This is a genomic window from Pseudomonas sp. NFR16, from assembly GCF_900108875.1.
Taxonomy (GTDB): Bacteria; Pseudomonadota; Gammaproteobacteria; order Pseudomonadales; family Pseudomonadaceae; genus Aquipseudomonas.
In genome coordinates this window covers 168,535-226,205 of the sequence record NZ_FNYJ01000007.1, presented here as the reverse complement: position 1 = coordinate 226,205, position 57,671 = coordinate 168,535, and the positions used below count along the sequence as shown (strand labels likewise).

Sequence of the window (57,671 nt, the reverse complement as noted above, 5' to 3'; positions counted from 1 at the left end):
GAATGCAGAACGGGGGCTTAGCGAACGACGCCCTCCTCCACCAACAGCTTCAATATCGCCGCCGCACCTTCCTGCGCGCTGACACCTTTGAGCACTTGACCACCGCCACCGCTCGCCTTTGCTGTCGCCGCCTTCATGCGATCGGCACCGCTTTTGGCCTTGATGACTTTCAGGCGTTTAGGGCGAGGTTTCGCCGGGCTCAATTCGGCACCTGTGAATAACTCGTCGATGACCACATCGATCTGCTCGACATCCAGCACGCCACGCTGCGCCGGACCATATGCGCTTTGGCGTGGCTTGGGCGCTGCGTTGTCGACAGTGGCGAGGAACGGCAAGCGGACCTTGAGACGGCGACGCTGCCCGCGCGGCAACGCCTGGAGGACCTGAGCAGTGCCGTTGTTCATGGATTCGACTTCGGCCATGCCTACCACCAGCGGCCAGCCCAGCTTTTCCGCCAGCAGGTAGGGCAACATGCCTGAGCCTTCGCCTGTCTCTGCCTGGCTGCCCGCCAGCACCATCTGAACGCCGGATTCGCGGATGTAATCGGTGAGCCCGGGCAGCGCGTCGGCACCCTCGGGCTGCTCGAGAACATGAAGTTCGTTCAAACCCATGCCCAGATAGGCCCGTAGTGCTGGTTCCTCCGCATTCCCCGCATGCAGGACGTGCAAGTTATCCCCAGCCAGCTGCAGACCCAGCTCAACTGCGCGCGCGTCTTGCTCGGCGCGGCGTGGACGCCCGGAAGTCGGGTGCGCACCCACGGATACGAGGCTGATGACGTGCAACGCGCCTTTATCCACAGGCAGTTTTTTGTCAGGCTGCATCACGTTTTGCCTCATTTCGGTACGCCTCTACGGCCTCGATGAGCGCCTGGAGGATCGCGGCACTTTCGCCAATGACTGACAAATCAGCGCGTTTGATCATGTCGCAGGTGGGATCGAGATTAATCGCCACTACTTTGTCGCAGGCGCCGATGCCTTGTAAGTGCTGAATCGCGCCGGAAATACCCACGGCCACGTAAACCCGCGCCGTCACCCACGTCCCCGACGCGCCCACCTGACGATCGCGGGTCATGAAGCCATCGTCCACCGCGACGCGAGAGGCGCCTTCGGTAGCGCCCAGCGCCACGGCGGTGCGGTGGAACAGATCCCAATCCTTGACCCCGTTGCCGCCCGAGAAGATAAACTCCGCCTCGGCCATGGGGATAAGTGCGGGATCCACTGCAACGGCACCGAGGTCCTCGATGCGGGGCAGGCTGCGCGCAATGTTTGTGGATAACTCGACCGGCAGCGCCTCATGGCGCGTTTCGCTGACCGGCTCAGCACACTCGGCAGCTGCGAGAATGAGGCGCGAAACAGGCCGGGCGATGTCTTCACGCCCGGCGCCCGCACGGCCCGTGGCTTGCGCATCCTTCACTTGCCAGACACGCGTGGCAGGACGCTCACCCATGCTTGCAGCGAAACGACGGCCCAGTTCACCCCCGCCGCTACGACTGTCAGGCAGCAGCCAGTGGCGCGGATCGAACTGGTTATCCACCGCGCGCAAACCCTGAACACGCTGCTCGGGCGAGTAACCTGCGAACTCTGCACCTTCCAGCAGCAGCAGACGATCAACGCCCGCCGTGTCGAACGCGCTTTCCTTGTGCTCGCCAAAGACAACAGCCAGAACCGCACCTTCCGTGCCTGCAAGACTGTGGGCCAAGCCAAGCAGATCACGGTCGTGACTGCTCAGGCGACCACCAACCATGTCCGGGACCACGGCGATGTAGAACGCCGGATCGATGACCTGATGCAGCGGCAACAGCACGTCAGCAGTCGTTGTGCGCTTGACGGTGCCGCCCTGTTGGGCGCCGCTGCGGTCGATGCGTTTGATGCCATTAGGTCCGATGAAACCGATGCCGTGCACATTCTTGCGAATGATGCCGTTGGGCCCCACCCAGCTTGCCTGCGCCGGTTGCATGGCCGCATGCAGCGGGTGCAAACGGTTACGGGCGATCCATTCAGCGCGTGGATCGCGGCGAATAATATCGCTCATCAGTGCACCTCCGCAGGTTCACGTTTAGCCGGCGCCGGTTTGGCGGGGGCCACTTCTTCGAGCAAGGCATCAGCCACCAGCTCGGCGATGTCCTTGATCATCGGCCGCGGCTCGACCACCCCTTCAAGCATCGCCGTGCATTGCGGACACCCTACAGCCACCAGCTCAGCCCCTGTTTCGCGGATGTCTTCCATGCGCATGTCCGGAATACGTTGCTTGCCCGGGATGTCAGTGATCGGCGCACCGCCGCCGCCACCGCAGCAGCGGGAACGGAAACCGGAGCGCTGCATCTCCTTCACCTCGATACCCAGCGCTCTGAGCACTTGGCGCGGGGCTTCGTACTCGCCGTTGTAACGGCCGAGGTAGCAAGGGTCGTGATAAGTCACGCCCGATCCTTTGTGCTGACCGAGATTCAGCGCGCCATCGCCGATCAGTTCTGACATATAGGTGCTGTGGTGTTGCACGAGGTAATTGCCGTCGAAGGCGCCGTACTCGTTTTTCAGCACATGGAAGCTGTGTGGGTCGCAGGTGACGATGCGTTTGAAGCTGTATTTGCTCAAGGTCTGGATGTTGCGTCTGGCGAGCATCTGAAAAGTGGCTTCATCACCCAGACGGCGCGCTACGTCACCACTGTCACGCTCTTCGAGACCGAGCACCGCGAAGTCGACCTTCGCCGCTTTCAGCACTTTGACGAACGCGCGCAGGGTGCGCTGATTGCGCATGTCGAAGGCGCCGTCGCCTACCCAGAACAGCACGTCGGCGGTCTTCTTGTCGCTCATGACATTGAGGTTGAGGTCCGCCGCCCAGTTCATCCGACCGCCCGGAGCGAAACCGCCAGGGTTATCAGTGGCGATGAGGTTTTCCAGGACTTCGGCGCCTTTGTTCGGAGTCGCGCCTTTTTCCAGGGTGAGGTGGCGACGCATGTCGACGATGGCGTCCACGTGCTCGATCATCATCGGGCACTCTTCCACGCAGGCGCGGCAGGTGGTGCACGACCACAGGGTTTCGGCGTCGACCAGACCGTTGACGATCGGCTGATGCGGATTGCCGCCGTGCTCACCAATGGCTTTGCCGGGGTAAGGGCTGCCAGCGAAGGAGGCATCGGTGCCGCCGGCCAGACCGACAACCATGTCCTGAATCAGTTTTTTCGGGTTCAGCGGCTGGCCTGCTGCAAACGCAGGACAGGCAGCTTCGCACTTGCCGCACTGCACGCAGGCGTCGAAACCCAACAATTGGTTCCAGGTGAAGTCCTTGGGCTTTTCAACGCCCAGCGGCGCGGTCGGATCAGCAAGGTCCAGCGGCTTGAGACCGGTCGAACGACCGCCGCCGAAACGCTCGGCGCGACGGTGCCAGGCCAGGTGCAGCGCACCGGCGAAGGCGTGCTTCATCGGGCCGCCCCACGTCATGCCGAGGAACAGTTCCGACACGCCCCATAACACGCCGATCCCGAGAATAATCGCCAGCAACCAGCCGCCGAAGTTCTCCGGAAGAATGCCGGCGACCGGTAATGTCACCAGAAAGAAAGAAGCCGAGAACGCCAGCAGGCTTTTCGGCAAACGCATCCACGGGCCTTTGGACAGGCGGGATGGAGGGTTGCGACGACGCAGGTAAACGAAGATCGCGCCGACGAACATCACTGCCGACATCAACAGCAGCGCATACCCAAGAATGCGGTTATGCAGACCGAAACCATGAACCAGAATCGCCAGCAAGATGGACGCCACCGCCCCGCCTGCAGTCGCGACGTGGGTGTTGGCAATGTATTTATCCCGCGCGACCACATGGTGCAGATCGACCATGTACCGTTTGGGCATCGCCAGCAGGCCACCAAGCAGGTCGACCTTGGACGCACGACCATTGCGCCACATGGCCACCCGCCGCAAGGCACCAAGGACGCCGAGGGCCAGGGCTGCGAACAGCAGGATTGGAAGAAGGGTGTTCAACATGTGGAGCTCCCAAAGACCGAGGGTCTCGCCAGGGGCTGATCGTTCCCGCGCTCAGCGTGGGGACGTATGCCGTGACGCTCCGCGTCACCAAAACGGACGCGGAGCGTCCATTGCGGCAGTCCCACGCGGAGCGTGGGAACGATCATGTGTAATTAAAAATCTTTGCAGAGTCGCAACGCATCGTAGATGGCGGCGTGCGTATTACGCTGCGCCACGCAGTCACCGATGCGGAACAACAGATAGCCATCACCCTGCTGGCTCAGCGACGGCTGGGGCTGGATCGCGAACAGGGCGTCGATGTCGATCTGACCCTTGTTGCGCGAGCCTTCCTTGAGGCCGTAATACAGCGCTTCGTCAGGACGCACGCCGTTCTCGACCACCACCTGATCGACGACGCGCTCCTCTTTGGCGCCGGTGTATTCGTTCTCCAGCACCGCGACGAGCTTGTCGCCTTCGCGATAGACCTTCTCCAGCATCATGTCGCCGGTCATGATCACTTCTTTGGGGTACATGCTGCGGTAGTACGTGGGGAAAGACGTACCGCCGATGGCCACACCCGGCTTGATGTCGTCGGTGACGATCTCGACCTGGCTGCCCTTGTCCGCCATGAAGTCGGCGACCGACATCCCGGTGAACTCGCAGATGGTGTCGTAGACCAGCACGTTTTTGCCTGGCGCAACCTTGCCGTCGAGCACGTCCCAGCTGCTGACCACCAGCCCTTCGGCGGCGCCCCAGTGTTCGTTCTGCTCAAGGAATGGATGACCGCCTACAGCCAGCACCACCACATCAGGACGCAGGTCCATGATGGTCGGAATATCAGCCGCAGTGCCCAGGCGCAGATCGACTTTCAGGCGCGCCAGCTCAAGCTGATACCAGCGCGTGATGCCGGCGATCTGGTCGCGCTGCGGCGCTTTCGATGCCGTCACGATCTGCCCGCCGATGAATTCTTTCTTTTCGAACAGCGTCACGTCGTGACCGCGCTCGGCAGACACCCGCGCCGCCTCCATACCGGCAGGCCCTGCACCGACAATGACCACTTTGCGTTTCACGCCTGTGGTTTTCTCGATGATGTGCGGCAGGCCCATGTATTCGCGAGACGTCGCGGCGTTCTGAATGCACAGAACGTCCAGCCCCTGATACTGACGATCGATGCAGTAGTTGGCGCCGACGCACTGACGAATCTGGTCGACCTGCCCCATTTTGATCTTGGTGATCAGGTGCGGATCGGCGATGTGCGCGCGGGTCATGCCGACCATGTCGACGTAGCCGCCTTCCAGAATGCGCGTGGCCTGGTTCGGGTCTTTGATGTTCTGCGCGTGCAGGACCGGCGCCTTGACCACTTCCTTGATACCGGCGGCCAGGTGCAAGAATGGCTCCGGTGGATAACTCATGTTGGGGATCACGTTGGCCAGAGTGTTGTGCGTGTCGCACCCTGAGCCCACCACACCGATGAAGTCGATCATGCCGGTCTGGTCGTAGTACTTGGCGATCTCTTTCATGTCTTCATGGCTGAGACCGTCAGGGTGAAATTCGTCACCGCAGATACGCAGGCCCACGCAGAAATCAGGACCCACTTCCTTGCGCACAGCCTTGATCACTTCCAGACCGAAACGCATGCGGTTTTCGAAACTGCCGCCCCATTCGTCCGTACGTTTGTTGACGCGCGGGCTCCAGAACTGGTCGATCATGTGCTGGTGCACCGCCGACAGCTCGACGCCGTCCAGGCCACCGGCCTTGGCACGTGCCGCGGCGCTGGCGTAGTTGCCGATCACGCGCCAGATCTCTTCCGGCTCGATGGTCTTGCAGGTCGCACGGTGCACGGGCTCACGAATGCCCGATGGCGACATCAGCGTCGGCCAGTGGTCACCGTCCCAACGGGAGCGACGGCCCATGTGGGTGATCTGAATCATGATCTTGGCGCCATGCTTGTGCATGGCATCAGCGAGATTCTGGAAGTGCGGGATGATCTTGTCGGTCGCCAGGTTGACCGACTTCCACCAGCCTTGCGGGCTGTCGATAGCAACACTGGAGGAGCCGCCGCAAATGGCCAGGCCGATGCCGCCCTTGGCTTTCTCCTCGTAGTACTTCACGTAGCGGTCGGTAGTCATGCCGCCATCAGTGGCGTAGACCTCGGCGTGCGCGGTACTGAGGACGCGGTTGCGGATGGTGAGTTTGCCGATCTGGATCGGCTGAAACATTGCTTCGAAAGCCATGACGCGGTCCTCGGCTTACAACGGTTTTACGACGAACAGGCCATCTTCGTGGCCTTCTTCCGAACCGCCGTAAACCTGCTCGGCCACGGTGCGAACGGAGCTGCCTTTGGCAGCGAGAATCTGGTCCATGGCGCCGGCGAACCAGCCCGTGAACATGTAATCGACCTTGCGACCGACTTTGCCGTAGACGTAAACGAAGGCTGAGTGCTCGAGCTTGACGCTGGCGGTGCCTTTATCCAGATCGATCTCCTGGATCTTGAACAGGCCCCAGCCGCGCTGCGACAAACGATTCATGTAGTGCTCGAACACCGCGACGCCCTCGATGCCGTGGCATTCGGCTTCTTTCTCGCACCAGTGCCAGGCCGATTTGTAGCCCGCCTTGTAGAGAATCTCGGCGTAGGCTTCGGCACCCAGTACTTCCTCGATGCCCATGTGGTTGTTGACGAAGAAGTGACGCGGTACGTACAGCATTGGCAGAGCGTCGGAGGTCCAGACACCGGTCTCGCTGTCGACTTCAATTGGCAATTGCGGGGCGATCTTGGCCATGGAAACTTAACTCCAGAAAATTCGTGTAATTGAAAACAAAGCCCTTGGCTTCGCTTTTTGAAGATGTTCGCGGTGGTTTCAGCCGTGGCGAGCAACGCCAAGAGCTGATGCAGCTATTGGTCTGCGCAGCAGGCTCTGGAGCGTCCCACGCTATTCGCCCCAGACGTCGCCCAGGATGCGCACCCAGTTCTCGCCCATGATCTTGCGCACAACGCGCTCCGAGTGGCCGCGTTTGAGCAGGGTTTCGGTCAGGTTCGGGAACTCGCCGACGGTGCGGATGCCCAGCGGGTTGATGATCTTGCCGAAGTTGGTCAGACGGCGGGCATAGCCCTTGTCGTGAGTCAGGTACTCGAAGAACTCCTGACCGTGGCCTTGGGTGAAGTCAGTGCCAATGCCGATGGCGTCTTCGCCGACGATGTTCATCACGTATTCGATGGCTTCGGCGTAATCGTCGATCGTCGAATCAATGCCCTTGGCCAGGAACGGCGCGAACATGGTCACACCGACAAATCCGCCATGGTCGGCAATGAATTTCAGCTCGGCGTCGGATTTGTTGCGTGGGTGCTCTTTGAGGCCCGAAGGCAGGCAGTGGGAGTAGGTCACTGGCTTCTTCGATTCGAGAATCACTTCCTCAGAGGTTTTGGAACCTACGTGGGACAGGTCGCACATGACGCCGACGCGGTTCATTTCCGCGACGATTTCGCGGCCAAAGCCCGACAGGCCGCCGTCGCGCTCATAGCAACCGGTGCCGACAAGGTTCTGGGTGTTGTAGCACATCTGCACGATGCCCACGCCCAACTGCTTGAAGATCTCGACATAACCGATCTGGTCTTCGAAAGCGTGTGCGTTCTGGAAGCCGAACAGGATGCCGGTCTTGCCCAGCTCCTTGGCCTTGCGGATGTCGGCGGTATTGCGCACCTGGATCACCAGATCGCTGTTCTCACGGATCAACTTCTGGCTGGAAGCGATGCTGTTGACGGTCTGCTGAAAACCCTCCCACACCGAAACAGTGCAGTTGGCCATGGTCAGGCCACCCTTACGCATGTCCTCGAACAGCTCACGGTTCCATTTGGCGATGATCAGCCCGTCAATAACGATGCTGTCGGCGTGTAATTCGGCTGGGCTCATCAGGCTGTCCCCTTTAGGTTAATCACGCGCCGGAACGTCTGCCAGCGCTTTGGGGCCAGCATATGCCTGCAGGTCGGAGGAGCCGGGTGCAAAAACGACAGGGGAATTGCCGAAAGCGTCAAGAAACGACAAAGGGCGAAAGCACGACGGCGCAGCAGGTCCTCGCGATGATGCAGGGGTCGCACAAGAGGGGCGGATTTCGCTCTGGGGTGGACTTCAGAAGTCGGGAAGATGCACCCAAATCAAAAAAACGAGGCTGATAAACGTCGTCAATGTAGCCAGCGCTACCTGAGCCAACATCATGTATTTGAATTTTTTCGGGAATGCATCGACTTGTTCCACATCCATAGCACCCAGTTTCAGGAACATTTTGGGTCGAAGGAACATTGCGCTGACGATGGCTAACTTTCTGATATCTCCCGAAAACCCGGTCCCGATCTGAAACAAAGAAGTGTCCGTGACCGCTAAACAGTTATCGAGTGATTTGTCGATCTTGTGGCGCAGATACAACGTTATCAACGCGGTATACACCAGAGTGGCTCCAAAAAGGATGCTGATCGTCAAAATCATAACGTCATAATCCGCAAAATTAATCGCGCCACTATGACGATAGCGGCCGCTTCTGATTGTCATCATGGCCTCCAGCCGATCGTAAGAAAACAACAAAGGAGATGGGATTGAGAAACGCAAGTTCCATGACGACAGCTGCAATCAGGCCCGAATCAATTGCATTCATCGTCCCAGCCTGTAACGCTTCGCACCCAAAAACTCACCGCCACTGCTGCCCCTCGCATAGCATGGCGCCATTCAACTAAAAAATCTCATCCAAATACTCAAACCAAGCAGCGCAGACATAATTACCGCCAATGCCAGCCATTGCGTAACAATCATCATCTTAATTTCGCTGGAAAGGCGTTGACTTGCTCTTCATCCACAATGGTTTTATTTGCATATGTCTTTGGAAAACCAAAAGACTCCCCACAACCCCGATCCTGACAATGTCCCCCATCAATCCCAACCCGCTCAACGTCGCTTTATTATCCGCCACTACAGAACAGTTACAGAGCAATCTATCAACCTTCTCGCGAGCGTAAACGGTCACTCCCGCAAGACCAATCAGGTTGAAGAACAGAAGCGTTAATACGATAAGCCCGCATGGTCCAGGATCGAGACCGTTCATTTAGGGATGACCCATTACGTGCATATCCACTCCTGTGACCACGATAAGAATGCGGGGCGCTGGCAAAATAAACTCGCAAGAGATGGAAAGGATTCCTGTCTCTATTTACTTGCTAACTGGAGGAATATCAGCAATATAGATCCAGATACGAAAACCCACCAATGCAGACAGCACAATGACAGATACCATCCAAGGGAGCATAATTAGTATCTTATACTTCCTGGGAAAAATTCTAATTTGCGCCTCATCGATGACACCTCGTTTCAAGTAGACTTTGGGAGCAAGAAAGATTGTACTCACCACCCCTATCCTGACAACGTCTCCTATGAAACCCAATCCACTGAAAGTAGCTTTATGGTCTGCGACTACTGAACAATTACTCAGCAGCCTATCCACTCTGTTTCTGATGCAGCAGGTCATGGCCACTATCGCGAGTAAATCAATAAGCATCGGAATCATTATTCCAGCGGCGACGAGTCCTGGATCAACACTCATGGTTCAACCACTCTGTATAGGAAATCCCCGAAATATTCACCACCCAAACCTCCTAATTTTCCGCCGCCCCATCCCAAGTTTTCCCGCACTCGCTGCTATCCCGATGCCGATAGAGGTGTTACCAATTATCCGTGTACGTTGAGGAAATAGTCTACAAAATATATGAAGTCATTGAAAATCATAAAAATATAGCCAAGCACGAAACACGAGCATGGCCGTAAAAAAAATTATATTTAGCAAAAACGGCACCACGATCAAGCGTTTCAATTTATTTGGAAAGCCTGCCACTTGCCGAATATCGATGACTCGTCGTTTAAGAAACAGCTTAGGAAACATTAAGACACATGCCACGGTGCCGACCCTATAGAGATCTCCGATGAATCCCAGACCACCAAAAGTGGTCTTAATATCTACAACAACGGAACACCGAGAAAGGCGGCTGTCTACCTCGCCTCTTACCCACCAAGTGATGAATAGCAACACAAATACGTTCAGGACTCCGGGGATCATTATCGAAGCTGCAACTAGGGCAGGTACGATATCTTTCATTGCGAGACCTCATAAAGTAATTCGCCCGTCATCTCACCTCCCTTACCTCCTATCTCGCCTCCTCGCCAACCCAATATCCCGCCAATGACCACACCGCAGGCGAGTGCACCCGGACCAGTTGTAAGCCCCAGCGCGGTAACGCAAATCATAGTAGCCACTCCCGCCCCGGCGGCAGCGCCCCCAAGACTACCCGCAAGCTTACTCCCCTCAACATACTTCGCCTTCGTACACTCCTCCTCCCGCCCCGTTGAACAGGCCGTTCTGATATCAACCGCCGTTGAAGCCGTGTCCAACACAATCCCCACATAAGCTCCCCGTTTTATCAGCTTCGCCGCTCTGGCGACGCCGCTCGATTTTTCGGCGTAATGTCTGATCTCACCCGTATGCAGGTAGCTTTTAGTCGAAATCCCCAGCATGCGCCGAATTGAGCCCGAGTTGCGCATTCCGGCTCCCAGGCTGAGGAAGCTTTTCAGCAACTTTTCTAACTGGTCGAAAAGCTGGCGGCGTTTGGTGTAGAACAGATTTCGCTCGACCATCGTTCCCGAGGCCATGTGTTGTTTATGCAGGGCATCGATGCTGTCGAGCGTGGTCTTGATCTGCTCCAGGTGTTTTTCCCAAGCGTTGGCTGCTATCCCGATCCCGATGGAGGTGTTACCAAGCAGCTGCGTGAGAAGTTCGTGGTTGGCCACGATGAAGTCGTCGCCTCCTGCGTCGTTATCGATGAGCCCTTGGTGGGTCATCGTAGCGAGTCTCATGAGTTCGGCCTCTTCAGCCGTGCACGCGGCGGTTGAGTCATCGGGGACGAGTACGATTTCCCCTGCCGCGACAGTGGAGTTGCGGATGTGAGCGTTGAGCACATCGAACTTCTGCGCCGCGCGTCGTCCCAAGGGCAGTTTTCCCTTGATGGAAAAATAGGTCTGCATCTGCTCATTGATGAAGTTGTAAGGCCGCGACATAAACGGCCCTCACGCGTAAATCGCGTTTTTGATGCGATCCCAGCCACCCGCGACAGTACCGCTACCCGTCCCGTCGCTGCGACTCTGTCGGGTGTACCTGGTTTTGATCCTGCCGTAATCGAGCTGCACGACTTCACGCGGCATCGTTCGCGCTTTGCGAGTAATCAGAGATGATCACTTCCTCAAGGACAATTTCGTAGTATTTGAGTTTGTCGCCGCCGGCGCGGTGCAGCGCGATCGTCACTTTTGGAAAGTGTTGCCCAGAACAACTCGCTTGCATGAGCTTGCAGCTGGCCGAGTCGAGAAACTTGGTGAAGTTGAACGTCGTGACCGAGGTCCGGCCCGACGGTGCGCCGCCTGCCGAACTTGCAGTGGCCGAGGCGCTCTGATGAGTGCCGAAGTTATAGCCGAGGATTTCGATCCAGTTCTTGTGCTTGTCGTCGAGGCTTTCGCCTGAAATGCCTTCGAATTCGATAAATGCGTCGAGCGCCATGGGTTCTCTCCCTGAGTGATTTGATTGCATCGCCTTCCTTGGCGGAATTGGATCCTACCTGAGCAAGCCGGCGATGCAACCCCTTGAGTAGAACTTCCGACTTTTCTGAGAAATGGTTGGATAAATAAACAACTGATCGCTGCCGCCACCGGTTTTGACGGTTAACGGGTCCGGCGGCACAAGCGAAAACGACAGGGAAATTGCCGAAAGCGTCAAGAAACGACAAAGGCTGACGGCCAGCTCCCGCGGGCTGCGTTTGATAACTGTTCTTTGCCTCGCGCTTGGGCGAGAATTCGATGCATCACTGAATCGGGAAGCTCCAATGAAGACGATTTTTCTGGCTTTGGCTCTATTCGCGACAGGCGCACAGGCGGCGGCCAATCCTGATGCGACTCCTTGCGACGGCGTGGATGAAGACAAGCAGACGCTGGAATGCTCGGTGTACAGCCGCGACACGGCGGTGAAGTTGCTGGATGAGAACTTCCAGAATCTGCTGGAACGCGTGAACACGCAGTACGGCGCAAACAAAGCCGAGGCCAATGACTTCATCACCAAGCTGAAAACGGCTCAGGACGCCTGGAAGAAGCTCCGGGACGCCGACTGCGCCGTAGAAGTGTTCCCGGCCAAACCGGGCAGCAAGGAATTCAACATTGGTGAGAACGACTGCCTGGCGCGCACCAGCGATGAGCGCTCGGAGTACGTTGAAAGCCTCCTGCAGCCTGAATGACCGTTTAATGCGCTACCCTGACGCCCTTCACCAGCTCAAGGTAAGCACATGAATATCTGCGGCGTAGAAATCAAAGGCAGCGAAGCCATCTTCGCTGTCGCCACTCGCGCGTCTGGCGCCCTCGAACATCTGCCACTGGCGACTAAAAAGATCGCGCTGGAAGACGACGACGAAGCTGGCAACGTCAAAGCCTTCGCGCGTCAGATCGAGACATTCGTGCGGGACAATGGCATCGCTCACATCGCGATCAAGAAGCGCAGCAAGAAAGGCGAATTCGCCGGCGGCCCGACCACGTTCAAGATCGAGACCGTTTTCCAGTTGCTGGAAGACTGCGAGGTCACGCTGCTGTCGCCACAGACGATCAACGCCCAGATGAAGAAGCACAACTTTGAACTGCCATCGGCGCTGAACAAGTATCAGCATGAGGCGTACAAGGCCGCATGTTCAGCGCTGATGAAAGGCGCTAAATAACCGTCGTTCTTGATGGTCCCCACGCTTCGCGAGGAAATGCCGTCCTGGAGGCTCCGCGTCCGCTGTCAAGGGACGCATAGCGTCCACAAAGGCGTCACCAGGCGGAGCGTGTGAACGATCAGGTCATTTAGCGTCCGCTGAAACCAGCTTTGGCTCGCGTGCCACCCGCCCGCGATCCTCTCTCGGGCACATCACAAATCGCGCCTTATAGCTCCGGGTGAAATAGGAAGGCGACTCGAACCCGCAGGCGATGCTCACCTCCAGCACGCTCATGTCACTCTGGCGCAGCAATTGCCGCGCTTTCTCCAGGCGCAGGCCCAGGTAGAAGTTGCTCGGCGTGTCGTTCAGATGCAGGCGGAACAACCGCTCCAGTTGTCGGCGCGTTACCTGAATCCCATCGGCAAGCTCCAGTGTGCTGAGCGGCGGCTCGGTGTTCTGCTCCATGACCCCGATCACCTGCACCAGTTTCTTGTTATTGATGCCATATCGCGTGGCGATCTGCATGCGCTGGTGGTCCTTGCGCTGCCGAATACGACCCAGGACAAACTGTTCTGACACCTTGATTGCCAGGTCCGGGCCGTGGGCCTGGGCGATCAGGTCGAGCATCAGGTCGATCGACGCGGTGCCACCCGCCGAACTGATGCGGCGCCGGTCGATTTCGAACAATTCCTGAGTCGCTTGCAAATGCGGGTAGGTTTCCTTGAAGGCGTCGAGCGCTTCCCAGTGCAGCGTGAGCCGATAGCCTTCCAGCAAACCGGCTTCGGCGAGTACGAAACTGCCCGTATCAATGGCGCCGAGCTTCACGCCTTCCAGGTCGAGGCGACGCAGCCAGTGCTCGAGTGTGGAGGTGTAAAACTTCAGGGGATCGACGCTGCCCATGACGCACAGCGTTGCGCCCTTCTTGAGCGGCTCCAGCGCGGCATCGGCGTTAACCGACATGCCGTTGCTGGCGATCACCGGCCCGCCGTCGATGCTCAGGATGTGCCAGCGATACAGCTCGCCACCGAAGCGATTGGCAACCCGCAATGGCTCCAGCGCCGAAACGAACCCCATCATGGAGAAGCCGGGCATGAGCAAAAAGTAGAAATCCTGGGACATCGTTAGCGCGTTCCTTGGGGATTTTTGGCGAGCAAAACCACTGCAGAGGCGCGCTTGCCCGCGATTGCGGTGTGTCAGTCATTGAACCGCTACAGGCACACCGCAATCGCGGGCAAGCACGCTCCTACCGTTCTGATCCCGTATGAGATACGCCTGTTCAGAGAACGAGGCAACAGCACAGGTCGCTGCTGTGCAAGAGCTTGTCGCCGCTGTGCGTTTGGAGGCGCCTTGGCGTGCGTAGCTTTGCACCTCAAAAGCGGGTGGCAAAAGCCCGCATCAAACGCCCTGGCCTGTAAGGAACCCCACACATGAATCACGACGTCATCATCACCTGCGCACTCACCGGTGCCGGCGACACGACCGGGAAGAGCCATCTGGTCCCGATCACGCCGAAACAGATCGCTGCCGCTGCGGTTGAAGCCGCCAAGGCTGGCGCGACCGTTGTGCATTGCCACGTGCGGGATCCGCAGACCGGCAAGTTCAGCCGCGACGTCGAGCTGTATCGCGAGACCATGGACCGCATCCGCGAGGCCGACATCGACATCATCGTCAACCTCACGGCAGGTATGGGCGGTGACCTCGAAATCGGGCCGGGCGAGCGGCCTACCGACTTTGGCCCTAACACCGATCTGGTCGGCCCGCTGACCCGCCTGGCGCACGTTGAGGCGCTGCTGCCGGAAATCTGCACGCTGGATTGCGGCACGCTCAACTTCGGCGACGGCGACACGATTTACGTCTCGACGCCTGCGCAACTGCGCGCGGGCGCCAAGCGCATTCAAGAGCTGGGCGTGAAGACCGAACTGGAAATCTTCGACACCGGCCATCTGTGGTTCGCCAAGCAGATGATGAAGGAAGGCCTGCTCGACAACCCGTTGTTCCAGCTGTGCCTGGGCATTCCGTGGGGTGCACCGGCTGACACCACGACCATGAAAGCGATGGTCGATAACCTGCCGGCCGATGTGGTCTGGGCCGGATTCGGTATTGGCCGCATGCAGATGCCGATGGCGGCGCAAGCGGTGCTGCTGGGTGGCAACGTACGTGTCGGTCTGGAAGACAACATCTGGCTGGACAAAGGCGTGCTCGCCAGCAACGGAGCACTGGTCGAACGGGCCAGCGAAATCCTCAGCCGCATGGGTGCGCGGGTCATGACCCCGGCAGAAGGTCGCGTGAAGATGGGCCTGAAAAAGCGCTTCTGATCTGACAGCTGTTTCCCTGTGTAGGCGCATGGTGTGTCCCGCGATCGGCCGGGTATCGGTCGTAAAACCGACAAACCCTGTGCATCAGACAGATCGTGTTCGCCGGATTGCTGCCTCTTCGCGGCAGATCGCGGGACACGCCACGCTCCTACAGTGTTCTGCGAACTTCCTTTGAGTAAATGACATGACCTTCATCACCGAAATCAAAACCTTCGCCGCGCTGGGTAGCGGCGTCATCGGCAGCGGCTGGGTTGCGCGCGCATTGGCACACGGCCTGGACGTCGTGGCCTGGGACCCGGCGCCGGGCGCGGAAGCGGCGCTGCGTAAACGCGTCGCCAATGCCTGGCCTGCGCTGGAACAGAAGGGCTTGGCCGCCGGTGCCTCGCAGGATCGCCTGCGTTTCGTGCCAACGATTGAAGAGTGCGTACGCGACGCAGACTTCATTCAGGAAAGCGCCCCCGAGCGTCTGGACCTCAAGCTTGACCTGCACAGCAAGATCAGCGCCGCCGCCAAGCCCAACGCCATCATCGGCTCCAGCACGTCCGGCCTGTTGCCATCGGAATTCTACGAAAGCGCTGCTCACCCGGAACGCTGCGTCGTCGGCCACCCGTTCAATCCGGTGTATCTGCTGCCACTGGTTGAAGTGGTGGGCGGCAAGAACACGGCCCCTGAAGCGATCCAGGCGGCCATCAACGTCTATGAGTCGCTGGGCATGCGACCGCTTCACGTGCGCAAGGAAGTCCCGGGGTTCATTGCCGACCGACTGCTCGAGGCGCTTTGGCGCGAAGCACTGCATCTGGTCAACGACGGCGTGGCAACGACGGGCGAGATCGACGATGCGATACGCTTCGGCGCAGGGTTGCGGTGGTCCTTCATGGGCACGTTCCTCACCTACACCCTGGCGGGCGGCGATGCCGGCATGCGTCACTTCATGGCGCAGTTCGGCCCGGCGCTGCAATTACCGTGGACCTACCTGCCGGCGCCGGAGCTGACCGACAAGCTGATCGACGATGTCGTGGACGGTACCCGCGATCAGCTCGGCAGCCACAGCATCTCGGCACTGGAGCGTTATCGCGACGATTGCCTGCTGGCGGTGCTGGAGGCGGTGAAGAAAACCAAGGAAAAACACGGTATGGCGTTCGAGGACTGAACATCCAGCATCTCTGCGTCTGAACTGACGCCTTCGTAAGCAAGCTCATTCCCACAGAGCTATAGGCTGTCGGGCCTTTATGGCCCTGAAAAAACTCTGTGAGAGTGAGCTGGATTACCGATATGCCGGTTCATCTAACCAAGACTTCAGGCCCAGGAAACTCTATGCCCGCCTTGATCACCTACAAGACCCCGATCCTCCAAGATTGGGTCGACTACAACGGCCATCTTCGCGATGCGTTCTATCTGCTGATCTTCAGCTTCGCCACAGACGCGTTCATGGATCGCATCGGCCTTGCCAGTGACGATCGGGATGCGAGCGGTCACTCATTGTTCACCCTGGAAGCCCACCTCAATTATCTGCACGAGGTGAAGCTGGGCGAACCGGTGGAAGTGCGTACGCAGATCATCGGGCACGATCGCAAGCGAGTGCAGCTTTACCACGGACTGTACAAAGCCGACGGGGATGTCGAGTTGGCAGCAAGCGAGCAGATGCTGCTGCATGTGGATCTGGCCGCCGGGCCGAAGTCGGCGCCGTTCAGCGAACAGTCGCTGGAAGCCTTGCGCCAGCTCAGCGAAGCGCAACACGATCAACCGGCTCCCGCCTACGTAGGTCGCACCATCGCTCTGCCGAGCAAAACCTGACCTGCCAGCGGATGCCAAACGCTGCAGGAGTGAGGCAACTGTCTTTGCCGCCTTTTGATCAACGGCGTAATACGCGACGCCTTCCCGGCTAAAGCCGGTCCTACGAAAAGCTTGCAGCGTCTGTAGGACCGGCTTCAGCCGGGAAGAGGCCGGTGCATGGTGTGAAGGTGGTTGGAATCAGTCTTCTTCCGATGGCGGCTCCGAGCAAGCGCGCTCTTACAGTCTGATATCACTCCGGACTAGAAAAGCCACCTACAAAAAAGCCCGCATCGCTGCGGGCTTTACTTGCCGATGAACCGATCAAATAATGATCAGTTGACCTTGGCGTTCAACTCGCCCTTAGCATAACGCTCGAACATTTTCTCCAGAGAGATCGGCTTGATCTTCGAGGCATTGCCAGCGGTGCCGAACGCTTCATAACGCGCGATACACACGTCACGCATGGCCGATACGGTTTTGGCCAGGTACTTGCGCGGGTCGAATTCGCTCGGGTTTTTCGCCATGAATTCGCGAATGGCACCAGTCGATGCCAGACGCAGGTCGGTGTCGATGTTGACCTTGCGAACGCCGTGCTTGATGCCTTCAACGATTTCTTCGACCGGCACACCGTAGGTTTCTTTGATGTCGCCGCCGAACTCGTTGATGATTTTCAGCCATTCCTGAGGAACGGAAGAAGAACCGTGCATCACCAGGTGGGTGTTGGGGATGCGTTTGTGGATCTCTTTGATGCGCTCGATCGCCAGGATGTCGCCGGTAGGCGGCTTGGTGAACTTGTAAGCGCCGTGGCTGGTGCCGATGGCAATGGCCAGCGCGTCGACCTGAGTCTTCTTGACGAAGTCGGCTGCTTCTTCCGGATCGGTCAGCATCTGGCTGTGATCGAGCTGACCTTCGGCACCGACACCGTCTTCTTCACCGGCCATGCCGGTTTCCAGCGAGCCCAGAACACCCAGCTCACCTTCTACCGAAACACCGCAGGCGTGAGCCATGGCGACAGTTTCCTGGGTGACGCGCACGTTGTACTCGTAGTCGGCCGGGCTCTTGCCGTCTTCGCGCAGGGAACCGTCCATCATGACCGAGCTGAAACCCAGCTGGATGGAACGCTGGCAGATAGCAGGGCTGGTGCCGTGGTCCTGGTGCATGACCACCGGGATGTGCGGGAATTCTTCGATTGCCGCCAAAATCAGGTGACGCAGAAACGGGGCGCCTGCGTATTTGCGCGCACCGGCGGAGGCCTGAACGATCACCGGAGAATCGGTCTTGTCGGCCGCTTCCATAATGGCGCGCATTTGTTCCAGGTTATTCACGTTGAATGCAGGGACGCCGTAACCGAATTCGGCTGCGTGGTCCAACATCTGGCGCATGCTGATAAGTGCCATTGTCTGTCTCTCTCCCGGTAGGGTCGTTAATCGTGCGTGCCAGCCGTATCGGCGGCTATTCAAATTATAGGGGCGTATCGCTCAGTCACCGCCCGGTGTTGCATCGCTGGAAACCACTCAGCCCCTCAAGGCGCCTTGCAGCCTCGACCGATCAAATCGTTGGTAGCGTCCCAGTAGACCAGGCCTTCGCTACCTTTGTTGTCAAACGCCAGTACGCCGTTGCTGTAGAGCGCGCCCGACGCACCGGGCGCCGCTTGCAGACGGAATACCTGCTCGCTCTGATTGAGTCGGACATCGACCTCTTTCTTCGCGGCATCGGCGTAACGCCAGTAAATCTCGGCCTTGCTGTCACAGACCCAGTGGGTCCAGGGAGCCGCCGGTTCTGACGCTTTCATGCTGGCACAACCGCCCAGCAGCATCAGTGTCGCAAGGGCAATCAAGCCTTTCATTACCACTCCTGGATCCCCTGCAAAGCGAGGCATGTGCCGGTCGCTTCGATGCCAGGGGCAGTTCTGTTCAGATGTTCCCGCACACGGTCAGTTCACGTTCAGCGGCAGGCCACAGGCCCGACCGCTGGCATGAACTCGTATTTTTCCCAGACTTCCGGTCCGCCGCGCTTGTAGACGATCGGTACGGTTTCAGCCTGCCAGCCCGCTTGATAGCAGCTGACCTGAAGCAGCTCTGGCGCGCCGGGTGGCGCGGCCTGGGCGTCAGGCTTGCTTGCGCAGCCGACCAGCAAACCCGCCATGATCAACAGCGGTAATGGCTTGACCATTTCTCTCCCCTTCACTCACCCAAGCCGAAAAATCAGGCCTTGGCGCGTTGTTCCAGAACTTCCACGGCAGGCAAAACCTTGCCCTCGACGAACTCGAGGAACGCACCACCGCCTGTGGAAATGTAGGAGATTTTCTCGCCCACACCGTATTTGTCGACTGCAGCCAGGGTGTCGCCACCACCGGCAATGGAAAATGCCGGGCTTTCCGCGATGGCCTCGGCCAGCACCTTCGTGCCATTGCCGAACTGGTCGAACTCGAACACGCCGACAGGACCGTTCCACAGGATAGTCTTGGAAGATTTCAACAATTCGGCGAAATGGGCCGCAGTTTTCGGGCCAATGTCGAGAATCATGTCGTCGTCGGCCACGTCTGCGATCAGCTTGACAGTAGCCTCTGCATCTTGAGCGAAGGCCTTGGCAACCACGACGTCGACCGGCAATGGCACGCTGACCTTGGCAGCGATGGCTTTGGCAGTGTCCAGCAGATCAGGCTCATAGAGCGACTTGCCGACTTTGTGACCCGCCGCCGCCAGGAATGTGTTGGCAATGCCGCCGCCAACGATCAGTTGATCGCACTTGGTGCTGAGGCTGTTGAGCACATCGAGTTTGGTGGAGACTTTAGAGCCTGCGACGATCGCGGCCATGGGTTTGGCCGGGTTGCCCAGCGCCTTGCCCAGCGCGTCGAGCTCGGCAGCCAGCAAGGGACCGGCAGCGGCGACCTTGGCGAATTTCGCGACGCCGTGGGTCGATCCCTCGGCGCGGTGAGCCGTCCCGAAGGCGTCCATCACGAAGACGTCGCACAGCGCGGCGTATTTCTGCGCCAGCTCGTCGGCGTTCTTTTTCTCACCCTTGTTGAAGCGCACGTTCTCGAACAGGACGATGTCGCCCGCCTTCACGTCTACGCCATCCAGGTATTCGGCCACCAGCGGCACGTCACGGCCCAGCGCCTTGCTGAGGTAATCGGCTACTGGCTTAAGGCTGTTTTCTGCGGAGAATTCACCTTCGGTCGGACGACCCAGATGCGAGCAGACCATAACGGCAGCGCCCTTTTCCAGCGCCAGCTTGATGGTCGGCAGCGAAGCAAGAATGCGTGCATCGCTGGTGACGACACCGTCCTTGACCGGCACGTTGAGGTCTTCGCGGATCAGTACACGCTTACCTTGCAGATCGAGGTCGGTCATCTTCAACACGGTCATGAGGCGTTCCCTGTTTTTACTGTTGTTTATGGATGCTTTGCAGATAGTGATCGGCGACATCCAGCATTCGATTGGCAAAACCCCATTCGTTGTCGAACCAGGCCAGAACGTTCACCAGTCGAGGGCCGGAAACCCGGGTCTGGCTGGCATCGATGATGGCCGAATGAGGGTCATGGTTGAAATCACAGCTGGCGTGCGGCAGCTCGGTGTAAGCCAACAATCCCTTGAGCGGGCCGCTGGTCGCGGCCTGGCGCAGGATGCGGTTGATTTCCACCACGCTGGTATCACGCGCGACCTGCAGCGTGATGTCCAGGCACGAGACATTCACCGTCGGCACACGAACTGCTTTGGCCTGAATTCGGCCCGCAAGTTCCGGAAGCAGGCGCTCGATGCCTCGCGCCAGACCAGTGGACACCGGAATGATCGACTGGAAAGCCGAGCGGGTGCGGCGCAGATCCTCGTGATGATAGGCGTCAATCACAGGCTGGTCGTTCATCGCCGAATGGATCGTGGTGATCGTGACGTATTCAAGCCCCAGCTCGCGATCCAGCAAATCCAGCAACGGCACGCTGCAGTTGGTGGTGCAGGACGCAGCCGACACCAGCAATTCGTCGCCGGTCAGCTTCTGCTGGTTGATGCCGAAGACAATCGTGGCGTCGACGTCGGCCTCGCTCGCCATCGGCTGAGAAAACAGCACGCGAGGCGCTCGGGCGGACAGGAATCGTTCGCCGTCGGCACGCGTGTGATAGACGCCGGAGCACTCGAGCACCAGATCGACGTCAAGCGAACCCCAGTCGATGCCTTCCGGCGTCGCGCTGCGGAATACTTTGATGACGTGATCGTTGATGTGCAGAAAATCGCCTTCGACCCGCACGTCTCCGGGAAACCGGCCGTGTGTCGAGTCAAAGCGCGTCAGGTATTCGAGGCTGGCCATGTCGGCCAGGTCGTTGATCGCCACCACTTCGAAGCCAGCCTTTGCACCTCGTTCGCACAACGCGCGCAGCACGCAGCGGCCGATACGGCCATAACCATTGAGGGCGACTTTGTAGGGGCGTGGCTGAGGCATGGGGGTTCTCGGTTTTGAATGACACAAAGAACCTGTAGGAGCGAGGCTTGTCCCGCGATCTGCCGGGAATCGGCAGCAACCCGGCGAATACGGTGTATCAGGTACAACCGGGTCGCATGAGGTAGCTGCCACTCCGTGGCAGATCGCGGGACAAGCCACGCTCCTACAGAGAGCGCGCAGGCTACTTAGTCTTCCAGCAGCTCTTCGGCCGTGGAGATGATGTTCTCCAGCGTGAAACCAAACTCTTCGAACAGCAGGTTGGCGGGCGCCGACTCGCCGAACGTGGTCATGCCGATGACGCGGCCTTCCAGACCGACATACTTGTACCAGTAGTCAGCATGGGCGGCTTCGATAGCGATGCGCGCGCTGACTTCCAGCGGCAGCACCGACTGCTTGTACAGCGCATCCTGAGCTTCGAACACGCTGGTGCATGGCATGGACACCACGCGCACGTTCTTGCCTTCGGCAGTCAATTTGTCGAATGCCTGCACCGCCAGACCGACTTCGGAGCCGGTCGCGATCAGAATCAGGTCCGGCTCGCCGTTGCAGTCGCGCAGTACGTAGCCACCACGGTTGATGTTCTCCAGTTGCAGTGCGTCGCGAGACTGATGCTGCAGGTTCTGGCGAGAGAAGATCAGCGCCGAAGGACCGTCGTCACGCTCGATTGCATGCTTCCAGGCCACTGCCGACTCAACGGCATCGGCTGGACGCCAGGTGTCCAGATTCGGGGTGGAACGCAGGCTGGTCAGTTGCTCGATCGGCTGGTGAGTCGGGCCGTCTTCACCCAGACCGATGGAGTCGTGGGTGAACACATAAATGACGCGCTTCTTCATCAGCGAGGACATGCGCACGGCGTTGCGCGCGTATTCCATGAAGATCAGGAAGGTCGCGCCGTACGGCACGAAACCGCCGTGCAGGGCGATGCCGTTCATGATCGCGCCCATGCCGAACTCACGCACGCCGTAGTGCAGGTAGTTACCGTCGGCTTCTTCGCCGGTGATGCTCTTGCAACCTTTCCAGATAGTCAGGTTGGAGCCGGCCAGGTCAGCCGAACCGCCCAGGAATTCCGGCAACAGCGGGCCGAAATTGCTCAGGGCATTCTGGCTCGCCTTGCGGCTGGCGATGGTTTCGCCCTTGGCGTTGACTTCAGCCACGTAGGCGGCAGACTTTTCAGCGAAGTCAGCCGGCAATTCGCCACTCATGCGACGAATCAGCTCGTTGGCCAGCTCCGGGAATTGCGCAGAGTAAGCCGCGAAACGCTGGTCCCACTCGGCTTCGGCGGCCAGACCCTTCTCCCTGGCGTTCCACTCTTTGTAGATGTCGTCCGGGATTTCGAAAGGACCGTGCGTCCACTTCAGTGCGGCACGGGTCAGGGCGATTTCGTCGTTGCCCAGCGGAGCGCCGTGGCACTCTTCCTTGCCCTGTTTGTTCGGCGAACCGAAACCGATGGTGGTCTTGCAGCAGATCAGCGTCGGCTTGTCGCTTTTGCGAGCGGTGTCGATGGCGGTTTTGATCTCGTCGGCGTCATGGCCGTCCACATTGCGGATCACCAGCCAGCCGTAGGATTCGAAACGCTTGGGGGTGTCATCGGTGAACCAGCCTTCGACTTCACCGTCGATGGAGATGCCGTTGTCGTCGTAGAACGCGATCAGCTTGTTCAGACGCAGCGTGCCCGCCAGCGAAGCGACTTCGTGGGAGATGCCTTCCATCATGCAGCCATCACCCATGAACACGTAGGTGTGGTGATCGACGATATCGTGGCCTGGGCGGTTGAACTGTGCAGCCAGGGTTTTCTCGGCGACAGCAAAACCGACAGCGTTGGCGAAACCCTGACCCAGCGGGCCGGTGGTGGTTTCAACGCCCGGCGTATAGCCGTATTCAGGGTGACCCGGCGTGCGGCTGTGCAGTTGACGGAAGTTTTTCAGGTCGTCAATCGACAGGTCGTAGCCGGTCAGGTGCAGCAGCGAGTAGATCAGCATCGAGCCGTGGCCGTTGGACAGGATGAAACGGTCACGGTCGGCGAACAGCGGGTTGCTCGGGTTGTGCTTCAGATAATCGCGCCACAGGACTTCAGCGATATCCGCCATGCCCATCGGGGCTCCTGGGTGGCCGCTGTTGGCCTTTTGCACGGCATCCATGCTGAGGGCACGAATGGCATTGGCACGCTCACGACGGCTAGGCATCGCTGATCTCCTGGGGCAGAAAGAAGTGGGATCTGAAAAAGGCGGCCATTTTCCCTCAGGCACTGTCCGGGGGCAATGACAGATGCAGTCTGATGCGCGATTTTCCTGCGTTGTGGCCGTTTTCGTGTCCCATGACTGCCCTGTTTCCTGCGCAAACACCGGCAAGGTGGCGCACTGCCGCCACCCATCGACCAATATCAAAACTTTTTGATATTGGTATTGCAGCCAGCCCGACCGATAACTAGACTGCCTGCCTTATGAATTTACGCGTGCCCGCCATTAGCCATGACCAAAGCGACGAGCTGGCTGCCCTGTGCAAGGCCGGCGGCGATCCGCTGCGTCTGAATGTGCTGCGCGCGCTGTCCAACGACTCGTTCGGCGTGCTGGAGCTTGCGCAGATATTCGCGATCGGTCAGTCGGGCATGAGCCATCACCTTAAAGTCCTTGCTCAGGCGGATCTGGTGGCCACGCGGCGCGAAGGCAACGCGATCTTCTACCGACGCGCCCTGCCTCATACGGCCCAGACCGGCGGCAAGCTGCACGCAGCGCTGCTGGAGGAAGTCGACGGCCTGACGCTGCCTGACGACGTACAGGGCCGGATCGGCCTCGTGCATCGTCAACGCGCCAATGCCAGTCAGGACTTTTTCGCACGCACCGCAGAGAAATTTCGCGCACAGCAGGACCTGATCGCAGGACTGCCGCAGTACCGCGACAGCCTGCTGTCGCTGCTGGACAAACTCAGCTTTCCTGCCGGTGCCACAGCCGTGGAAGTGGGTCCTGGTGATGGCGGCTTTCTGCCTGATCTGGCGCAGCGCTTCGACCATGTCACCGGCCTCGACAACAGCCCGGCCATGCTCGAACTGGCCCGCGGGATCTGTGAGCAAAAGGCGCTCGGCAATGTCGAGCTGAAACTGGCCGATGCATTGGCCGACGCTAACGTTCAGGGCGACTGTGTCGTCTTGAATATGGTGCTTCACCACTTTGCCGCACCGGCTGAAGCGCTCAAACAACTGGCCAACCTGTTGCAACCGGGCGGTAGTCTGCTCGTGACAGAGTTGTGCAGCCATGACCAGAGCTGGGCCAAGGAGGCCTGTGGCGATCTCTGGTTGGGTTTCGAACAGGAAGATCTGGCCCGTTGGGCCATCGCTGCGGGGCTGGTCCCCGGGGAAAGCCTCTATGTAGGCTTACGTAATGGTTTCCAGATCCAGGTTCGCCATTTTCAGCGACCGGCTGGCGACACTCACCATCGGTAATACTCAGGAAAACCGTCGAGATGAGCGAATACTCCCTTTTCACCTCCGAGTCCGTGTCCGAAGGGCATCCGGACAAAATCGCCGACCAGATCTCCGATGCGGTGCTGGACGCCATCATTGCTCAGGACAAGCACGCTCGCGTTGCCGTTGAGACCCTGGTCAAAACCGGTGTTGCCATCGTTGCTGGCGAAGTGACCACCAGCGCGTGGGTCGACCTGGAGCAGATCGTTCGTGACGTGATCAGCGACATCGGCTACACCAGCTCCGACGTCGGTTTCGACGGCGCCACTTGCGGCGTGATGAACATCATCGGCAAGCAGTCTCCTGACATCAACCAGGGCGTCGACCGTGCCAAGCCTGAAGATCAGGGCGCCGGCGACCAAGGCCTGATGTTCGGCTACGCCAGCAACGAAACCGCTGCCCTGATGCCAGCGCCTATCGCGTTCTCGCACCAACTGGTACACCGTCAGGCCGAAGCCCGCAAATCGGGCCTGCTGCCTTGGCTGCGTCCAGACGCAAAATCCCAGGTGACCTGCCGTTACGAGAACGGCATCGTCGTCGGCATCGACGCGGTGGTGCTGTCGACCCAGCACAATCCTGAAGTGTCCTACACCGACCTGCGTGAAGGCGTGATGGAGCTGATCGTCAAGCACGTGCTGCCCGCTGAACTGCTGCACAAAGACACTCAGTTCCACATCAACCCGACTGGCCAGTTCATCATCGGCGGCCCGGTCGGCGACTGCGGCCTGACCGGTCGCAAGATCATCGTCGACAGCTACGGCGGCATGGCCCGTCACGGCGGTGGCGCATTCTCCGGTAAAGACCCATCGAAGGTTGACCGTTCGGCCGCCTACGCCGGTCGTTATGTCGCCAAGAACATCGTCGCCGCGGGCCTGGCCGAGCGTTGCGAGATCCAGGTGTCCTACGCCATCGGCGTCGCTCAACCGACTTCGATCTCGCTGAACACCTTCGGCACCGGCAAGATCAGCGATGACAAGATCATCAAACTGGTCCGCGAGCACTTCGACCTGCGTCCATACGCGATCACCACCATGCTCGACCTGCTGCACCCGATGTACCAGGAAACCGCAGCCTACGGCCACTTCGGCCGCACACCGCAAACCAAGACCGTGGGCGACGACACCTTCACCACGTTCACCTGGGAAAAAACCGACCGCGCCGACGCCCTGCGCGCTGCAGCCGGTCTGTAATACCCATCGGGTGCATTGCGCTTAGCGGCACCCGGCAACACAAAAGCCCCTGACGATGTGAGTCGTCAGGGGCTTTTTGTTATTTGCCGAGGCTATACAGATTCGAACGGAATAACGGGAAGCGAATGAACGGGCAGTCGTTTAAACCGATTGGCGATCAATGTTATCGCGACTGGCAATAACGAACTTCAAGCCATTGATATATCTGTTATTTCATCCCTAAACACTTTATTGACACTTTCGATCAGACCTCGCACTTGTTCCTACACTGATTATTGAATGCGTATCCCGTAACTTCATCCAGCGTAAAAAGGAACTGCTCAATCATGGACGACACCCTCACCTCTGCCACCTATGCCAGGCTCTTTCCCGAACAAGTCGCCGACAAATGCGCACCTGACGCCCTGGAATCCAACGTCGGGCCTTTGGCCTATCTTCACGCGCTCTATCGGCAAGCGCTGAGCCTGGAGGCCATCGGTGATGACGCTCTGCAGATCAAGCTCGCCGCGCGACGTCCAGATATCGAAGAGCAGGTTCTGAATCAAAGCAGCCTTGAAGATCAACTTCCAGCTCTCACCCTTGTGATCGATGCAATGGAGCGGACAGCCGCCTCGCATGCAGGTAAAGACAAAGATCTGGCAGAGGAGATCGCGAAGGCGCATTACCCCGCACAGCTTCCGTACCATCTGCCTCTGGAACAGATCAAGTCAGTGTTGAAGCAGAAGAAGACGTCACTGTTCGACCTGCTCCAACGCAGCAAATACAGCTATCCAAACTTCACTGCTGACGATCTGCGCACTGATGGACTCAGGGAAGTGATGCTGAAAGCAGCTGGCTTCAATCCAGCATTGCAATCCTTATTACTCGATGACAGAGCCACTACCAGCAGCGACTATCTGCAGACACTCTACGGCGTGACCGGCGACACAAGCAAAATCCTCGATCAACTGATCAATGTCGACGTCCTGTGCAGACAAACCGGCTTGCGACCGGAAGGTATTCTGGAGCTGCTGGCCACGTCCGGCGTTCCTGATGACGGCAGCGAAGCCATCACCACCGTGAAACGATCCACTGCGTTCGCCTCAGCACAGGAGACTGCGCCGCTCGCTGGCCATATTTACGGTGCAGTGTTCATCAACAATGGAACTGCGCCAGCGTTGTCTCTGGAAGATGTTTTCGAGGGCCCAGGCATTAATCTCAGAATCAAAGGTGCTAGTGCGGAACGCTTGCGCCGTATTCATAAAATGATTCACCTGCAACAAGCGCTGCAAATACCGTTCGCGCAGGTTGATCTTCTGGTAATGGCAGCCTTGCGCGCGGAAGGTCAGAACCAGGATTTCCGCTTCACCCAAAACACGCTCAGAGCACTGGGCGTCTTCTGTTACATGCGCGATGAGTACAACGTCAGTCCCGAACAGTTCGCTGCGCTCATCAATGGGTTGACGCCCTACGCTGTGGGCGAAGAAACACCGTTTCTGGACCGGGTGCTCGATGGCCCTGGCGCAGGACAACTGGCCGACGCCGCAAGTTGGCTGACCCTGGATGGTCTCGAGTTTGACATCAGCGCCGACGCCCAAACCACCGACAGCCTTACCAAATCCCCCATCGGGATCATCTGCCGCGCTTTCGCTTTGGAAGAGCGCGTAGCGAATGTTCACCTCACACGGATAATCCGGGCGTTGGGGCTCAAAAAACCGAGTTTGTCTTTGCCCGTATTTTCTTCACTTTATCGTCTGACCAGACTGCCTCGTTTGTTACGGCTGAGCATGGACGAGGGCACCAGCCTAATAGCGTTACTGGCTCAATCAAATCCGAGAGCGTGGGTACAACTTGCAGGTAAGCCAGAGATCACTCGCGACGAGGTCTATTTCACAGAGAGCGATGAAGTCACCGAAGCAGGGGAATGCGACATCCTCGACGTATTGGCCAGCTTGCTGAATCTGAACAGATGGCTACGGCAACAAGGTATTTCTGCACAGGCGCTACTGAGTTGGCTACCCCTGCTGCCCGATGACCTCAGTGCCGGGCAACGCCCCTTGCACCGACTGGATGCGCGCATCCAGCAAACCCTCGTCGACGCGCTTCCACGCATCGGCGCGTCCCTGTTGACCGAAACGCAGATTGCGCAAGAAGTCGGTTCTGCGGTGTCGCCCGCATCGGGTTCATGGCTCGACACGTTGTCGGCATTTTTGGATGCTCGGGGCCTGATGAAGCCAACCGCCCTGGCCGCCGACAAGAAACTGGCCGACCTGTTGGCAGACGCACTCAAGGGCAAGCTCAAAAGTGCCAATGCGCTGCTCAGAGCAACGGTGGACATCAACCCGGTAAGCGAAGCACTGGAGCGGCTGATTACCAATGCAACCGTCGCGCAGGAAGACGTCGTCAAGCACATCCTCAGTCAGGCGTTGGGCAAGGATGAAGACGGACGTGCACTCACACCGGAGCATGCGCTGGCACTGTTGCGCTGGGTTGAAGAAAGCCGTTACACACTCCTGGCTGACGTATTGACGGCCCAGAACAATGCCTCTTCAACCGCAGCAACGCTCGAAGGGCTGAATCTTGAGTTGTGGGACAAGCTTGCTCGACATGCGCAGGTAATCAAATATTTTCAGTTAAGCCCTGCCGGACTGACCGCGCTGCTCGATCACCCAGACTGGTTCGAACTGGCCGGCGACACCGACAGTCAGGGTCAATCCCCTTCGCACCCGCCTGCACTCACCCTTGAACTTTGCTACCAGGTCGGCTGCTATCGGGAGTGGATAAATAAATGTCAAAACGCTGGATTCGCGGAAGACGATGCGCTGGATTATTTCGCCAAACTCCCCTCCAGCGATCAGGCGGATGCGCCTCTGCAAGCCGCCAGGCGACTCGGCAAACTCATCGGCTGGCCCGAGAGCGAAGTTGCAATGGCACTGCCCTACGTTGAAATGAAGGGTGCCGGTTCGACGAAAACGTTCGATGACTTTCTCGGCCAGCTGACTTCTTCGGAAATGTACTGGTATAGGTATTGCGAAGAAAAATATACCCTGAAGGGGTTGGGAGCACTGCTCGAACGGTACTTGAAAGGCCTGAGAGCTAACGCCAAAGATCCAAAAGTGGAGCAAATTTACGACAAATTCGTGCAGTTCCTGAAAGAGAACCCTGGCACGTTGAAAGTGCGTAAAGATCAATACCTGCCGACAACCCGACCCACTGCGTGGGCACGCATCGCAGCCATCAAGCCTGTCCAGTCGAGATCTCAGGTAACGCTTGAAATATATGCTCCAGATGAGTCGATTGCAGAAACGGAATCCACTTATGTCCGCTGTGTCCCCGGCACCATCGGCGACATCGACTTTATACTTCAGCAGCAGTCGCTGTGCGAGAAAACCGGGCTGTCATGCCGCTCGCTGAGCGATCTGTCTCTGCTCGACAGCGAGTCCTCATTCAACGATATGAAAAGCAGCGCTCAGATACTGATCGGCGCCTGCAGTGATGAAGAGCTGGCGGCGATTCAACCTGCGCTTCGAGAACATTGGCGAGATGCGCTTGCGGCCTACCTGCTGGGCTATTGGGCAGTATCGAGTCCGTCCCTCAAGCGTTTCATATCGAACGAAGATGACCTTTCCAGTTACTTCCTGACGGACGTTTGGGTGAGTTCAGCTGTCAACACAAACGTTGTAATGCAAGCAACCGCCAGCCTTCAGCACTACCTGCACAGGCTGTTTGCACGCCTTGACCCTGCCTATCTGACTAACATTATCGATCAAGACACAGCGGACTTCTGGCGGCAGTACCTGAGTGAATATGGAACCTGGAAGGTGTGGCGCACGCAACTCAACCATCCTGAGAACCTGATTTATTATGCCAACCGCCCTCATAAGAGCAGTGCCTTTCAGTCGCTGGAGGTAGAGCTCAATCAAGGCAAGCTTGACCCCGAATTACTCCAGACCGCCATCACCGGCTACCTGACCAAGTTCGAACAGACCAGTAACTTGCAAATTATCAGCGGCTATCTGGATGGCATCGATCCAAAGAACGACACTTACCATTTCATTGGCAAAACCAATGCATCTCCGCCCGAGTATTACTGGCGTTCGGTAGAAATGGCTTTACGTGATGATAAAGCACGCCTGAGCCCGCTTGCATGGAGCGAGTGGGAGAAGATCAGCGTGACTCCAACCGGTCAAATCGTGCAGAGCACCTTTAAAGATTCAGACACCACACATCGCTGTGACGCCATTCGCCCGGTGATGATCGAAGGTCGATCCTATGTGTTCTGGGTTGAACGGGGGACTGTTGGCCTGCCCTCTGCGGACGATAAAAATCAGACCCCCACTAAGTTCAAGAAAATCAGCGTCCAATACATTTATAAGCAAAGCGATGGTTTCTGGTCTCCGCCAAACGAACTTCTCTGCCTGGACGGCACAAAAGATGGCCAACGTCTTCCGGATGCCGGTAATCCCTACCTGAAAGACGACACTTATGTGCCTGGTCTGATCGCACTGGTCGACGCGGAGGGAGAACGCGCCGAGGACCCTTGGTTACGAGTGATGCTCTATAACTGCGACTGCACTAATAAAGCAGGAACGGCAGAGCCTCCGAAATCTGGAGTCTTCAATAAGGATTATTTTATTGAGTCAAGGGACTTGCTGCTGATCGACAAAAAAGAAATGACTGAAGATATTGCGAAAGTCTTTAGCGAAAAAGTTTACAACGCCTTCAGTGACATTAGAAACATCCAACACCCGGACTCGGTAAATAATAGACTATTCAAACCCAGAGATACGGAACTTGGCGTCATGAGGTATGAACTGGAAAGTTACAAGCATGACTCGATCTCAAGTCCAAACTTCGACACAACGCTAAGAGCCGAATTAGAACAGCACCTGAAAACCATTTCATTGAATGAAGTCTCGAGACATGGATTTGCCAGCTTCGTTGAAAAGTACCCACTGACGTCTCAACTACCCTTTTGGGTTTTTGATACCATCGTCAACGAGACTGTGTTGTGGTCCAGCGACGGCAAAAAATTAACCAACAACGACTTCAATAAACCTTCTTCATCCTACAAAAGCCCTGAACTTGTAGCCCCAGGCAGATTTAATAACCCAAACGCCCCAGGCATATTTAATAATCCGAAAGTCCCGGAGAATACTCTGTACTTCCCTAAAAAAAAATGGTCCGCCACCTTATCGGCCATTTACTTACGTGACAACGTTATAAGGATTACTGCTCACTACCCCCAACAGATAATAGACAGATCTATCAGTCCACTATTTACGTTCAATACCAAAAACAGCGATCTCTCGCCAACTTATAATCAACACGAAATTTTTATTAAGGTAGATCACGGAGCTCCCACCCCTAAAAGCTCTCTCCCCTTTTCTACCTACCTCACAACCAGCGATAATACAATTACCGGGGCGACTTATTCGTTGACAACCGATAAAGGCGATATCGTAAAAAATTGGATACCTCAACTCACGTTCGCCACTCTCAAAAGCCAAACCTACAGCGTCTTCTTGGAGAACCCTGATTACCTGTTTGAAGACAGTTTCCGGATCAAGCTTTCTTATGCTCCTGATAAAGAATCTGTGCCGATACCAATAGTTCTCAACCCGGCAGCCTGCAAGAAAACTGACCTGCGACTGTATGCCAAGAGACCTAACGAGACATCGTTCCGCCGACTGACCGAGCAAAGCGTACTGGCTGACGGTCAGGCAGTCGTTAGTCAGGAGTTCACCTGCACAGTGTCGGGCGAGTATATGTTTGCCCTGTGTGAAGCAGGCGACCCAATGCATAACGTCTTCGCCACTTTCGACTACCGAGGGTTGGATGCGTGGAATATCGCGATAAAGAGGAATGATCAACAGGCTCAATACCTGGACTTGAGCTCGGTCGCTGAGCAGAGCCCGACCGTTCCCTCGAATGTCATTCGGCTGAATACACTGTTTGGCAAACAGCTGGTGGCGCGCGCCACGCGCAGTGTTGAGCGTGCGCTTGAATGGGAGGCGCAATGCATCAAGGAACCGACCATTGATGAAAACATCCCGACACCAAAAGTCGACTTCCATGGTGCCAATGGCGGTTATTTCCGAGAGTTGTTTTTACATTTGCCGAATCTGGTCGCCACTCGCCTGAGCGAACAACAACAGTTCGATGAGGCCGAACGCTGGTACACCCAGTATTTGTTCGATCCCTATAGAACACAGGAAGACGAACAAGAACGCCCCCCCTTCTGGAACACTCGACCGCTGGCTGAAGTCGGCACCGGCACCTCCGAATTGCGGAAGACAGTCGACCCGACTACCCGGGCATTTGTCCTGTCGCGGTATAACCGGCAGGCAGTATTCCTGTCGATGGTGGAAAACTGGCAGCGCCAAGGCGACCATTTTTATCGGCAGCTTACGCCTAGCACGCTTAACCATGCCTGGCTCTGCTATCAGAAGGCACTGAAGTTGATTGGGCCGCTGCCTGAGCGCGCGTCGGTGTCTCGCTGGGTGCCGATGCCATTGAAGAGCGTGAACCATTCGCTCTTTCGTGCGCCAATCAACGCCCGCGTCACCACTGCCCGAAAAACGTTGGAGCATCGTCTTTTCAACCTCAGGCACGGGCTGACGCTCGACGGCAAGATTCTGCCAGTGATGGACTGGCGCACGGAGGGCGCAGACCTATTCGGGTTCGGGCAACGTGGTATCGGCCAGCTCATCAGTACCTACAACAGCGATCGGGCTCAAATACCAGGGTATCGCTTCCGCCAGCTCATCCCGATGGCCCGTGCGGCGGTGCAGCAACTTCAGGACATGGGCCGCCACTACATGAAGCTGATGGAGGACGAATTTAATACCACACTGTCAGTCCTGCTCAAACAGCAGGAAATCAGGATTTCCGATTTCACCATGAGGCTTCAGCAGGAGTCGATCAACTCCGTCAAAGCCAAAAAAAATACCCTGTTGCTGGGCAGGCAGGCAGCAGTATTCAGACGAGATTACTACACGAATCTGATTGACGTTGGCCGCTCACCGATGGAGGAAGCCGCCACTGGACTCATCTGGTCCGCAGCCACCACGAAACTGTTGTCGATCCCTTTCGAGACCGCTGCAAGCATTGTCAAAGGTTTGACGCCCACCATTATCGGTCTCGCATTCGGTAACAATAAGCCTGAGTCACCGATGGCAAAAACTGCCGTGGCACTGCAGCTCGCCAGTGCGAGCAGCAAATTGTTCTCCGAACAATTACTCATGGAGTCAGGCTATGAACGCCGCGCCAATGGATGGAAGTTCGAGTTGAAACAAGCCGAACTGGACATCCAGTCCATAGACCTGCAAATCAAAGAAACCAACATCGAGCTTAACGCAGCGACCATCACGCTCGACACGGCTCGAGCTGAACGCCAGAACCTGGAGCAAGCCCACGTGGCAATGACCACCGGTTTCACGATCATCCCGACTTACAACTGGCTGGTCGCAAGGCAGGAATTGCTGTATGGCCCCGCTTACGACGCCGTACTTTCTCTGTGCCTGACCACCGAAGCGGCCTGGCGCTATGAAATTGGCGACTACAAACGGCCTGCCTTTATCAAAACCGGCGCCTGGGTGGATTCTTACAAAGGCATGCTGGCTGGCGAGTCACTGCTGGTGAACCTGCAAGAAATGGAAAACGCGCACATCCAGTGCAATGAGAGGCGTTTGTGCATCAAGAAAACGATCGATGTGAGGCGAGGACAATCGGACGACCAGTGGCTTGAGCAACTCAAAACGCTGTCCAATAATCCCCTTGTTTTCGGATTCACCTCGCTGGATTTCGACAACAACTATCCGGGGCATTACCTGCGTCAGATCAGGCATGTTTCAGTGTCATTCGTGATGGCATCAGAGGCTGGCACCACTTTGGAGAACGTCAGCGCCATTCTCACGCAAACAGACAGCACGATCTTGACCGAACCGACCGATGCAGGCGCCGATTATTTGTATAAGCCCGGCACCAAAGCACCCGATAGCATCAAACAAAACCTCAGGGCTCAACAACAAATCGCGCTGTCGTCCACGCAAGCCGATGACGGATTGGGTTTCGACAAGGCTGACTGGGTATATGAATTGATGTTCCACGATGGCCGATACCTTCCCTTCGAGGGTACAGGCGCCATTTCACGCTGGCAGTTGAGCTTTACAGATGCCGACTTTTTGAAAAAGCTGACGAGCGACGACGGGAAGACAAGCCTGCTCAAAAACATCCAGATACAACTGGTCTATACCGCGCGGGACGGAGGCAAGGACTTCACTAATACGGTGAAGACGCTTATGAAGGCTGAAAAGTAGGCATGTTCCAACGTGGAGCCCGAGGCGGCGGATCAGCCGCAACCTCGGGCTTTTTTCTCTCGAGACCGTTAACACCCGGTAACCAACCCTCAATCGCAGAAGATTTTCAGGCGGCGTAGCCTTCCTCGCTCCTCCCAAGCAAGGACGCTTCGATGCTGCTCTCACTTCGCACACTGGCCCTCTGCGCACTGCCTCTTCTGGCTAACCAGGTCAATGCACAATCCTGCCCCGACTGGTCGCCCTTCAAAGCCCGCAGCGAGATCGCGCTGCAGCAGGCGCAGATCGAAAAATGGGATGACAGCTACCATCGTCAGGGCGTATCGCTGGTGGCTGATGAGCTTTACGACCAGTCGCGCGAGCGCCTGGCCTATCTGCGCAGCTGCTTCGCCCAGTCGCCCGCGACCGAGGATGACCCGCTGAAAACGTCTGGGGGCACGATCGCTCATCCGGTTCCTCACACAGGTCTGAACAAGCTGCGCGACGAGATGGCCGTGCAGGCTTGGCTCAAGGGGCGTACCGATCTGTGGATTCAACCGAAAGTCGACGGCGTGGCCGTGACGCTGGTGTACGAAAGCGGAAAGCTGGTGCAGATGATCAGCCGCGGCAACGGGGTTACCGGTCAGGATTGGGTCGGCCATGCGCACCAGATTGCGTCGATTCCTCATCATCTTGCGTGGGAAAAGACTTTGGTGTTGCAGGGCGAGTTGTACTGGAAGCTCGACGATCATGTGCAGGCCGATGCCGGCAGTCTCAATGCCCGAAGCAAGGTAGCGGGCTTGATGGCACGCAAATTCATCAGCGAAGCCGAAGGCGCCAATATCGGTCTGTTCGTTTGGGACTGGCCAGACGGCCCGACCGCGATGCGCGAGCGACTGGCGGGGCTCAGGGCGCTGGGGTTCGAAGACAGTCTGCGGTTCAGTGAGCCGATCGTGGGATTCAATCAGGCGCAGCGCTGGCGCGACCACTGGTATCGCAGTCCGCTGCCGTTCGCGACCGATGGTGTCGTGATCCGCCAGGGCGAGCGGCCCACCTCGCAGCGCTGGCAGGCGAAGGCGCCTTACTGGATCGCTGCCTGGAAATACCCTTTCGCCCAGGCACTGGCCGAAGTGCGCAAGGTCAACTTCAACGTCGGCCGCAGCGGCAAGATCACTCCGGTATTGGACCTGGTTCCTGTTCAGCTGGACGACCGCAAGATCAGCCGTATCAGCGTCGGCTCGCTGCGACGCTGGGAGGAGCTCGACATTCGCGCGGGCGATCAGGTGGCGATCAGTCTTGCCGGGCTGACGATCCCGCGACTGGACGGCGTGGTCTCGCGCAGTGCTGAGCGTGAGGTCCTGAAGATTCCGGTGACTGCCGACTACCATTCGCTGAGTTGCTGGCAACCGGTCGAAGGCTGTGAAGGCCAATTCCGGGAACGCCTCAAATGGCTCAGCGGCAAGAAAGGACTGGCACTCAGCGGCGTCGGACCGGGCACGTGGGACAAGCTGATAAATGCCGGACATATCAATGGCTTGCTCGACTGGATGACCCTTGATGGTGCACAACTTGCTAACATTCCCGGTCTCGGCCCGCGCAGCAGCGCTAAACTGCTGGAGACTTTCCAGGGCGCTCGCGAACAATCCTTTGTGATCTGGCTCAAAGCGATCGGTTTACCGCCGGCCGCAGGTGCCCCTCTTGGGGATTCCTGGTCGGCGCTCGCCGCTCGCAGCGTTGATCAGTGGCAAGCGCAAAGCGGTGTTGGCCCGGGTCGTGCGAAGCAGTTGCACGCTTTTTTTCAAGACCCGCACGTGCAGGCGTTGAGTGAGCAACTGCGGGAACAGGGTATTCAGGGTTTTTAGTCATTTATGGCCGGACGATTGTGTGCAGCGTCCGGATGTGTGTATTCAAGGAGCGTCCATGAAATTCTTGTCACCGCTGATCATGTTCACCGCATGCGGCCTGCTGGCTGTTCCAGCTTTGGCCGCCGAGCAGGCGCCGGAGTTGAGCGGCTGCGCAGCCAAGCGTCAGGACATCAGCAATCAGATCGAACAGGCCAAAGCCGCCGGCAATGCCAGCCAACAGGCCGGGCTGGAGAAAGCCCTGAGCGAAGCCACTGCCAACTGCACCGATGCAGGGCTGCTCAAACAGCAGGAGCAGAAAGTGCTGGATGCCAAGCGCGAGGTCAGCCGTCGTCAGGCTGATTTGAACAAGGCGATGGACAAAGGCGATCCGGAGAAGATCAACAAGCGCAAAGACAAGCTGGCCGAGTCCCGCAAAGAATTGCAGGACGCACAGGAAGAACTGGAGAAGGTTCAGCCTGACGAAGACGACGAATAGGCGGATCTGAGTAGCGCGGCCGCTGCGCATTCTCCAGCACGGCCATCGGTTGGAGCCGCGCGGGATCAGTGGTCGCGAAACTCTTTATGGCACGCGTCGCAGGCGTCTTCGACGTTGTTCATGGGTGGGATCATGTTCGCAGGCGTCAGCTGCAGTTGCTCGGTGGCGAGCACCAACTCGCCGGTGCGGGTCTCCAGCGCTCTTGCCAGCGTTTGAAATCGCGCCTGTTTTTGCCAGACAGCGTCTTTGGCGCTGGTGTGCTCGGACTCTTTGACGGCAGGAAAATGCTTCCAGGGCTCGTGGGAAAGGGCGTCGAGCTTGACCGCACCGGCTGCGAACGCCGGACCGTCGAAAGGCAGACGCCCTCTCAACATTCCGCCGATGTCTTCGCTGGTTTTCAGCATCTGTTTGAAGACCGCCTTGCGCTGTGCCAGCGGAGAATCCGCGTCAGGCCCATTGCAGCCACTCAACAGCAGCGCAGCTGCCACGATCAGACTTGCCGCTGACCGTGACAAAGCCCTTGAATACGACCTTATGAACTCACTGGATTCTGACTTCATGACGACTACTGACTGAACCGGCACAGCCGTGAAAATCAATACGATTCAAACCCGGATCAGACAGAAACGCCGAACAGGGCAACCACCAGCGCCAGACCGATGAACCACACCAGCGAGCGCAACGCAGCAAGGTCCGCCAGATAGAAGATGATGTAGAGCAGACGTGTCGTCACGAACAGAACGGCCAGCACATCGATGGTCACCAACTGCGCGACGCCTGCGACGTGGGCGATGATCACGCCGGCCGCGAATCCCGGAATCGCCTCGAAGCTGTTTTGCTGCGCGGCGTGAGCGCGGCGAGGGAGACCTTCGAGCTGGTCAAGGAAGTCCCGCGGATTGTGGTTCTGCCGGGCGCCGAATCGGCCACTGCTGAACTTCGCAATCGAGGTGCAGACCAGCGGCAACAGAATCACAATCAAGACGCACCAAAACGCAACCGTCATACCAATATCCTTTTTTAGAATGTGAGCTTCATCAGAAGCATCCCGGCCAGCACCAATCCACAAGCTAAGAGCCGCGGGCCGCCGAAAGGTTCTTTCAGATAACGCATACCGAACAGCACCACGAGCACGACGCTGACCTCACGTAATGCAGCGGCCTGCGCGACCGATCCCAACTGCATCGCCCAGAGCACCAGGGCATAGCTGAACAGCACGCAGAAACCCACGCTCAGCCCCAGTTTCCATTGCTCACGCCAGAACGACATGAACGCTGGGCGCTTGTTGACCACTGCAAGCAGCGGAAAGGGCCACGCGCTGATGAACGTCAGCCAGACCAGGTAATCCAGCGGGGCCACGCCACGCTTGAGTGCCTGCCCGTCAATCCAGGTGTAGCTGCCGATGCACAACCCGATCAGCCCCACCACCGGCAGCATCGACCAAGGCAATCGATCACCGCCGCCGCCCTGCCACAGCAGGCAGATCATGCCGCAAGGGATCAGCAAAATACCGACTATCTCCTGCGCCGTCAGCTGCTCGCCCGCAAAAATCAGCGTAAGCACCAGCACCACCAGCGGCGACAGCCCGCGCATCAGCGGATAGACCAGCCCAAGGTCGCCGACGCGATAAGCCCTGATCAGCAACGCGCGATAGAGCACTTCAAAAAGCGCCGAGGCGACCAGCCACGGCCAGATGTGCAAGGGCGGTGGGGCAACGAACCCGATGGCTAGAACAGCCAGAAAAAACGCCACGGCGTCCATGCTGGCGATGACCAGCAGGCGCTCGCCGCTGAATTTGATGAGTGTGTTCCAAGTGGCATGCAGCAGTGCTGCGATCAGCACCAATGTCGTGGCGAGCAATGACGTCTCCCTGTTAGCGTGGTTCTACGAGCGCGCGTTGGGTCGCGCTGGCCGGAACATCGCGACCTCTCGCCGCGCTGGCGCGACCGAGGATAATGGATTGGCCCGATCGCGACACGTCACGCGTATCGCTCATGTCGCGCTCGCTGCCTGCTGTCACAAGCCACGGGTTTGGCTAAGATGCCTGCCACGACAGCCGACAGCGGCTGCACTTCGATGCCAGGAGCCTGAATGTCCAGCGAAGACGACGCCACCGTCAGCGGCGCAGCACCCATGATTCCCGACCAACGCCGGGAGTTGATGCTTCGCCAGTTGCGCAAACATCAAGTGCTCAGCGTGCATCAGCTGATGGAGATGTTCGATTGTTCGCACATGACCATCCGCCGCGACATCGCCCTGCTCGAACAGAGCGGCCGCGCCTACTCGGTCACGGGCGGCGTGCGCATCGCGAGTCAGGTGCACAGCGAACCCAGTCATCAGTCCAAGGCGGTTGTCGAGCTGCCGCAGAAACAAGCGATGGCCAAGCTGGCGGCAGGCCTGCTGCATCCGGAAATGACGGTCTATCTGGACGCCGGCACCAGCACGCTGGAAATCGTGCCGTACATCGTCGCCTTGTCCGGGATGACCGTGGTCACCAACGATTTTGGCGTGGTCAATGCGCTGGCCGACGCGACGCATGTCGATGTGATTCACACAGGCGGGATGCTCGACCACCCGAACCGTTCGTGCGTAGGCGGCCTGGCGGCGGCGACCTTGCGACAGCTGGCGACTGACGTGGCGTTCATGTCCACCAGTTCCTGGGATCTGCAGCGCGGCACGACAACGCCTTCGGCCTTGAAAGTCGAGGTCAAACAGGCCGCGATGCAAGCGGCATCACGCTGTGTGCTGATTACCACCAGTTCAAAATATGGCACGTTCGGCATGTACAAGATCGCCGGGCTGGAGCAGTTCGACGCGATCATCAGCGACGACGGGCTGGCTCACGGCCCCGCCGAAAGCATCCGCGCCCATGGCGTCGAGTTGATGCTGGCATCCGTCGACAAGCCGCGCTGAATTTGCCTGCACGCCTGTGCAAGCCTGGGCTTGCTCGGGAGTACGAGTGCCGTCAAACCACTCGCTGCTGACTCACTGCGATCGCAGGCCAGCTTAGCTACCACCCATCATGAAGCCTCGGCCTTGCCGAGGCTTTTTGTTTGCGGTCAAAAAATGATCAGTGTTAACTTTTGTTAACTGAAAAAATTACTTCACATTATTCGTTCACAGGTTCACTATCTTTAACAGATCAGAACAAACACCGTTCGAGTGCTGATGAACTTCGGCGCTCAACCCGAGGAGAGACTCATGAATAACAAGAACGTCGGCGTGATTGGTTTGGGTGCCATGGGCCTGGGCATCGCCCGCTCCCTGCTGCGCAGCGGCTTCAACGTTCATGCCTGCGACGTACGCGCAGCCGTCACTGAGCAATTCGCCAGCGAAGGCGGCGTTGCGTGTGACTCTCCGGCCGCCATGGCCGCCGCCTGCGATGTAATCATTACTGTCGTGGTCAATGCCGAGCAGACTGAAACCGTGCTGTTCGGTGAAAACGGCGCGGTCGCTGCGCTCAAGCCAGGCAGTCTGATTATCGGCTGCGCCACTGTCGCACCGACGTTCGCCATCGAGTTGGGCCAGCGCCTGACCGAGAAAGGCCTTCTCTACCTCGACGCCCCTATCTCCGGCGGCGCAGCCAAAGCCGCTGCCGGTCAGATGACCATGATGACGTCCGGCCCGGCAGACTCCTACGCCAAAGCAGACGCCATCCTCAATGGCATGGCCGGCAAGGTGTATCGCCTGGGCGACGTTCATGGCCTGGGCTCGAAAGTCAAAATCATCAATCAGCTGCTGGCGGGCGTGCACATCGCTGCCAGCGCCGAGGCCATGGCGCTCGGTCTGCGTGAAGGCGTCGACGCCGATGCGTTGTATGAAGTGATCACCAACAGCGCGGGCAACTCGTGGATGTTCGAGAACCGCGTGCCGCACATCCTGAAGGCGGACTACACGCCGCTGTCGGCAGTGGACATCTTCGTCAAGGATCTGGGCCTGGTGCTGGATACCGCGCGCGCCAGCAAATTCCCGCTGCCGCTGTCGTCCACCGCGCACCAGATGTTCATGCAGGCTTCCACCGCAGGCTTCGGTCGCGAAGACGATTCCGCGGTGATCAAGATTTTCCCGGGCATCGAATTGCCGACCGCCAAACCAGACAGCAACTGAGAGGCCGCAGATGAGCAACATGATTCCGCGCCCTCTGCTGGGCTGCATCGCCGACGACTTCACCGGCGCCACCGACCTTGCCAACATGCTGGTTCGCGGCGGCATGCGCACCGTGCAGAGCATCGGCATTCCGAGTGCAGACAGCCTGGCCGAGCTGGACGCCGATGCGATCGTGATCGCCTTGAAATCCCGGACCACGCCAGCCGCCGAGGCTGTCGACGAGTCGCTGGCCGCGCTGCAATGGCTGCGTGATCGGGGCTGCGAGCAGATCTTCTTCAAGTACTGCTCGACGTTCGATTCCACTGCCAAAGGCAACATCGGTCAGGTCAGCGAAGCGCTGCTCAACGCGCTGAACAGCGATTTCACCCTCGCTTGCCCGGCGTTCCCGGAAAACGGCCGCACCATTTTCCGTGGGCACCTGTTCGTCCAGGACCAACTGCTCAACGAATGCGGCATGCAGAACCACCCGCTGACGCCGATGACCGACGCCAATCTGGTGCGTGTCCTGCAATCGCAGACCCAACGGACAGTCGGTCTGCTGCGTTACGACAGCATCGCCAAGGGCGTGGATGGCGTGCGCGCCCGCATCGCCGAGCTGCGCGCCGAAGGTGTGGTCATGGCGATTGCCGACGCGCTCTCGGACGCCGATCTGTACACCCTCGGTGAAGCCTGCGCCGACCTGCCACTGCTCACCGGTGGTTCAGGGCTGGCGCTCGGCCTGCCGAACAATTTCCGAAACGCCGGCAAGCTGCGCGATATCGACGCCGCTCGACTCGAGCAAGTCCAGGGTGGCGAAGTCGTACTCGCCGGCAGCGCCTCCGTCGCCACCAACGGCCAGGTTGCCGCGTGGCTCGAGGCCGGCCGCCCTGCCCTGCGTATTGACCCGCTGGCGCTCGCCGATGGCAAGCCGGTGGTTGAGCAGGCACTGGCATTCGCCCGTGACGCCGGCCAGACCGTTCTGATTTACGCCACCAGCAGCCCCGAAGAAGTGAAAGCCGTACAAAAGCAGCTGGGTGTCGAACGTGCCGGCGCCATGGTTGAAGAGGCGTTGGGCAAAATCGCCCGTGGCTTGCTGGATGCCGGCGTGAAACGTTTTGTCGTCGCAGGCGGAGAGACTTCCGGCGCGGTGGTTCAAGCCTTGGGCGTCAGCCTGTTGAAGATCGGTGCGCAAATCGATCCGGGCGTTCCGGCGACGATCAGCAGTGGTCAGCAACCACTGGCACTGGCGTTGAAGTCCGGCAACTTCGGTGGCCGCGACTTCTTCGACAAAGCGCTCAAGCAACTGGCCGGAGGCGCTCAATGACCACTGAAAACAAGCAGCGTGAAGAAATCTGCGAGATCGGCCGCCTGCTGTTCGGTCGCGGCTACACCGTGGGCAGCGCGGGCAACATCAGCGCCCGCCTGGAAGACGGCTGGCTGATCACCCCCACCGACGCGTGCCTGGGACGTATGGACCCGACCGCGATCGCCAAGGTCAATCTGGCCGGCGAATGGGTTTCGGGCGACAAACCGTCCAAGACCCTGGCGTTGCATCGTCAGGTGTACGACCGCAATCCCGGCGTCGGCGGCGTGGTGCACACCCACTCCACTCACCTTGTAGCGCTGACGCTGGCGGGCGTCTGGAAGCCGGACGACATCCTGCCGCCGATCACGCCGTATCAGGTGATGAAGGTCGGCCACATTCCGTTGATTTCCTATGAGCGCCCAGGCTCGCCGAAGGTCGCTGACCAAGTGGCGAAACTGGCCAACAGCGTGCGCGGCGTCATGCTCGAGCGGCTCGGGCCGGTGGTCTGGGAAAGCTCGGTGGCCAAGGCCGCTTACGCCCTGGAAGAGCTGGAAGAAACCGCCCGGCTCTGGCTGATGAGCAACCCCAAACCCGAACCGCTGGACGCAGCGGCTCTGGAAGAACTGCGCCAGACGTTCGGCGTGAACTGGTAATCGCGACAGCGTTGAACGGGGCCGTCGCGACGGTTTCGACGGCCCGGCGATGCCGGAAAACAATAACAACAGGACACCACATGACTCCTTTATTACTGATGATCATTGCCGGAGCCGGCATCGCGCTGTTGCTGCTTCTGGTGCTCAAGTACAAATTCCAGCCGTTCGTGGCGCTGATGCTGGTCAGCATCATCGTTGCACTGGTGGCCGGCGTTAAACCGGCCGATCTGGTCGCAACCATCGAAGGCGGCATGGGCAAAACCCTTGGCCACATCGCGATCATCATCGCGCTGGGCGCCATGATCGGACGGATCATCGAGCTCTCGGGCGGCGCAGAAGCGCTGGCCAGGACGCTGATCAACCGCTTCGGCAACAAGCGCACGCCACTGGCCCTGACCGTCGCAGGCTTCATGGTCGGGATTCCGGTGTTCTTTGAAGTCGGCGTGATCATTCTGATGCCGCTGGCCTACGGCGTCGCCCGTGCCGCGCGCAAACCGCTGCTGATCTTCGCCCTGCCCATGTGCGCAGCTTTGCTGTCGGTGCACGCGTTCCTGCCACCGCATCCGGGCGCCGTTGCCGCTGCCGGACAATTGGGCGCGGATCTGGGGCGCGTGCTGATGTTCGGCCTGCCGATCGTTGCCGTGCTGTGCTTGATCGGCTACGTGATTGCCGGACGCATGACGCGCAAGACCTACCCGATGACCGACGACATCCGCAGTGAAGTCTACGGTCCGCACATCCGTAATCAGGATCTGGTCGACTGGGCGAACAACGACTACTCCAAGACCGCCGACGCGACCCACTCCGGCAAGCAACTGGGCCTGGAAGAAAGCGCCAGCAGCCTGGCCGCACGTTTGCCAAAAGCACCCGCTCCGGGCGCGGGCATCATCATCGCGCTGATTCTGCTGCCTATCATTCTGATCCTGCTGGGCACACTGGCGACCACCATGCTGCCTGCCGACTCCGGCCTGCGCAGTGTGCTGACCGTTCTCGGCGCACCTCTGGTTGCGCTGCTGATCGACACGCTGCTGTGTGCGTGGATCCTGGGTTCGCGTCGCGGCTGGAGCCGCAGTCAGGTTTCGGACGTGATCGGTTCGGCGCTGCCGGGCGTTGCCATGGTGATCCTGATTGCCGGCGCCGGTGGCGTGTTCGGCAAGGTATTGGTCGATACGGGTATCGGCGCGGTGGTGTCCGAAGCGTTGCGCAACACCGGCCTGCCGGTCCTCGCGCTGGGCTTCCTGCTGACATTGCTGTTGCGCGCCGTGCAAGGCTCGACCACAGTGGCACTGGTCACGACCGCCGGTATCCTCAGTCCGCTGATCGCGACCCTGAACCTGAGCGCCAACCACATGGCTCTGCTGTGCCTGGCCATGGGCGGTGGCGGCCTGGCGATGTCGCACATCAACGACGCCGGTTACTGGATGTTCACCAAGCTGGCCGGTCTGAACGTCGGTGACGGCCTGCGCACCTGGACCTTCCTGGTCACCGTTCTGGGCACGCTGGGCTTCCTCATGACCTTGCTGCTCTGGCCTTTCGTCTGACGGCTCCGGCCCTTTTCAAGACAGGAGAAAAACATGCCTCGTTTCGCTGCCAACCTCAGCATGATGTATCCGCAACACGATTTTCTCGCTCGCTTTTCCGCTGCGGCCAGTGACGGTTTCAAAGGCGTGGAATACCTGTTTCCGTACGACTTCAAGGCTGAAGAAATCAAGCTGCGCCTTGAGGACTTCGGCCTGACGCAGGCGCTGTTCAACGCCCCGCCGGGGGACTTCAGTAAAGGTGAGCGCGGGATTGCATCGCTGCCGGGGCGCGAGAGCGAGTTCCGCAGCGGTTTCCAGAAGGCGCTGGAATATGCCGCAGTTCTGGGCAATGACCGGATTCACGTCATGGCAGGTCTGCTGCCCAGTGAGGAGCTGCGCCAGAAGCATCACGCGGTGTATCTGGAAAACCTGAGCCACGCGGCTCAGGAAGCAGCGAAGGCTGGCATTACCGTCTTGATCGAGCCGATCAATACCCGCGACATTCCAGGCTTTTTCCTCAATCGTCAGGATCAGGGTCAGGCCATCCTCAAGGAAGTCGGCGCCGATAACCTGCTGGTGCAGTTCGACTGCTATCACTGCCAGATCGTCGAGGGCGACGTGACCACCAAGCTGCGTCGAGATTTTGCCGGCATCGGGCACATCCAGATCGCCGGCGTGCCGGATCGGCATGAGCCGGACATCGGTGAAGTGAACTATCCGTGGCTGTTCGAGGAAATTGACCGCCTGGGCTACACCGGCTGGGTCGGCTGCGAATACCGCCCGCGTGGCGATACCAGTGAAGGGTTGCAATGGCTGCGGGACTGGAAGGCGCGCAATCCCGGGTAATACACCCTGCCTCCAATGTAGAAGCGAGCTTGCTCGCGAAGCGTCAGATCAGACAAAGTTTTTCGCCTGAAACACCGCCATCGCGAGCAAGCTCACTCCCACCTATTTCGCGGGGTGACACAACCCGGCGAGACACCACAAGCCCTGTGGGAGCGAGCTTGCTCGCGATGGCTGATTTCCAGACGCTGCAACTCCACAGCATGTTCCGGCCTCTTCCCGGCTGAAGCCGGTCCTACTGACGCTGTAAGCTTTTCGTAGGACCGGTCTCAGCCGGGAACGCGTCGGGTATTACGCCGCTGATCGAAGAGGGTGTCAAAGACAGCTGGCTCGCCCCCACAGGTTCCGCATCGATCAAAAATCCGCGTCCATTGCGCGCATCAGCCGTTAATCACTTCTTCCTTGAACTGATCCTTCACGTAGGTGATCTCGGTCTTGCCGTGAGGGGCAGGCAGGCCATCCTCACCCAGGTTCACGAAGACCATTTTCTCGACCGTGAGAATGCTCTTTCGGGTGATCTTGTTGCGCACCTGGCAAGTCAGCGTGATCGAAGTGCGACCGAACTCAGTGGCGGTGATGCCTAGTTCGATGATGTCACCCTGACGCGATGCGCTGACGAAGTTGATCTCGGAAATGTACTTGGTCACCACTCGCTGATTGCCCAGCTGGACGATGGCGTAGATCGCCGCTTCTTCGTCGATCCAGCGCAGCAGACTGCCGCCGAACAGTGTGCCGTTGGGGTTCAGGTCCTCGGGCTTTACCCATTTGCGAGTGTGAAAATTCATGGTGCTCTCCTGTCGTCTGCCGTTTGATGAGGAACATAGTGCCAGCCCGCAACGTTTACCTCCATTGAGCATCGACTATGGTCTTGATTAGTCGCTCGTCATTTATCTGTGTCTGGCCCTTGGGCTGGATCAAAGACGTCGTTATACTCTGCACCGCTTCAAAAAACGGTCATCACCGCTTGATACCGTTTTCCCGCCACCTGTCCGAGGGGCGCTGCAGCAGGCCAGACCTGTCAGGCTCGGATGGGGCGTTGTTTGCTCAAAGCTCACTGCAGCCGGGCAAGCCTTAAACGCACAACGGCGCCCATTCGCACACTACGAATGGAGACTCTTATGAGCGCTGTACTGACGCCCGCCGACTTCAACGATTACAAAGTTGCCGACATTACCCTGGCTGCCTGGGGTCGTCGCGAGACCATCATCGCTGAATCCGAAATGCCTGCCCTGATGGGCCTGCGTCGCAAATACGCCGGCGAGCAACCGCTCAAAGGCGCGAAGATCCTCGGCTGCATCCACATGACCATTCAGACTGCCGTGCTGATCGAAACCCTGGTTGCCCTGGGTGCCGAAGTACGTTGGTCTTCCTGCAACATTTTCTCGACTCAGGATCAGGCCGCCGCCGCCATCGCCGCCGCCGGCATCCCGGTTTTCGCCTGGAAGGGCGAGACCGAAGAAGAGTACGAGTGGTGCATCGAGCAGACCATCCTGAAGGACGGTCAGCCTTGGGACGCCAACATGATCCTCGACGACGGCGGTGATCTGACCGAGATCCTGCACAAGAAATACCCGGCGATGCTGGAAAAAATCCATGGCGTCACCGAAGAAACCACCACCGGCGTACACCGCCTGCTGGACATGCTGGCCAAGGGCGAACTGAAGATCCCTGCGATCAACGTCAACGACTCGGTCACCAAGAGCAAGAACGACAACAAGTACGGCTGCCGTCACAGCCTGAACGACGCGATCAAGCGCGGCACCGACCATCTGCTGTCCGGCAAGCAAGCGCTGGTCATCGGCTACGGTGACGTGGGCAAGGGTTCCGCCCAGTCGCTGCGTCAGGAAGGCATGATCGTCAAAGTGACCGAAGTCGACCCAATCTGCGCCATGCAAGCCTGCATGGACGGTTTCGAGCTGGTATCGCCGTTCATCAACGGTGAAAACGACGGCACCGAAGCCAGCATCGACAAAGCGCTGCTGGGCAAGATCGACCTGATCGTGACCACCACCGGCAACGTCAACGTCTGCGACGCGAACATGCTCAAAGCGCTGAAAAAACGCGCCGTGGTCTGCAACATCGGTCACTTCGACAACGAAATCGACACGGCTTTCATGCGCAAGAACTGGGCATGGGAAGAAGTGAAGCCACAGGTGCACAAGATCCACCGCACCGGCGCTGGCGAGTTCGACCCACAGAACGACGATTACCTGATCCTGCTGGCCGAAGGCCGTCTGGTGAACCTGGGTAACGCCACGGGTCACCCAAGCCGCATCATGGACGGCTCGTTCGCCAACCAGGTGCTGGCTCAGATCTTCCTGTTCGGCCAGAAATACGCCGACCTGAGCCCGGCTCAGAAAGCCGAACGCCTGACCGTTGAAGTTCTGCCGAAGAAACTCGACGAAGAAGTGGCCCTGGAAATGGTGCGCGGCTTCGGCGGCGTCGTGACCAAGCTGACCAAGACCCAGGCCGACTACATCGGCGTGAGCGTCGAAGGCCCGTTCAAACCGCACGCTTATCGTTACTAAAAGCAGCTTTGAGCGGCAAGCTTCAAGCGGCAAGTAAAAGCGACATCGTTGCCCTTACTTGCCGCTTCTGGCTCTTAAATCGTCCAAGCATTTAGCAGCACCAAGTTCTGAGCCACTGGCTGCATGAGCCGGCGCACCGCCCTTCTTGCAGCTTGTAGCTTGTGGCTTGCAGCTGGAGACTCGCTCCATGTCCCAAGACCGTCGCTACAGCTTCGAGTTCTTCCCTACGAAGACCGACGCTGGTCATGAAAAACTGCTTGCCACGGCCCGTACGCTGGCTGGCTACAATCCCGATTTCTTCTCCTGCACTTACGGTGCCGGGGGGTCCACGCGCGACCGCACGATCAACACCGTGCTGCAACTGGAAAAAGAAGTGAATATTCCAGCGGCCCCGCATCTGTCGTGCGTCGGCGACAGCAAGGCCGATCTGCGCGGTTTGCTTGCGCAGTACAAGGAAGCAGGCATCAACCGCATCGTCGCCCTGCGCGGCGACCTTCCCTCCGGCATGGGCATGGCCAGCGGTGAGCTGCGTTACGCCAATGACCTGGTGAGCTTCATTCGTGAAGAAACCGGCAGCCACTTCCATATCGAAGTTGCGGCCTACCCGGAGATGCACCCTCAAGCGCGCAATTTCGAAGAAGACCTCAAGAACTTCGTGCGCAAGGCCAATGCCGGTGCCGACAGTGCGATCACCCAGTACTTCTTCAATGCCGACAGCTACTTCTACTTCGTCGACCGCGTCGAGAAACTGGGCGTCAGCATTCCGGTCGTGCCGGGCATCATGCCGATCACCAACTACAGCAAGCTGGCGCGCTTCTCCGACGCCTGCGGAGCGGAAATTCCGCGTTGGATTCGCAAACAACTGGAAGCCTACGGCGATGACGCGGCGAGCATCCAGGCGTTCGGCGAGCAGGTGATTACCGAGATGTGCGATCGACTGCTGCAAGGCGGCGCGCCTGGCCTGCACTTCTATACGCTGAATCAGGCGGAACCTAGCCTGGCGATCTGGAACAACCTCAAGCTTCCTCGCTGAACACCCCGCAACCGGCTTCAGTGACTCTTGCGATCGCGAGGCGACGCTCTAGCGGCAGGCTCTCAGCGCAATGGGGCCTGCCCGGGGCACTCGGAAACAATGCTTCTATTTCGGGGTCGAGCGTCGTAATCTCGCCCCATGCCTCAGACCTTCCGACTGCTGATCGCCACCCTGCTCGCCTGCCTGAGCCTCAATGCGCTGGGCGAAAAGCTGCGTATCGTCACCGAGCCGTGGTCGCCTTACATCATCGTTGACGACCAGCATGTTTCAGGCCTGGATTACGACACCACGTCCATTGTCTTCCAGCGTCTGGGCATCGATGTTCAGTGGCAGTTCCTGCCGTGGAAACGCTGCCTGATGATGCTCCAGCAAGGTGATGCCGACGGCATTCTGGATATTTTTCAGGCGAGCGAACGCGACAATTTGCTGTTGTACCCGACCGAGCCCATGTCGGACGTCAATTACGTGATGTATCAGGCCAATGCCCGGCCCCATGCTTTCGACAGTCTGGACGATCTGCGCGGGCTGACCATCGGTGTGTCGCCAGGCTATTTGTACAGCCCGGAGTTCGACAGCTCGACGCTGTTCACACGCGAGCCTGCACCCAGCCACGAGGCGAACTTCGGCAAACTGATTCGCGGCCGTGTCGACCTGATGGTGACTGACCGCCTCGTCGGCCAGGCAATCATCGACCAGTTGAAATTGCGCGATCAGGTGAGCCAGCTCCCCGGTGTTGTCAGCCACCGAGAGCAATTTCTTGCATTGCGACGTAACGCTGGCATGGATTTACTGGTACAACGTTTCAGTGCCGAGTTGAAACGCTTCAAACGTGAACCCGCCTACGCGCAGCTGGTAGCGCGCTATACGGGCGAGACACGGGTGGCGCCGGCAACGCACTCTGCGACGCCACCGGCAGCCGGCATCGATAAAACCGTTGAGCAGCATGAAAGCAGCGCGTTGTGATTGCTCTGTTATACTCCGGCGTTCCCGCCAGGCTTACGCCCGGATGCTCGGTCTCACGGAAGACTTCTCGATCACGCCAGCAGCGCATTCTTCACCCAGCGCTCATGCCACGAGTTGAACTTACAGACCCCGACAGGACCGGACGGGATTGCGCTTTCTCACGCCAATCTGCGCCCGGAAGATCATCCCTATTTGGGCCCCTTGGCCCCAACTTAAGACAGGATTACTCATGTCCTTTGCTTCCCTCGGTCTCTCCGAGGCTTTAGTCAGCGCCATCGAGGCTGCTGGCTATACCCAGCCTACTCCGGTGCAACAGCGGGCTATCCCCGCCGTGTTGCAAGGCCGCGATCTGATGGTCGCCGCTCAGACAGGTACTGGTAAAACCGGTGGTTTCGCTCTTCCGATTCTGGAGCGTCTGTTCCCCGCCGGTCACCCGGACAAATCCCAGCGTCATGGCCCGCGCCAACCTCGCGTACTGGTCCTGACCCCAACGCGTGAACTCGCAGCCCAGGTTCACGACAGCTTCAAGATCTACGCCAAGAACCTCAAGTTCGTCAGTGCGTGCATTTTCGGCGGCGTCGGCATGAACCCACAGGTTCAGGCCATGGCGCGCGGCGTCGACGTGCTGGTGGCCTGCCCGGGTCGCCTGCTCGACCTGGCCGGCCAAGGCAGCGTCGATCTGTCCCACGTTGAAATTCTCGTGCTCGACGAAGCCGACCGCATGCTCGACATGGGCTTCGTTCACGACGTGAAGAAAGTCCTCGCTCGCCTGCCTGCCAAACGCCAGAACCTGCTGTTCTCTGCAACGTTCTCGGCAGACATCACGGCCCTCGCCGGCAAGCTGCTGCACAACCCGGAACGCATTGAAGTCACGCCGCCGAACACCACGGTCGAGCGTATCGAACAGCGCGTTTTCCGCCTGCCAGCCAACCACAAGCGCTCGCTGCTCGCCCACCTGATCACTCAGGGCGCATGGGAACAGGTGCTGGTGTTCACTCGCACCAAGCACGGCGCCAACCGTCTGGCCGAATACCTGGATAAACACGGCCTGAGCGCTGTGGCCATCCATGGCAACAAAAGCCAGAACGCGCGCACCAAGGCGCTGGCCGACTTCAAGGCGGGCACCGTTCGCATCATGGTCGCCACCGACATCGCCGCTCGCGGCCTGGACATCGATCAGCTGCCCCACGTGGTCAACTTCGAACTGCCGAACGTCGATGAAGATTACGTGCACCGTATCGGCCGTACCGGTCGAGCCGGACGCACCGGCGAGGCGATTTCGCTGGTCGCGCCAGATGAAGAAAAACTGCTTAAAAGCATTGAGCGCATGACCAAACAGAAGATCGCGGACGGCGATCTGATGGGCTTTGACATCACCGCCGTAGAGGCTGAAAAGCCTGAAGTGCGTGAGCGTCCGGACGTACGCAACCCGCGCAATGCTCGCGGCCCTCGGGGCGACGGTCCGAATGGCGGCGGCGGTGGCGGCGGTCGCAAGGACAAGGGTAAAGACAAGGGCAAGGACAAGCCGGCAGCGTCGGGCGAGCGTCCGGCACGTCCCGCTCGTCAGCAGAAGCCCCGCCAGGGCACGCCGTCTAACGAAGCACGCCCGTCCCAGCCACCCGCACCGCGTGCTGACCGTGCGCCTGACGAGTTCCTGGATGACGAAGTCGACAACTTCGGTAATCGCGCTGACTACGTGAGTCCTTATCAGGGCAAGAACCAGCAAGGCCGCAACCGTCGTCCGGGCGCTCCGGCCACTGGCGCAGCACCTGCGCCACGCGGTCAGGCTCCGGGGCGCAGCGGTCCGCGCAATGGCGGCGCCGGTGCCGCCGCGGGTACAGGCGCGCCAGCCAAGCGTAACGGTCCTCGCAACGGTTCGGGCCGTGATGGTCAGCCGCGTCGCGACGATCAGCCACGCAACCGTCGCCCTGCGCGTGAAGATCAGGCTGCCCGTCAGGAGCCTGCGGTGAAAGGTCCTCGTGAAAACCAGAACCAGCCGAAGATCATGCACAAGGAATCCAAGGTCGACCGCTTCCCGTCGGCCGAGCTGCTTGATCAGTTGCCAAGCCGCCCACGCGGTGAAAAACCTGCCCTGCTGACCCGCAATCGCGAAGGTTAAGCCTGGCTGAAACGAAAACGCCCCGACTGGTTCGGGGCGTTTTTGTTTGTCTGTATGCGCTGCCGCCACAGCCCGGGCACGCTCAGGCTTGGGTTCAGATGGCCGTTAAGCCTTCCGAAACGTGAGGAGCACTCACAAAAACGCCGACCCAAAGGTCGGCGTTTTTTATTGCAGCAGCCCGAATTACTTGGCCTTGACGCCTTCGAACGTGATGTCCAGGGTCATGGTGTCGGACTGTGGACCCAGGTCCATCATCTTGCCGAAATCAGAACGTTTGATGGTGGTAGTACCTTCAAAGCCTGCACGGTAGCCGCCCCACGGATCCTTGCCTTCGCCCAGGAAAGTCGTCTTGACGGTGACAGGTTTGGTCACGCCGTGCAGCGTCAGATCACCCACCACGTCAGCCGTGGTCTTGCCATCGGCGTTCTTGCCGACGTTGGTGATTTTGGTCGACACGAACTTGGCGTCCGGATAGGTCGCGACGTCCAGGAAGTCCTTGCTGCTGATGTGCTTGTTACGTTCAGCATGGTTGGTGTCAACGCTGGCGGTTTTCACGTCGATGCTGATTTTGCTGTCCTCAGGCTTGGCAGCGTCGAAGCTGAATGTGCCGCTCCAGTCCTTGAACGTACCGTAGATGAAGCTGTAGCCCAGGTGGCTGATTTTGAAGTTGATGAAGGCGTGCTGACCTTCCTTGTCAATGGTGTAGTCGGCAGCCATCGCCTGACCAGCCGACAGCAGAGCAGTACCGAGGGCCAATGCAGCAAACGTCTTTTTCAACATGTGTCGTGTTCCTTCTGAGTTGTGAGTGAGCATCAGGCCTTGCGGCCAAGCATACGAACAAGGGTCGCATCACGATCAATGAAGTGATGCTTCAAAGCAGCCAGCCCATGGAGTACGGCAAAAATCACCAGGGTCCAGGCGAGGTACAAATGCACTTCACCGGCAACGTCTGCCTGGTCGGGCAGTCCACTGATCAGCGCGGGCACTTCAAACAGACCGAATACCGGAATCCCCACACCTTCGGCGGTGGAAATGAGGTATCCGGCGAACATGACCAGAAACAGATCCAGATACAGGAACGCATGACCGAGTTTGGCGGCGACCCGTACGAAGCGGCTGTGATTGGCCGGTGCAGCTGGCGGTGGGCTGATGAAGCGCCAGACCACCCGAATCAACATGAACAGGAACAACGTGATCCCAATGCTTTTATGCAGGTCAGGACCCGCTTTACGCCAAGCGTCGTAATAACCCAGGCCAACCATCCACAACCCCAGCGCAAACATTCCGAAAACGGTCAGCGCAACGCCCCAGTGTAGAACGATGCTGACCCAGCCATATCGAGAAGAAGAGTTGCGTAACTGCATGCCGAATATCCTGTAAGAGCCGAGTGAAAGACTAGCGTTTTACCTATCGAAAGAAAGCGCAAAATATTGCTTTGAAATATCAGGAAATCCGATGGAAATCTCCTGTCATATTTTCTTTCGCGCTGCATTAACGCAACGTTATTCCCGAAGTGCGTGGCAGTTCCTGCGCGTGGACTTATCGACTCGCCTTTCAGGCACAGTACTTTTTAGCAGACGAAAAAAAGGCGCGGTAGAAACCGCGCCTTTCTCGTGTCAGCAAGCGCTCATCAATTCTTGCTGTCAGTGGCCGGAGCGGCCGGGGTTGTCGCCTTGGCCGGAGCTTTTTTGGCCGCGTCGGTCTTGGCCGGGGCCTTATGGGTGGCAGCCGGTTTTGCCGGAGCCTTTTTGGCGGGCTCTTTCTTGGCTGGCTCTTTTTTGGTCGCGGCCTTCTTCGCAGGCTCGACCGCCGGCTTGGCTGGCTCCACGGCAGGAGCAGGCGGCGCGACTACCGGAGCAGGTGCAGGCGAAGGAGCGGGAGCCGGTGCAGGCTCTGGCGCTTTTTCAGCCGGTTTCGGCTCGGGTTTCGACCCGCCAAACATGTTCGAGAAGAAGCCGCCGATGCCGCCGCTCTCTTTAGGCGCTGCTTCAGGTGCTTTCGGCGGCGCGACTTTCACAGGCTCGAACGACTTGCCGGCGGCCAGATCCTGCACTTGGCCGGCAGCCCGTTGACCGGTGCGCAGTGCACCTTCCAGGGTGCCCGGGTACAGGCTGTCGGTGTGTTCGCCGGCAAAGGCTACGCGCTGCAAGGGTTTTTCCCACAGACGCCAGTATTTGCTGATCTGGCCCGGACCAAAGGCCAGGTACGCGCCGCCGGTTGAAGGGTCGACGCTGGAGCGTCGGATTTCATAACCGGTGAAAGCGCCACGAGCCTGTGGATAGAAAGCGTGCAGACGAATCAGCACCTGATCCACCAGTTGTTTGTCGCCGAACGCCTGCATGATGCGTGCGTTATCGCCCGACAGATTGATGACCGCGTTGGCGCCGCCTTTCAGTGCAGGCTCAATCCACAGCATGCCCAGGCCCGTGTTGCTGTAGATTTCGCCGGACATGCGCGCCTTGCTGTCCCACACCGGATTCTTGAACTTGAGCATGATCTGGTCATGCCAGCCGTAGTTCGTGCTCTTGATAGCACCCTGGTGCTGAGCATCCAGCGCCGGGGTCAGCTGAATCTTGCTCAACGCGCGCAACGGCACGGCGAGCACGACGTACTCGGCCTCGTAGCCCACCGAACCCACCTTGACGGTGACGCCGTCCTTGTCCTGGTTGATGGCCGAAACCGGCGAGTTGGTCTTGATCACTTTCAGCTGTTTGACGAACTCCTCGGCCAGCACTGCGCTGCCACCGGGCAGGCGTGCCGCACGACGGTCGCGGTCGTCGACGTTGCGATTGACCCGCGACTGCTGTGCGAAATACAGCAACGACAGGCGCGATGGTTCGTCATAGCGCGTACGAATCTGCTGATTGATGAGCTGGCGCGCCGTCGCTGGCAGACTCAGACGGTCCAGCCAGTTGGCCACGTTGATCTGGTCCAGCGCGAAAAGCGTGCTGTTGGCCGCAGGGTTTTCGGGATCGGTGATCGAGCGGGCCATATCGTCCAGCGCCGCTTCGTAGCGTTTGATGGCTTCCGCGGTTGCAGGCTGTTTGGTGGCAAGATCAGCAGCCGAGAAATATTCGCCGTCGATCAGATAGCCCGGTGTGCGCACGAACTCAGGCGCAGGCACAGGTTTAATCTTGAAGCGATCCAGATACTGGTTGAGGACCGGCTGGGCCTTGGCGTTGCCGATCCACTCACTGCCGGCCAGACCCGAGCGGCCGCCCACCGCTGGCTTGGCCTCGAGCAGCGTGACCTGCCAGCCCTTGCTCTGCAGCTCATAGGCGGCCGTCAGGCCCGCCAGGCCACCCCCGACGACAATCGCCGTATGCGGTTTATCAACGGCAAGCGCCGAAGCGCTGACCAGCCCAACCATCACCAGCGCACAGGCGCGCAGCCAACCAGAAAGCATTCAGCGAACTCCGGAATAAAACGGGGGGAATTGTCGGATTTTGTGTCCGATTCTTCGAAGAGCGCGAAGGATACGCCAGCCGCGAAACGCCCGCCAGCAATGTCCGTCGGGCTTGTTTGCGGCGCCAGCAGGCAGCGAAAGAATGCGCTAAAGGTTGTCCCGCTGCCGTCCATTGCATAGGCTTGCGCGATTGTTTGCCCTCGCGCCATGCGAGTCGTCACCAGGAGAATACCGATGGGCCTCAACGATCAGTGGATGCAACGTGACCTCAAGGTCCTGTGGCATCCCTGCACCCAGATGAAAGACCACGAAAACCTGCCGCTGATACCGATCAAGCGCGGTGACGGGGTTTGGCTGGAGGACTTCGAAGGCAAGCGTTATCTGGACGCCGTCAGCTCCTGGTGGGTCAACGTGTTCGGCCATGCCAATCCGCGCATCAATCAGCGCATCAAGGATCAGGTCGACCAATTGGAGCACGTGATCCTGGCGGGCTTCAGCCATCAGCCGGTGATCGAACTGTCCGAGCGCCTCGTCGCCATGACGCCGGAAGGACTGACGCGCTGCTTTTACGCCGATAACGGGTCGTCCTGCATCGAAGTCGCGCTGAAAATGAGCTTTCACTACTGGCTCAACCGCGGCAAACCGAACAAAAAACGCTACGTCACCCTGACTAACAGTTATCACGGCGAGACCGTAGCAGCGATGTCGGTGGGCGACGTGCCGCTGTTCACTGAAACCTATAAAGCATTACTGATGGACACCATCAAGGTGCCCAGCCCCGACTGCTATCACCGTCCCGAAGGCGTGAGCTGGGAAGAACACACGCGCACGATGTTTGCGGTGATGGAGCAGACGCTCGCCGAAAACCACGAGACGGTCGCGGCAGTGATCATCGAGCCGCTGATTCAGGGCGCAGGCGGCATGCGGATGTACGACCCGATCTACCTCAAGCTGCTGCGCGAGGCCTGTGACCGATACGGCGTGCACCTCATCCACGATGAGATCGCCGTAGGCTTCGGCCGTACCGGAACGATGTTCGCCTGCGAGCAAGCCGGTATCCGCCCGGACTTCCTGTGCTTGTCCAAGGCGCTCACCGGCGGTTATCTGCCGCTGGCGGCGTGCATCACCACCGATGACGTTTACGACGCGTTTTACGATGACTACCCGACCTTGCGCGCGTTCTTGCACTCTCACAGCTACACCGGCAATCCATTGGCGTGTGCGGCCGCACTGGCAACGCTGGATATCTTCGAGCAGGACAACGTCATCGAGAACAACAAGGCGCTCGCACAGCGCATGAAGACCGCGACGGCCCACCTGGCCGATCACCCTCATGTGGCCGAGGTGCGCCAGACCGGAATGGCCATCGCCATCGAAATGGTGCAGGACAAGGCGACCAAAACGGCGTATCCGTGGCAGGAACGTCGCGGCCTCAAAGTTTTCGAGCACGCCCTGACCCGAGGTGCGCTGCTGCGTCCACTGGGCAGCGTGGTGTATTTCCTGCCGCCGTACGTGATCACGCCGGAGCAGATCGATTTCCTCGCCGAGGTCGCCAGCGAAGGCATCGACATCGCCACACGAAGCAGCGTGAACGTGGCCGTGAGAGAAAATTTCCACCCGGACTTTCGTGATCCGGGCTGATTGAAATACGCGACTCACTGGGCCGATGATTCCCACGGTCCGCGTGGGAACGACGATCTGGACACTCCGCGTCCGCCTGTGTAGCGCTGAGCGCCACGGGATGCATTGCCACGCGGAGCGTGGGAACGATCAGCATCGCGAGCACGCTCACTCCTACAATGGATCGCAGCATCAATACAATTCACTGAGAAACAACCATGAGACTGTCCCGCTTTTTCATCGATGCCCCGCTGAGCACCGGCGAGCACGAACTGCCCGAGGCCCAGGCGCATTACATCAGTCGGGTTTTGCGGATGTCCGAAGGCGATGCGGTGCAACTGTTCGACGGCTCGGGCCAGGAGTTTCGCGCAACGCTTGCCGAAGTCGGTAAAAAGCGCGTGCGCGTGCAGGTCACCGAAAGTTTCGCCGGCCAGGCCGAGTCGCCCTTGCAGGTGCATCTGGGCCAGGGCTTGTCGCGGGGCGAGCGCATGGACTGGGCGATTCAGAAAGCCACTGAGCTGGGCGTGACGCAAATCACCCCGATCATCAGCGAGCGCTGCGAAGTGCGCTTGAAGGACGAACGTGCCGAAAAACGTCAGGCCCACTGGCAGCAGATTGCGATCAGCGCCTGCGAGCAGTGCGGCCGGTCGGTGGTGCCATTGGTGAACGCGCCGGTGACACTGGCGGGCTGGCTCAAACACACCGAAGCGGACCTGAAGCTGGTACTGCACCCGGTTGCGGAGCCACTGACCAGTCATGAAAAACCGGCCAGCCTGGCGTTTCTGATCGGGCCAGAAGGTGGCTTGAACGACGCCGAGGTGGATCAAGCGCAAGATGCCGGCTTCCACGCCGCCCGCCTGGGCCCGCGTGTGCTGCGCACCGAAACCGCGCCGGTGGTGGCGTTGAGCATCGCGCAACAGCTGTGGGGAGATTTCTAGTTTAGGGATGGCGCCGCCGCACTCCTGTAGGACCCACCTACCGTGCACCACGTAGGACCGGCTATAGCCGGGAACCTGTCACAAATCCCATCGAGAGATTGATGGTGCGCACACCGGCCTCTTCCCGGCTGAAGCCGGTCCTACGTATTACCCGCCTACC

The 57,671-nt window shown here is 58.8% G+C and carries 45 protein-coding genes, 1 pseudogene and 1 riboswitch; of the genes and pseudogenes, 22 read left to right on the top strand and 24 right to left on the bottom strand.

The features are described from left to right. Positions 1-17: 17 nt before the first annotated feature. From BMZ10_RS24350 to BMZ10_RS24295, 10 genes and pseudogenes are all read right to left on the bottom strand, one after another. Positions 18-821, bottom strand: a complete 804-nt coding sequence (locus BMZ10_RS24350) for an electron transfer flavoprotein subunit beta (RefSeq protein ID WP_093468455.1) — start codon at positions 819-821, stop codon at positions 18-20. Next, positions 811-2,031, bottom strand: coding sequence for an electron transfer flavoprotein subunit alpha (locus tag BMZ10_RS24345; protein WP_093468453.1), 1,221 nt, complete (start codon positions 2,029-2,031; stop codon positions 811-813). Before BMZ10_RS24345 ends, BMZ10_RS24350 begins: the two co-directional genes overlap by 11 nt. Beyond that, complete coding sequence (gene dgcB, locus BMZ10_RS24340; RefSeq protein WP_093468450.1) at positions 2,031-3,977, bottom strand: dimethylglycine demethylation protein DgcB; 1,947 nt, start codon at positions 3,975-3,977, stop codon at positions 2,031-2,033. Before dgcB ends, BMZ10_RS24345 begins: the two co-directional genes overlap by 1 nt. Positions 3,978-4,129: 152 nt before the next feature. After that, positions 4,130-6,190 carry a dimethylglycine demethylation protein DgcA gene (dgcA, locus tag BMZ10_RS24335; RefSeq protein WP_093468447.1) on the bottom strand — a complete coding sequence of 687 codons (2,061 nt, stop codon included), beginning with the start codon at positions 6,188-6,190 and terminating at the stop codon, positions 4,130-4,132. A gap of 15 nt (positions 6,191-6,205) precedes the next feature. Beyond that, a complete protein-coding gene (locus tag BMZ10_RS24330; RefSeq protein WP_093468445.1) occupies positions 6,206-6,736 on the bottom strand; it encodes a DUF5943 domain-containing protein in 531 nt (176 codons plus the stop codon). A 150-nt stretch (positions 6,737-6,886) separates the two neighbouring features. Next, on the bottom strand, positions 6,887-7,864 hold the full coding sequence (locus tag BMZ10_RS24325) for a dipeptidase (protein WP_065991250.1): 978 nt from the start codon (positions 7,862-7,864) through the stop codon (positions 6,887-6,889). 216 nt (positions 7,865-8,080) lie between these two features. After that, positions 8,081-8,497: a hypothetical protein gene (locus BMZ10_RS24320; RefSeq protein WP_093468443.1), complete on the bottom strand. Its 417-nt coding sequence runs from the start codon at positions 8,495-8,497 to the stop codon at positions 8,081-8,083. A 1,210-nt stretch (positions 8,498-9,707) separates the two neighbouring features. Beyond that, the gene (locus BMZ10_RS24305; protein WP_093468436.1) at positions 9,708-10,088 is read right to left on the bottom strand and encodes a hypothetical protein; all 381 of its coding nucleotides are present in this window, start codon (positions 10,086-10,088) and stop codon (positions 9,708-9,710) included. After that, a complete protein-coding gene (locus BMZ10_RS24300; protein ID WP_093468434.1) occupies positions 10,085-11,044 on the bottom strand; it encodes a hypothetical protein in 960 nt (319 codons plus the stop codon). The genes BMZ10_RS24305 and BMZ10_RS24300 overlap by 4 nt, the downstream gene beginning before the upstream one ends. A gap of 9 nt (positions 11,045-11,053) precedes the next feature. Beyond that, positions 11,054-11,537, bottom strand: a pseudogene (locus BMZ10_RS24295) (Hcp family type VI secretion system effector). Between the two features lie 322 nt (positions 11,538-11,859). Between BMZ10_RS24295 and BMZ10_RS24290 the strand changes: the two are divergent. Both BMZ10_RS24290 and BMZ10_RS24285 read left to right on the top strand, forming a co-directional pair. Next, positions 11,860-12,264: a lysozyme inhibitor LprI family protein gene (locus BMZ10_RS24290; protein ID WP_093468432.1), complete on the top strand. Its 405-nt coding sequence runs from the start codon at positions 11,860-11,862 to the stop codon at positions 12,262-12,264. 48 nt (positions 12,265-12,312) lie between these two features. Then, positions 12,313-12,735: a DUF3010 family protein gene (locus BMZ10_RS24285; RefSeq protein ID WP_093468430.1), complete on the top strand. Its 423-nt coding sequence runs from the start codon at positions 12,313-12,315 to the stop codon at positions 12,733-12,735. A gap of 123 nt (positions 12,736-12,858) precedes the next feature. On the opposite strand, the gene BMZ10_RS24280 is transcribed toward BMZ10_RS24285, so the two are convergent. Then, complete coding sequence (locus BMZ10_RS24280) at positions 12,859-13,833, bottom strand: GlxA family transcriptional regulator (RefSeq protein ID WP_093468428.1); 975 nt, start codon at positions 13,831-13,833, stop codon at positions 12,859-12,861. A 308-nt stretch (positions 13,834-14,141) separates the two neighbouring features. Between BMZ10_RS24280 and BMZ10_RS24275 the strand changes: the two genes are divergently transcribed. The 3 genes from BMZ10_RS24275 to BMZ10_RS24265 all read left to right on the top strand — a co-directional run bounded on the left by BMZ10_RS24275 (position 14,142) and on the right by BMZ10_RS24265 (position 16,823). Further along, complete coding sequence (locus tag BMZ10_RS24275; RefSeq protein WP_093468426.1) at positions 14,142-15,029, top strand: 3-dehydrocarnitine:acetyl-CoA trimethylamine transferase CdhC; 888 nt, start codon at positions 14,142-14,144, stop codon at positions 15,027-15,029. Between the two features lie 184 nt (positions 15,030-15,213). Beyond that, positions 15,214-16,179, top strand: coding sequence for an L-carnitine dehydrogenase (locus BMZ10_RS24270; protein WP_093468424.1), 966 nt, complete (start codon positions 15,214-15,216; stop codon positions 16,177-16,179). 164 nt (positions 16,180-16,343) lie between these two features. Next, positions 16,344-16,823 (top strand): thioesterase family protein, encoded by a 480-nt coding sequence (locus BMZ10_RS24265; protein ID WP_093468422.1) that lies wholly within the window; start codon positions 16,344-16,346, stop codon positions 16,821-16,823. Between the two features lie 311 nt (positions 16,824-17,134). Here BMZ10_RS24265 and fba read toward each other — a convergent pair whose 3' ends face one another. The 6 genes from fba to tkt form a co-directional block, all read right to left on the bottom strand. Further along, positions 17,135-18,199: a class II fructose-bisphosphate aldolase gene (gene fba, locus BMZ10_RS24260; RefSeq protein ID WP_093468420.1), complete on the bottom strand. Its 1,065-nt coding sequence runs from the start codon at positions 18,197-18,199 to the stop codon at positions 17,135-17,137. A 125-nt stretch (positions 18,200-18,324) separates the two neighbouring features. Next, a complete protein-coding gene (locus tag BMZ10_RS24255) occupies positions 18,325-18,648 on the bottom strand; it encodes an MliC family protein (protein ID WP_093468417.1) in 324 nt (107 codons plus the stop codon). 98 nt (positions 18,649-18,746) lie between these two features. After that, a complete protein-coding gene (locus BMZ10_RS24250) occupies positions 18,747-18,974 on the bottom strand; it encodes a hypothetical protein (RefSeq protein WP_093468415.1) in 228 nt (75 codons plus the stop codon). Positions 18,975-19,006: 32 nt separating this feature from the next. Next, positions 19,007-20,170: a phosphoglycerate kinase gene (locus BMZ10_RS24245; protein WP_093468413.1), complete on the bottom strand. Its 1,164-nt coding sequence runs from the start codon at positions 20,168-20,170 to the stop codon at positions 19,007-19,009. A 16-nt stretch (positions 20,171-20,186) separates the two neighbouring features. Continuing rightward, on the bottom strand, positions 20,187-21,236 hold the full coding sequence (gene epd, locus BMZ10_RS24240; protein ID WP_093468411.1) for an erythrose-4-phosphate dehydrogenase: 1,050 nt from the start codon (positions 21,234-21,236) through the stop codon (positions 20,187-20,189). Positions 21,237-21,421: 185 nt separating this feature from the next. After that, complete coding sequence (tkt, locus tag BMZ10_RS24235; protein ID WP_093468408.1) at positions 21,422-23,419, bottom strand: transketolase; 1,998 nt, start codon at positions 23,417-23,419, stop codon at positions 21,422-21,424. A 257-nt stretch (positions 23,420-23,676) separates the two neighbouring features. Between tkt and BMZ10_RS24230 the strand changes: the two genes are divergently transcribed. From BMZ10_RS24230 to BMZ10_RS24210, 5 genes are all read left to right on the top strand, one after another. Continuing rightward, entirely contained in the window at positions 23,677-24,672 is a 996-nt protein-coding gene (locus tag BMZ10_RS24230) for an ArsR/SmtB family transcription factor (protein ID WP_093468405.1), read from the top strand. 20 nt (positions 24,673-24,692) lie between these two features. After that, a complete protein-coding gene (metK, locus tag BMZ10_RS24225) occupies positions 24,693-25,883 on the top strand; it encodes a methionine adenosyltransferase (RefSeq protein WP_093468403.1) in 1,191 nt (396 codons plus the stop codon). A gap of 326 nt (positions 25,884-26,209) precedes the next feature. Then, positions 26,210-34,183, top strand: a complete 7,974-nt coding sequence (locus BMZ10_RS24220) for a Tc toxin subunit A-related protein (RefSeq protein WP_093468400.1) — start codon at positions 26,210-26,212, stop codon at positions 34,181-34,183. Between the two features lie 152 nt (positions 34,184-34,335). Next, entirely contained in the window at positions 34,336-36,021 is a 1,686-nt protein-coding gene (gene ligB, locus BMZ10_RS24215) for an NAD-dependent DNA ligase LigB (protein ID WP_093468397.1), read from the top strand. A 58-nt stretch (positions 36,022-36,079) separates the two neighbouring features. Next, positions 36,080-36,499 carry a DUF1090 domain-containing protein gene (locus BMZ10_RS24210; protein ID WP_093468394.1) on the top strand — a complete coding sequence of 140 codons (420 nt, stop codon included), beginning with the start codon at positions 36,080-36,082 and terminating at the stop codon, positions 36,497-36,499. Between the two features lie 65 nt (positions 36,500-36,564). Here the strand turns inward: BMZ10_RS24210 and BMZ10_RS24205 are convergent, their stop codons facing one another. From BMZ10_RS24205 to BMZ10_RS24195, 3 genes are all read right to left on the bottom strand, one after another. Next, entirely contained in the window at positions 36,565-36,987 is a 423-nt protein-coding gene (locus BMZ10_RS24205) for a c-type cytochrome (protein ID WP_256214576.1), read from the bottom strand. Between the two features lie 128 nt (positions 36,988-37,115). Further along, a complete protein-coding gene (locus BMZ10_RS24200) occupies positions 37,116-37,502 on the bottom strand; it encodes an MAPEG family protein (protein ID WP_093468388.1) in 387 nt (128 codons plus the stop codon). A gap of 14 nt (positions 37,503-37,516) precedes the next feature. Then, positions 37,517-38,356 carry a DMT family transporter gene (locus tag BMZ10_RS24195; RefSeq protein ID WP_093468385.1) on the bottom strand — a complete coding sequence of 280 codons (840 nt, stop codon included), beginning with the start codon at positions 38,354-38,356 and terminating at the stop codon, positions 37,517-37,519. Between the two features lie 231 nt (positions 38,357-38,587). Between BMZ10_RS24195 and BMZ10_RS24190 the strand changes: the two genes are divergently transcribed. From BMZ10_RS24190 to otnI, 6 genes are all read left to right on the top strand, one after another. Then, positions 38,588-39,409, top strand: coding sequence for a DeoR/GlpR family DNA-binding transcription regulator (locus tag BMZ10_RS24190; protein ID WP_093468381.1), 822 nt, complete (start codon positions 38,588-38,590; stop codon positions 39,407-39,409). Positions 39,410-39,697: 288 nt separating this feature from the next. Continuing rightward, positions 39,698-40,603 carry an L-threonate dehydrogenase gene (gene ltnD, locus BMZ10_RS24185; protein WP_093468378.1) on the top strand — a complete coding sequence of 302 codons (906 nt, stop codon included), beginning with the start codon at positions 39,698-39,700 and terminating at the stop codon, positions 40,601-40,603. A 10-nt stretch (positions 40,604-40,613) separates the two neighbouring features. Next, on the top strand, positions 40,614-41,906 hold the full coding sequence (otnK, locus tag BMZ10_RS24180) for a 3-oxo-tetronate kinase (RefSeq protein ID WP_093468375.1): 1,293 nt from the start codon (positions 40,614-40,616) through the stop codon (positions 41,904-41,906). Further along, positions 41,903-42,541, top strand: coding sequence for a 3-oxo-tetronate 4-phosphate decarboxylase (locus tag BMZ10_RS24175; RefSeq protein ID WP_093468373.1), 639 nt, complete (start codon positions 41,903-41,905; stop codon positions 42,539-42,541). Before otnK ends, BMZ10_RS24175 begins: the two co-directional genes overlap by 4 nt. Positions 42,542-42,621: 80 nt before the next feature. Next, the gene (locus BMZ10_RS24170; protein ID WP_093468370.1) at positions 42,622-44,082 is read left to right on the top strand and encodes a GntT/GntP/DsdX family permease; all 1,461 of its coding nucleotides are present in this window, start codon (positions 42,622-42,624) and stop codon (positions 44,080-44,082) included. Positions 44,083-44,115: 33 nt separating this feature from the next. Further along, positions 44,116-44,907, top strand: coding sequence for a 2-oxo-tetronate isomerase (gene otnI / locus BMZ10_RS24165; RefSeq protein WP_093468367.1), 792 nt, complete (start codon positions 44,116-44,118; stop codon positions 44,905-44,907). A gap of 377 nt (positions 44,908-45,284) precedes the next feature. Here otnI and BMZ10_RS24160 read toward each other — a convergent pair whose 3' ends face one another. Continuing rightward, complete coding sequence (locus BMZ10_RS24160; RefSeq protein ID WP_093468364.1) at positions 45,285-45,689, bottom strand: acyl-CoA thioesterase; 405 nt, start codon at positions 45,687-45,689, stop codon at positions 45,285-45,287. A gap of 200 nt (positions 45,690-45,889) precedes the next feature. Further along, positions 45,890-46,002, top strand: a riboswitch (S-adenosyl-L-homocysteine riboswitch). Positions 46,003-46,022: 20 nt separating this feature from the next. Between BMZ10_RS24160 and ahcY the strand changes: the two genes are divergently transcribed. The 4 genes from ahcY (at position 46,023) to BMZ10_RS24140 (ending at position 51,547) form a co-directional block, all read left to right on the top strand. Next, on the top strand, positions 46,023-47,432 hold the full coding sequence (gene ahcY / locus BMZ10_RS24155; protein ID WP_093468361.1) for an adenosylhomocysteinase: 1,410 nt from the start codon (positions 46,023-46,025) through the stop codon (positions 47,430-47,432). Between the two features lie 187 nt (positions 47,433-47,619). Beyond that, the gene (gene metF, locus BMZ10_RS24150; protein ID WP_093468358.1) at positions 47,620-48,465 is read left to right on the top strand and encodes a methylenetetrahydrofolate reductase [NAD(P)H]; all 846 of its coding nucleotides are present in this window, start codon (positions 47,620-47,622) and stop codon (positions 48,463-48,465) included. A gap of 138 nt (positions 48,466-48,603) precedes the next feature. Next, on the top strand, positions 48,604-49,428 hold the full coding sequence (locus BMZ10_RS24145; RefSeq protein WP_093468355.1) for a substrate-binding periplasmic protein: 825 nt from the start codon (positions 48,604-48,606) through the stop codon (positions 49,426-49,428). Positions 49,429-49,657: 229 nt separating this feature from the next. Continuing rightward, positions 49,658-51,547 carry an RNA helicase RhlE2 gene (locus BMZ10_RS24140; RefSeq protein ID WP_093468352.1) on the top strand — a complete coding sequence of 630 codons (1,890 nt, stop codon included), beginning with the start codon at positions 49,658-49,660 and terminating at the stop codon, positions 51,545-51,547. Between the two features lie 183 nt (positions 51,548-51,730). Here the strand turns inward: BMZ10_RS24140 and BMZ10_RS24135 are convergent, their stop codons facing one another. The 3 genes from BMZ10_RS24135 to BMZ10_RS24125 form a co-directional block, all read right to left on the bottom strand. Further along, complete coding sequence (locus BMZ10_RS24135; protein WP_093468349.1) at positions 51,731-52,327, bottom strand: YceI family protein; 597 nt, start codon at positions 52,325-52,327, stop codon at positions 51,731-51,733. Between the two features lie 32 nt (positions 52,328-52,359). Continuing rightward, positions 52,360-52,911 carry a cytochrome b gene (locus BMZ10_RS24130; protein WP_093468346.1) on the bottom strand — a complete coding sequence of 184 codons (552 nt, stop codon included), beginning with the start codon at positions 52,909-52,911 and terminating at the stop codon, positions 52,360-52,362. Between the two features lie 266 nt (positions 52,912-53,177). Next, positions 53,178-54,953 carry a flavin monoamine oxidase family protein gene (locus BMZ10_RS24125; protein ID WP_093468343.1) on the bottom strand — a complete coding sequence of 592 codons (1,776 nt, stop codon included), beginning with the start codon at positions 54,951-54,953 and terminating at the stop codon, positions 53,178-53,180. Between the two features lie 234 nt (positions 54,954-55,187). On the opposite strand from BMZ10_RS24125, the gene BMZ10_RS24120 reads away from it, so the two are divergent. Both BMZ10_RS24120 and BMZ10_RS24115 read left to right on the top strand, forming a co-directional pair. Then, positions 55,188-56,594 (top strand): adenosylmethionine--8-amino-7-oxononanoate transaminase, encoded by a 1,407-nt coding sequence (locus BMZ10_RS24120; RefSeq protein WP_093468340.1) that lies wholly within the window; start codon positions 55,188-55,190, stop codon positions 56,592-56,594. A 197-nt stretch (positions 56,595-56,791) separates the two neighbouring features. Further along, entirely contained in the window at positions 56,792-57,511 is a 720-nt protein-coding gene (locus BMZ10_RS24115) for a 16S rRNA (uracil(1498)-N(3))-methyltransferase (RefSeq protein ID WP_093468337.1), read from the top strand. Positions 57,512-57,671 lie beyond the last annotated feature (160 nt).

Bases quoted from the DNA above. Each gene is read 5' to 3' on its own strand.
- BMZ10_RS24350 (WP_093468455.1), bottom strand. From the start codon at position 821: ATGCAGCCTGACAAAAAACTGCCTGTGGATAAAGGCGCGTTGCACGTC.
- BMZ10_RS24345 (WP_093468453.1), bottom strand. From the start codon at position 2,031: ATGAGCGATATTATTCGCCGCGATCCACGCGCTGAATGGATCGCCCGT.
- dgcB (WP_093468450.1), bottom strand. From the start codon at position 3,977: ATGTTGAACACCCTTCTTCCAATCCTGCTGTTCGCAGCCCTGGCCCTC.
- dgcA (WP_093468447.1), bottom strand. From the start codon at position 6,190: ATGGCTTTCGAAGCAATGTTTCAGCCGATCCAGATCGGCAAACTCACC.
- BMZ10_RS24330 (WP_093468445.1), bottom strand. From the start codon at position 6,736: ATGGCCAAGATCGCCCCGCAATTGCCAATTGAAGTCGACAGCGAGACC.
- BMZ10_RS24325 (WP_065991250.1), bottom strand. From the start codon at position 7,864: ATGAGCCCAGCCGAATTACACGCCGACAGCATCGTTATTGACGGGCTG.
- BMZ10_RS24320 (WP_093468443.1), bottom strand. From the start codon at position 8,497: ATGACAATCAGAAGCGGCCGCTATCGTCATAGTGGCGCGATTAATTTT.
- BMZ10_RS24305 (WP_093468436.1), bottom strand. From the start codon at position 10,088: ATGAAAGATATCGTACCTGCCCTAGTTGCAGCTTCGATAATGATCCCC.
- BMZ10_RS24300 (WP_093468434.1), bottom strand. From the start codon at position 11,044: ATGTCGCGGCCTTACAACTTCATCAATGAGCAGATGCAGACCTATTTT.
- BMZ10_RS24290 (WP_093468432.1), top strand. From the start codon at position 11,860: ATGAAGACGATTTTTCTGGCTTTGGCTCTATTCGCGACAGGCGCACAG.
- BMZ10_RS24285 (WP_093468430.1), top strand. From the start codon at position 12,313: ATGAATATCTGCGGCGTAGAAATCAAAGGCAGCGAAGCCATCTTCGCT.
- BMZ10_RS24280 (WP_093468428.1), bottom strand. From the start codon at position 13,833: ATGTCCCAGGATTTCTACTTTTTGCTCATGCCCGGCTTCTCCATGATG.
- BMZ10_RS24275 (WP_093468426.1), top strand. From the start codon at position 14,142: ATGAATCACGACGTCATCATCACCTGCGCACTCACCGGTGCCGGCGAC.
- BMZ10_RS24270 (WP_093468424.1), top strand. From the start codon at position 15,214: ATGACCTTCATCACCGAAATCAAAACCTTCGCCGCGCTGGGTAGCGGC.
- BMZ10_RS24265 (WP_093468422.1), top strand. From the start codon at position 16,344: ATGCCCGCCTTGATCACCTACAAGACCCCGATCCTCCAAGATTGGGTC.
- fba (WP_093468420.1), bottom strand. From the start codon at position 18,199: ATGGCACTTATCAGCATGCGCCAGATGTTGGACCACGCAGCCGAATTC.
- BMZ10_RS24255 (WP_093468417.1), bottom strand. From the start codon at position 18,648: ATGAAAGGCTTGATTGCCCTTGCGACACTGATGCTGCTGGGCGGTTGT.
- BMZ10_RS24250 (WP_093468415.1), bottom strand. From the start codon at position 18,974: ATGGTCAAGCCATTACCGCTGTTGATCATGGCGGGTTTGCTGGTCGGC.
- BMZ10_RS24245 (WP_093468413.1), bottom strand. From the start codon at position 20,170: ATGACCGTGTTGAAGATGACCGACCTCGATCTGCAAGGTAAGCGTGTA.
- epd (WP_093468411.1), bottom strand. From the start codon at position 21,236: ATGCCTCAGCCACGCCCCTACAAAGTCGCCCTCAATGGTTATGGCCGT.
- tkt (WP_093468408.1), bottom strand. From the start codon at position 23,419: ATGCCTAGCCGTCGTGAGCGTGCCAATGCCATTCGTGCCCTCAGCATG.
- BMZ10_RS24230 (WP_093468405.1), top strand. From the start codon at position 23,677: ATGAATTTACGCGTGCCCGCCATTAGCCATGACCAAAGCGACGAGCTG.
- metK (WP_093468403.1), top strand. From the start codon at position 24,693: ATGAGCGAATACTCCCTTTTCACCTCCGAGTCCGTGTCCGAAGGGCAT.
- BMZ10_RS24220 (WP_093468400.1), top strand. From the start codon at position 26,210: ATGGACGACACCCTCACCTCTGCCACCTATGCCAGGCTCTTTCCCGAA.
- ligB (WP_093468397.1), top strand. From the start codon at position 34,336: ATGCTGCTCTCACTTCGCACACTGGCCCTCTGCGCACTGCCTCTTCTG.
- BMZ10_RS24210 (WP_093468394.1), top strand. From the start codon at position 36,080: ATGAAATTCTTGTCACCGCTGATCATGTTCACCGCATGCGGCCTGCTG.
- BMZ10_RS24200 (WP_093468388.1), bottom strand. From the start codon at position 37,502: ATGACGGTTGCGTTTTGGTGCGTCTTGATTGTGATTCTGTTGCCGCTG.
- BMZ10_RS24190 (WP_093468381.1), top strand. From the start codon at position 38,588: ATGTCCAGCGAAGACGACGCCACCGTCAGCGGCGCAGCACCCATGATT.
- ltnD (WP_093468378.1), top strand. From the start codon at position 39,698: ATGAATAACAAGAACGTCGGCGTGATTGGTTTGGGTGCCATGGGCCTG.
- otnK (WP_093468375.1), top strand. From the start codon at position 40,614: ATGAGCAACATGATTCCGCGCCCTCTGCTGGGCTGCATCGCCGACGAC.
- BMZ10_RS24175 (WP_093468373.1), top strand. From the start codon at position 41,903: ATGACCACTGAAAACAAGCAGCGTGAAGAAATCTGCGAGATCGGCCGC.
- BMZ10_RS24170 (WP_093468370.1), top strand. From the start codon at position 42,622: ATGACTCCTTTATTACTGATGATCATTGCCGGAGCCGGCATCGCGCTG.
- otnI (WP_093468367.1), top strand. From the start codon at position 44,116: ATGCCTCGTTTCGCTGCCAACCTCAGCATGATGTATCCGCAACACGAT.
- BMZ10_RS24160 (WP_093468364.1), bottom strand. From the start codon at position 45,689: ATGAATTTTCACACTCGCAAATGGGTAAAGCCCGAGGACCTGAACCCC.
- ahcY (WP_093468361.1), top strand. From the start codon at position 46,023: ATGAGCGCTGTACTGACGCCCGCCGACTTCAACGATTACAAAGTTGCC.
- metF (WP_093468358.1), top strand. From the start codon at position 47,620: ATGTCCCAAGACCGTCGCTACAGCTTCGAGTTCTTCCCTACGAAGACC.
- BMZ10_RS24145 (WP_093468355.1), top strand. From the start codon at position 48,604: ATGCCTCAGACCTTCCGACTGCTGATCGCCACCCTGCTCGCCTGCCTG.
- BMZ10_RS24140 (WP_093468352.1), top strand. From the start codon at position 49,658: ATGTCCTTTGCTTCCCTCGGTCTCTCCGAGGCTTTAGTCAGCGCCATC.
- BMZ10_RS24135 (WP_093468349.1), bottom strand. From the start codon at position 52,327: ATGTTGAAAAAGACGTTTGCTGCATTGGCCCTCGGTACTGCTCTGCTG.
- BMZ10_RS24130 (WP_093468346.1), bottom strand. From the start codon at position 52,911: ATGCAGTTACGCAACTCTTCTTCTCGATATGGCTGGGTCAGCATCGTT.
- BMZ10_RS24125 (WP_093468343.1), bottom strand. From the start codon at position 54,953: ATGCTTTCTGGTTGGCTGCGCGCCTGTGCGCTGGTGATGGTTGGGCTG.
- BMZ10_RS24120 (WP_093468340.1), top strand. From the start codon at position 55,188: ATGGGCCTCAACGATCAGTGGATGCAACGTGACCTCAAGGTCCTGTGG.
- BMZ10_RS24115 (WP_093468337.1), top strand. From the start codon at position 56,792: ATGAGACTGTCCCGCTTTTTCATCGATGCCCCGCTGAGCACCGGCGAG.